We start from the raw sequence: 57671 nt of genomic DNA on the forward strand, positions 1-57671 counted from the left end.
AACTGGTCCATCAATGCCGCTGGGCGACCCAGGCGGAAGCCCGACAGGCGCTGTTCGGATAGATCGAAGGCTATTACAACCGGCACCGCATGCACTCGGCCCTCGGTTATCTTACGTCCGAACAAGCCGAACAGCGCATGACCGGCTAACCCAGCGTGTCCGGACTAGGGGAAGATCACCGGAGCTGATGATCCGCATGCTGATCATCGGCTACTGCATGGGCATCCGGTCCGAGCGCCGGTTGTGCGACGAGGTGCATCTCAACCTGGCCTATCGCTGGTTCTGCGGGCTGGGACTGGAAGGCGACGTGCCCGACCACTCGACCTTCTCAAAGAACCGCCATGGCCGCTTCCGCGACAGCGACCTGCTGCGCAAGCTGTTTGAAACGACAGTTGAGCGCTGTATAGCCGAGGGGCTGGTCGGTGGCGAAGGCTTCGCTGTCGATGCGAGCCTGATCCGCGCCGATGCCAACCGTCAGACCGGCGGCCCAGGTAGCGAAGGCCTGCCGCCTAATGCCGACAGTCGTGCCGTTCGCGAGTATTTTGCCGTTCTCGATGATGCCGCATTCGGCGCAGCCACGCCGGTCGTGCCGAAGTATCTGGCGCCGGCGGATCCGGCGTCGCGCTGGACCTGCGCACATGGCGGACAGGCCTATTACGCCTACTCGACCAACTACCTTATCGATCTCGACCATGCCGTAATCATGGACGTGGAGGCGAGCAGCGCGATCCGGCAGGCCGAGGTCACCGCGTGCAAGCGCATGATCGAACGGACCTAGGACCGCTTTGGCGTCTGGCCCGAGCGCCTGGCGGCGGATACCGGTTACGGCTCGGCCGAGATGCTCGCCTGGCTTGTCCACGAGCGCGACATCCACCCGCACATCCCCGTGTTCGACAAATCGCTACGCCGCGACGGCACCTTCGAGCGTGCCGACTTCAGCTATGACATCGAGCGCGACGCATACACCTGCCCGGCCGGCGAGGAGTTGCGCCGCTTCTGGCATGAGGGACGCGCTGGCAAGGAAGGGCTCCCGGCCGATGGCCTCTATAGATACCGCGCCCGGAAGGCGGCATGCGACGCCTGCGACCTGCGCCCGCGGTGCTGTCCCAACGCCCCGCAACGCAAAATCCTGCGCTCCATCCACGAAGGCGCTCGCGACCTGGCCCGCGATACTGCGACGACCGACGCCTACGTGACCTCGCGACGTGAGCGGAAGAAGGTCGAGATGCTGTTCGCCCACCTCAAACGCATCCTGAAACTGGCCCGATTACGCTTGCGAGGTCCTAACGGCGCCAAAGACGAGTTCCTCCTGGCAGCCACTGCCCAGAACCTCCGCAAGATGGCCAAGCTCATCCCGCTGAGGGCGCACCCAGTACCGGCCTGAGCCGGTCAGCCCTATCCAGCGCAAACCAGCTACCGCTTGCCTCCGGCCCATAACCCGACTTCTTCAACACAATCGCCCACTTGTCGACATTCGTATCGCTTCGGCGATAAGCACCGCGGATGTTACGAGCCGTCCACCTGGCCATCAACCGGAGGGTGCTGGCTTTCCCTGCCCCTGTTTGGCAGCGGACTCGCCCGCTGCCACCTTCTTACAATCCACGTTATCTGGGCGATCGGCTTCTGCAATCTTGTCACAAGCCTCTTTAGCCTTTGCAAGCCCTTGCACCAGTTTTTCATCTGCGACCTTCTTTGCCGCTGCTTCGCTGGCCGCCTCTTGCTTCTTCGCAACATTGTTCACCGCGGCCATCAGCCCGTCGATAGATGCTGCGGCCGCCGGTATCGTTACAGTCGTGTCGTTCGTTGCGGCGAGCGCAACTTTTGCAACTTCGAGGTAATTCTTCGCAGCGTCGTCCATCCCGTTCATCAGCAACAAGCAATAAGTCGATGAGGTCGTGCGCCAGGTCTCGACCGTCGATGTTCTGGCGTGAATCGCTTGAGCGATCACTTGGTACGCTGACCCTGCAGAGAAGTTCGCCTCGCCCTTTGACTGAAGCGCGATCAGCGATTGCGCCAGTGTGTTATTCGCGATGTCTGGCGGTGACTCGGCACATGTAAAACGGGAGGAGCCACCTTCGGGAGGGTCGCCTGATGAGGTTGCCTTCAAGATCCCTGCCGCCCCTTTTCGTGGTGCATGAGCGTACCGCTGACTAATAACCAGCCGCCTTGAGGCATCGAGCGAAACCGTTGCGACCTCCGGGTCGGGCCCAGCCCCGTCAGACTTATCGGGCAGCGCCTTGTACTTGGTCGGTTTATTCCAATAGGCCGAAGCAACGGTACAACCAGAAAGCGCGCAGCTCATGAGCGCCAAAACTAGCACGTTTCGCATCTGATTCCTCCCCCCAAGGAGGATCCTAGGATGCAGTATTAACTACCTCCCCGCAACAGGCTGCGGTATAATTGTAAATTATCACTGCCCTTATGGTCTCGCTGAGGCACGGACCCTTGCACTCAGCCTCCAAACAACTAACGAGGGCGTAATTTTCGTGCGATTTCCGATCGACCTGGGCTCCGTTGCGCAATCCGACGTGAGTAAAAGCGAGTCCCCGTCGCGTTGACGCGCCGCTCGATGGGCTGCTCGGTCGCCTTCAGTGCCCCCATGCCCTTCAACCCGTGCACGATGTCCTGCAAGTCGTTCATTGAGCGGGCGAGCCGGTCGATGCGCGTTACGGCCAGGGTATCGCCTTCGCGAAGAAAGTCGAGCAGCACCAGCGATATGGCCGCTGTCGGTGGTCGATGATGTTCCAAATTATGGGTGACGAGTAGCGGTCGAGCGCTTTCGAGCCAACGGCCGCTTTCCACCACAGCCGGACATTCTCGTTTTACCATCGTTGATCGGGGGAAGTTAGCATAATGCGCCTCGGCGCTGTCATGGTTCAAAGCTACGCTGGCCCGAGGAGGGGCACGATGATGGCAAAAGTCTTGCAGCGGCATTGGGGCGTCGCGGTCATGCTCGCGATGCTGGGGTCGGCCGCGTACGCGCAATTCGTCCCACCCGCTGGCTACAGCGGGGGAAAGACACAGCCCGGCGTTGCGGTGGTGACCGACCCGACTGCGCCTCGCCTGACCCGCCTCCCAGATTCGTCGCTAACTAGCCTCTTTCAGGTCGATCCCAGCTATAAGCGGGGAGCGACGACGGGCAGCATCAAAATTGTGGGGGCGTTCCAGATTGAGGAAACCTCGACCAGGCAGCTTACCGCTGCCTGGTCGCCGGGGTTTCTACCCGTCACACTCTCGTTTAGCGACGGCGTGTGCTACTCCTTCCAGGCCGACTACACAGGGGGCACGCTCTCGAACGGAAAGATGAGCAAGGCGAACTGTGGCAGCCGCCGCGACTTTGATGAACCACCCCAACCAGCGCCGCCTCCTGGCCAATCATTGAAGCTGATCGGAAGTGCATGGCAACATGCGGCCTGGGCGGATCAGCGTGCTGGTGGCACCATCATCACGGCCCCCGATCGTGATGTTTTCAAGCCGCTTTTCACTGCTCGCATGGACGTCAGCGCCATCATGGCAATGAGCGGGCCTGATTATCCTGGTGGGAACGTGACCTTGGTGGGCAGGATCGGTGGACACCTAACGATCGTCACTCTTGAGGTCGGATACTGATCCGCTAGAGGTTGCAACTCGTGTTCGCAAAACCATCCCACACGGGAGACCCGCTGTTCCGCAGTCGCCCATAGTCGGTCATTCGTGTGCCGATGGAGGTTGCCCGACAGCGGCCCTTCATTCAGTCTCTGCGCATGCCCATCGACGCCGACCGAGATGAACTTGAACTCCGCGTCAGCGACGTCGCATATGAAGTTGCCGACTTCGCATGGGCTGATCTGGCAGAACGCGTTCCGATCGGGATTACCTACACGCGCCCGCAGAACGAGGGGCCGTATATGTCGGTCACATGGGATGCGGATTGGAAGGAGCGGGTTGGTGGCCCCATCCTTATCAAGATCCAAGGCTTTTTGGACCCTAAGCATGAGGTGCCGACTTGTTGGACTGGGGAGATCATCCGCAAGCGGAGCTTTCTCGACATGCTCTTGCGGCGACCCCACCGCGCATCAATCAAACCACCTAGTAGCATAGGCACAGGGGATTGCAGCCAGTGCGGGCATGCGATCGGCTACCACCATGCTGGCACGGAAGAGCAGATGCTTTGCACTGTCGATGGCTGTGAATGTTCTGGCTATGACGAAGGAGCGATGCCTCGAAGTTGGGGAGCGGAGGGCCGCTATGGGCTGGAATCGTCCTAAAGCCGCCTGACGGCCTTCCACCAGGTCGTGCCGTTCCGAGGCTCCTTAGCCGACCCGATCACCCGAAAGCCGACCGGCTGCTGTCGGCCGGGAAGCGGACGGTCGGGAAGCGCCCCAATTGCTGACATAGCCGGATGTGCTAGGTTTTGCCCCACAGGAGGCCTCATGACGATCTATCAGCGGTTTCGCATCTGGATCGATGAGGTTCAGTCCGGAAGCCTCTACGCCGGCAAGCTGCTGTACGCTGCTGGCGCGTTTCCGCTCTTCGCTACTCCGCTTTTTGGAAACTGGTGGCGCATACCAGGTTTCGCGATCGCGGTTGGATGGATGGCATTTCTGCTTTGGCGGCTTTGGCTGATGGCAAAAACTGGCTTGATCGCCAGTGACGTGCCGCAGGGCCGTTTGATCGAGAAGACGGCTTCCACCGACGACGCGATTTCGAACGGCAGCTAACTACCATTCTAGACACAGCAGCGGCGGAGATACCCTCCGCCACGATGGCCTATGCTCCTCGGCCGTGGCCCCGGAGAAAGCTCGTTGTACCCTGCGGATACCCGCTGCCCGTCCGCTTGCGCCCACTTGCGGACAGTGACGGTCGGCGGCACCGTCAACCGATGAGTCGCTCCGTCGTCGCCATGACCGTTATGCTCGCCGCACCGGTTCTGCTGCTGCTCGCCGCCGCCCACACCGGTCTTTTTTCGAATGGAACGGTGGTCGCATACTTAGTGCTCATTGCAGCATGGGCGATCGGAGTGGTCGCGATCTGGTCGGCGAGATGGTCGCGTCGGGTGACGATCGGCGTAACGGTCGCCTTCACCGTCGCAGCAATCCCCTTTCTGCCCTTTGCTAGCCTTCTAGCGGTCTGCTCCACTGGCGACTGTATCTAGGTCTGCTTTCCACCACAGACCGCTAACGCCCATTTGCGGGTATTCACTCACTCAACATGCAGGTCCCAGAAGCCGACATTGTGCTCTTGGCGAGAGCACAAAGATGCGGGTTCGCCGGATGGGTCAGGTTCGCGCGCTCGCCGAGGCACGCGTCATAGTTGGAAATTCCGACGTCAAAATCTTTAGGTTTTCTCGCCGGTTCGCGCAGGTGCTTACAGGCGTGGCGCGCCGATTTGATTGCGGCAGGCTCGCTCGCTTCTAAGGCATCGCGGGTTGAGGTGGCCTCTTGGCTTTCGTCTGAAACCAACGAGCAAGAAGCCAGTACGAGCGGCAAAAGGAGAAGGATAGGAAGGCGCATGGCGAGAGGCTCTGCGGGAACGGTTGTTTTTGCAAGGCGCTCGCCGGAAGCTGCCTGACCGCTTCCCACCACAATGCGACATTCCACTGACCGAGGCGGAGGTGGTCTCCGCCTCGGTCGTGATTTTACCTCGGCGCGGAGGGCGGGCGGCACCCATTGTACCCCGCCAATACCCGCACAGCGACGGCTGGAATCGCGTCGATTGCGGACATGCGTCGGATCGCGCAGGTTGAGGCGATGGAACAGTATTCTCAAGAATGGGTGGCATTTCCACAAGCGGTCGCGAACCTCGTCGCACAGACCGGAGACGAAGAAGCGCCAATCGGAGGCCGTTTCATTTGCAGCGAGGGAGCGGATGAAGAGCTAATGTGGAGTTTTCTCGAAGCCCAGGGCTTGACCCTGCGCGGCTTTGGCCAATGCGAAGTGGTCGCGATGAGAACCGTTCGGGTCAGCAACACGGCGATTGGGGAAATGGTTGAAGAGATGCGGCAGATTGCTTCCGGTAGTGGCTATCGCCTTCAATCAATCGAGGCAGGAGATGTTGACTCCGGAGAAGCGAGCGTGCTGGCGTGTGAAGTGGGGTATGTTCCATGGTGGCAATCTCCACCATGATCGACGTTCCGCTGTCGCCTTCGAACGTCGGCTTTCCACCGCAACGCGGCATTCGGCGGACCGAGGCGGAGAACCCCTCCGCCTCGATTTCCATTCTACCTCGACGTGGAGGCTCGGGGATGCCGATTGTACCCGGCGGATACCCGCACAGGGACGGCCGCCTTCGCCCCACTTGTTGCCGTTCAAGCCACCGCACACACGCGCCAACAGCCGCCATGGCGACACCGCAGCCGATACTTCGGGCTCAGGCAGGGGATTGCACAACGCGCCTCTGTTGAGGCACATTGTATTCTGAGAGGTGCAGGCGATGAGGATATTTCGTGCGCTGGGATTGCTCGCCCTGGGAGCGATTTTGGTCTCTGTCGTGCCTTCGTCCTCCTGTGCCGACAGCTGGGCATTACCGACGACCACCACCTACACGTCTTGCGCCGGCCACGCCCGCATCACGGTCAGCCCGCGCGATCTTAAGAGCCAGCTGGGTTATTTCGACGACAGGGTGAAAAATGTTGACCCCGCTGGACAGAAGAAGGGCGGATCGCTGGTCGCGAGCGCAAGATTGGAACGACTGGTGGACAGGCGCTGGCGACCAATCTGGGAACATCAAATTGCGAACGACGTGGCTCCGGTGTTGGCGCTCGTTCAAGACGATGGTGAACATGCAGTCACGTTCGATGATTGGCATGGCACCGGCTACGGGCCTAACGCAGTCGTGATTTACGGTGCGGGGGGTAAGATGCTTCGTGCACTCGCCCTGTCCGACGTCGTGCCAGCTGACTACATCAAGGCGCTGCCTCATTCCGTTAGTTCTATCCATTGGCGGCGCAATCCACGCTTCTCGCCCGATGGACGGAAGGTGATTATCCCTGTCCTGATCCCTACCGAGAACTTTGTTTCCGATCCTGCCACGATTGACATTGCGGTCGATCTCGTCGACGGAAGGGTATCGCCAATCAATCTAGGCGCTTGGGATGCTGCGCAGGCAGCAGGCCGCAAGGTTCTCGCTGCGCAGGTCGCTTACGAGGCATCCGCGAAGGCTGCGTTCCTTGCTCCGCTACTCGGTCCGAAAGCTAATGCCGAGCGCGAATGGCACGGCTATTTGCGCGAGGCGGTCGGACGGCTGATTGGTGACGATGAAACACCTTCCACGACCGTTCTCCGTCTTCCTGATGCAGATGATTATGCTGTATCGGAGACGTGGGTCCACGACGCGCTGACCGAAAGCTATGCGGACAAGGTTGCGCTGGCATCGCTTTCGGAGCCCAACCTTGTGGCCGTTCTTAAGAAGGCTTTTCTGAAGTTGCCGGATGGATCCCTATCGAAGGTAACGGCTTTCATCGCGGTGTCCGACCAGAACTGGCCAGAAGTCGTTTCAGCGATGCGGCGCTCCGGCGCAAAGATCGTCCAACTCGACCCGGCCAAGGCCATACCCCAGCGCTCCCAGCGCATAGCTCGGCGATACGGTCCTCACGGCGTTTAGGTCGACCTGCGAAACGGCAGCTTTGCCGGGTAGAGCGCGGGGAGCTGCTTGTCGGCTTTCCACCATCTCGCGTCGTACTAGACCGGAAAGCGGGCCGGCGCGAAGCGCCCAATAGCCGACATCGTCTTGAGTGCTATAAGCGGGCGCGATGAACTGGCTCGCATTTCTCGGATTACTCATCTTCGGCGGTCTTCTGGCGCTCGGCCTTCGGACTGGGACAATGCCGATGGCTCCTTATTGGAGCCCTTTCCGCGATGACGAGCCGATGTGGTTCTGGTTGGGTGCTACAATCTACGGAACTGGAGCAATCCTGTCGCTTGCCGCGTGGATTGGCTTGCTTCGCTAGCGTCTGCCTTCCACCACCTCGCGAGGTTCCCGGGCCGGAAAGCGGAACGGCGGGAAGCGCCCCAATAGCGGACATACGAAGCATGTGCGAAGGTCCACCATGGAATACATCAACGACGACACGTCTGCGGACCGGCTCTACCTCAAAGGCTTGGCGATCCGAGATGAGCGGCACTTGGGTAAGTGGCTCCCGATCATGTGGCACCTTGCTCTACGCGGGCACGCGGGCGCGATGATCGAGCTTGCCGATTGGTTCTCTAACGATGGCAGCGCCGACCCATTTGGCACGCCAGCGGCAGCTTTCAGCGCGGCCGGACTATACCGACGCGCATACAAATTAGGCGACTTGCGCGCAGCCCGACACATGGCGTTGAGCCGCTTCAATCGGAACGACATGGCCGGTTACCGCCACTGGCTCGGCCAAGGCGCTAAGGCTAGTGACGGCGAAGCAAAACAAGAACGCCGGCAGTTCGAAACCCGGCTGTGGCACGCCGACGCCGGCAGGGTGCGTCGGCTACGACCTAAGCAGAAAAGGGATGGGTTCGCTTAGGACTACGTCCGCTTCCCACCAAGTCGTGCCGTTCCGAGGCTCGCGAACCAAGCGGATCACCCGAAAGCCGACCGTCCGGTTTCGGGCGGGAAAGCGGGCCGGCGGAAAGCGCCCGATAACGGACACTTACCGACAGATGTTTTCAAGCTGATTAACGGGACGTCTTCCCCGGTTTCAGAAAGCGAACGACAAGCGTGATGATATTGATGGAAACGACCAACTCGAAAAATACCATTATGAATATACCTGCCGGGCCGAGGTCGCCGTCGGTAGCGAGGTGTATCAATGAGTACATGCCCAAAGCGCCAGTGGGCGCGGCCACCATTAACCATCGTGGAGGTAGTGCAATGATTAGCCCGGGAGGGATGACCAACAGAGCTAGGGCTATGAGCAATATTATCATTGCGCTCATTATCGAACGCTTCCCCTCGATGATCCGTCGTCGCCAGATCCTGGACTGAAGCGACGCCTCAGCGCCTTCGCAGGAGCGCTTTGTCCCCTGCTGCATCGGGCCGCATTGCGAGAACCGCCGTCAGGACTCCCGCGCGCGGGTGAAATAATAGATGAAGCCGCCATGCCCCTTCACCTGCGAGGGGCCGAACGCCACTGTGCCCTCACCATAACCGCGACTGTCCATCGCCTCGTGAAACGATAGATCCTGCATGGCTGCCATGGCCTCTGCTGCCGTCGACGGTGGGATCTCTCCCACTATTTGACACGTCTCCGATCCACATCGAATATCGAGCACGCGACCTTGCTGCCCAAGACCGGGCATTGCCGCGAACTGCTCACGCAACAACGCTTCCGACGAAGCAGCCCAGGCAGGGTCGCGAACTTCCTTGTTCAAGTCGTCGTGGCGGTTTCGCATATCGGGCCAGACGTCGAGCATCTCCCCGGCAAGCGTGTCGACGTTGAGGACGTCGGCTGGAGACGGCGAGGATATGGGCGAGGGGGACGGGATCGGCGTGCCGGATGCCAGCGGCCCAGGCTTTGAAGTCGCCATTCCGGACGCAGAAGCGATTACGACGATGTTGTTCGCCGGGCCTTTCACCGCGACGGGCGGCACATCCCTCGTGCCGATCAGGAACGTCGCGGCGGCAACGACAGCGACCCCACCGCAGGCCAGCAAAGGTACAGCCAGTTTCACGGTACCACCTATCCTTGAAGACTTATGCCTGAGCCGATGTTTTTGTGCACATACCCGTCTTGCCTGTTCGATGCTGGTCTCTTCCGCTGATCAAGGCGCTGCCAGTCGACCCACATCTATAAAACTGGTCACAGTTATTGGAATTTACTCCAGATCTATCTTACTTTAGCGGCGTCGTTTTGCAGTAAATGTAGAATCCGTTCGGATGTTGGCCGTGGCCTATTCCAACACACTGATAAACGTTACCTAACGCGGCTCTTTGCCTTACGCACTTGGCGCATTGCGCCTGCGCCACACTGCTGAAGTTGACCGCCAAAAGTGACAGGCCCACAAGAATGTTGAGTCGCATGCTACATTTCCTCATCAACGAAACATTCTATATGATTCGTGGCAACTCTTAGCCTTATAGCGAACTTGATATACCATTATATTTAGTATTCAAAATGCAAAATAACATTCCGTATCAAAGGTCTGTATGAAAACACGAACGATTGGCGATAAAGATGAGTGCATATCATCCTGTTGCCATTGTCCGTCGAACACTGTCGACGATTCCGGATGCATTCTTAACGGGTCGCTTTCGGCCGGGCATGAACATGTCACGTGCGCCGGTGGCGCGCCTCACCCGCGAGACTGCATTAATCTAAAAGCCACTGATGTCCGCGTTCCACCACCCCGCGACGTTCACGGGCCGGAAAGCGGATCGGTGCGAAGTGCCTATTTGCGTCCGGCGTAGTGCGTTTACGGAGGCCATGTGAGCAATCCATATTTGCATGGTGTGCTCTCGGAAAAGCGAATGCATCGCTTCGGATTGTTCAAAATGGTATTTTGGTGTCGGCCGCACTCGACTGTTATGACAAACTCATAATGGGGTTTGTGTCGAGCGAATGGCGACCAGCGATGAGGGTCGTGGGGGATGCTTTTTTTACGATCAGTATCGAGACCGGTCATTTCGTCGGCGACCTTTTCACATTCTCATGCCTCCGGGCGCTCTCCAGATCGGGAGAGGTTGAATGGGATGGAGACATCAGCGACAGGCACCGAAGCAAAGTGCGGCTCGGTGCGGGCAATGGCATCTCGTAGCTGGAAACGGCAGCTATTGCCGCCGTAATGATGAAACCGGACTGTCGCTAATCCACCAAGTCGTGCCGTTCCGAGGCTCGCGAACCAAGCGGATCACCCGAAAGCAGACCGGCCGGTTTCGGGCGGGAAAGCGGGCCGGCGGAAAGCGCCCGATAACGGACATACGGAACAGCACCTACGATCGCGAGATCAAGAGGAGCAATCGATGAACGGCAGATTTTGCTGGACAGCCATAATTCTACCTTTCGCCTGTGCCAACGCGGCGCAGCAAGAAGAATGGCGCGAGCTCAAGCGCTCGGATCAAGTGGTCGCCGCATTGAATGTTGGAGATGCGAAGCGCACTGGATCGATCGTGGAAGTGGCGATGCTGCTGGTGCCTAAGGTTCAGCCGTTGGCACCGGTGCTGACTTATACGATTATGGATGTTCGCGCCGATTGTGAGGCGCGCACTGCCCAGATATTGGGGTTCCAGAACTATGCCGGTGTGGTTCCAATGGGTGAACGAACGCCCGCAGATGCGGCTGCGTCGCCATCTCGAGGGGAGGCACTCGATCCGTTTTGCAACTTAGCCAAGCTTGAGGCCCCGGGCGCGCGATCAGCCCTCGACTTCGCACGTTTGGTTTGGAAATCGCGCTAGCGGTTATGTCAGCTTTCCAACAGACCTTACCGTTCCGAGGCGCCCGAACCGACCCGATCATTTGGAAGGCGACCGTCCGGTTCCGTACGGAAGGCGTGAAGCGCCTGAAGCTAATAATTCAAGGTTCGTACTTCCGATTCCCAAAATCTGACATTCACAATGCGACAACAGGATTAGTCAGCCTTGGACCGCCGCTAAGCCGACCTTCGATGATGGTTAGTTATTGCGATAGCATCAAGTAAAGCTATAACTCCAAGCATGCTGCCATTCATATTCGGATCGCTTGCGGCTTATGTCGCCCTGTCCACGCCACTTCCTTCTACCGTCGTAGTAACGGGCTCTAGCGAGGCAACTCCGCCATTCGCTAACCTACCCAACGTTACCATTGTTCCGTACACGGTGGAGGGAAAGAACACGACCGCCGTCCGCAAGTCAATTGACAAGGCTCGACCGACCGATCCCAATGACGGCACGCGGGTAGACGGCCTCAGTCGCTATGATTTCCGCTGGCGCTGGCGCAATGACGGACATGGAAGGTGTACGGCTACGCCGGAAGATATATCCTTTAGCGCAACGGTTACAGTTCCAAGACTAAGCAGCGACGACCCTAGATTGCAGGTGCGATTCGATCGTTACTACAACTCGCTGTTGGCGCACGAAGATGGTCATGTTCGATACGCTTGGGACCATCGTACCGAAATCGCAGCCGCGATAAACTCCGCGACGTGCGCTACCGCAACTGCGGCTGCTCAGGCGGCACTTGACTCGATTTCAGCGCATGACATTGCGTATGATAAGGCGAGCCGACACGGCATGACCACCATTGTGCCATTAAACTAATGTCCGGTATGTTTTCGGAACTTCACCATTGCTTCGGCAGGCCACGGTGCAAACCTTCCGCGATGCGCTAGTCACAGGTCTTGTATAACGCACACAGAGAAATCCTCGCGATTACACATGTTATAACGTGACGCGTTTCACGCGAGTATCCGGTGTGGGCTTTTTTATGGTGAGGTTCCAAAAGCTGCCGTTCCGCAAACCACCAGGTCGTGCCGTTTCGAGGCTCGCGAACCAAGCGGATCACCCGAAAGTCGACCGGCCGGTCTCGGGCAGCAAAGCGGACTGACGGAAAGCGCCCATCACCGAACTTTCGTCGCCCATTCGCGGAAAGCCTCAAGCAGCAAGCGGAGGTGGCGAGGGCCGCCACGCCCGTGGAACGCATTTCCCTCTGTCCAACAGGTCCACCAGTCCGTCTCGTGCTCGTAATTGTGAGCGATGCGATCCAGCACACGTCCATCGCAATCCGTTCCGGCTAGCTCGACCTTCAACGACCAGCCGGGATTGTCGATGGTTCCGATGCTTGGGCCAAACCCATGCTCCCAATCGCCATCGCACTGCGTCTCATACCAAAGCGAAAACCAGTCCAGCACGTCCATACAGCAACGGTAACCGAGCGGCTGCGGCATTGGAAGGAACGTCCGCTAACCACCACTTTCGGTCATTCCGCTCACGCCCAATGTCGGTCGTAGATACGCCATTTCGGCGTGCTGGAAAACGGACATGGACCGTGCCGAAGCAACCTGACAAAATATTGGTGGTGGCGAGCTTTCCTTCCATATCCGCTCTTCCCGTCATGATGGCGTTGCTTATCGCTTCGTGCAGCCCTGCGGGCTTGCAGCGGCAGGATCAATTTGCGTGGGCAATCGAGGGCGCAGGCTCAACGTCTCCGCCGATTGTCCGTGTTCGGGTGACGACGCCGGCAAAGTCCGGTGTATTTTTAGTCGGACCCTAATAGACGCAATCATGCAGGAGAAGCGCCTGCCTATAACCGAAGTCGGGTATCGAGAGGCGGAAGCGTTCGCACTTTCTGCGCACGCAATGAATGCGATAATATGTCTTATGTAAACCGGCTTGGATCGGCACCCGGCTGGTCCCCTGCACGTGCCGTCATTGCGAGCATAGCGAAGCAGGCCAGGGCGTCGCGCGGAATGCTCGCAACGATGGGTGGCCGGAGCATATCTCCCCGATCGTGCCCAGCCCGTCGCGCCCGGTTCGCCCGAACGGGTGGATCATCTTCAACGGCGGGCAGTCCGGCATCCGTGGAATGCTGAATGCCGATCCCGCCCGAACCTCGATCGCCCGCGCGCCTTCCTCTTGCTGCGGGAAGGCGCGCTGGCGGTCAGGTCAGCCGGCGAAGCCGAAGGCGTTGCCCGTGAAGGCGATCTGGTCGGGATCGATGTTGAGCAGCGTGATCGTGTTGCCGTTGCCCAGGTCGATCAGCGTGTCGCGGCCCAGATCGGTGATGACCGGCGCATCCTTGAGCGGGTAGCTGGCCAGATCGATCGTATCGCCCGCGCCGAAGTCGCCGATCGTGTCCTTGCCGAAGCCGGTCTGGAACACGAACGTGTCGTTGCCGGTGCCGCCGAACAGCGTGTCGTTGCCGCCCAGCCCGATCAGCACGTCGTTGCCCGCCGCGCCGCGCAGGACGTTGGCCGCGTCATTGCCGCGCAACGTGTTGGCCAGCGCGTTGCCGGTGCCGTTCAGCGCCGCGCCGCCGGTCAGGAACAGGTTCTCGACATTGGCGCCCAGCGTCCAGTCGACCGCGGCCTGGACGGTATCGACCCCGCCCGTGCCGTTCTGGAAGAATTCGGTCACCTGGTCGCCGGCATGGTCGACGACATAGATGTCGTTGCCGATGCCGCCCTCCATCGTGTCCGCGCCGGCCCCGCCGTCGAGCCAGTCGTTGCCCTCATGCCCGTGCAGCGTATCGTGGCCGAAGTCGCCGGACAGCCGGTCGTCGCCGGCATAGCCCTTGAGCACGTCGTTGCCGTCCAGCCCCGACAGCGTGTCGGCGAAATTGGTGCCGTACATGTTGTTGTCGAGCGCGTTGCCGGTGCCGGCGCGCGCACCGCCGGAGAGATACAGGTTCTCGACATGTGCCGACATCGTGTAGGCGATCGTGGCATAGACGGTGTCGGTGCCGGCACCCGCCGCTTCGATCACGATGTCGCCCGCCGCGTCGACGACATAGGTGTCGTTGCCTGCGCCGCCGTCCAGCAGGTCGGCACCGGTGCCGCCGTCCAGCCGGTCGTTGCCCGCGCCGCCGTACATCCGGTCGTCGCCCGCCGCGCCGAACAGCACGTCGTTGCCGCGCATCCCGCGGATTTCGTTGGCCAGCGCATTGCCGCTGATCGTGTCGTTGCCGTCGCCGGTGACGACGTTCTCGATCTGCGTGCCGCGTGCGATGCGGAACGCGTTGACCCCGCCGAAGCTGGTCCAGCCGCCCTCGGCCATCGACATCGACACGTCCTTGGTCACCGCCGCCGCGTTGATCCAGTCGGTGCCGCCATCATCGTCGACCAGCGTGCGGCGTGCGGATTGCCCGCCGATCGCCGCCATCGTCAGGAACTCGTCGGTGTAGGTGAACACGTCGCCCGCCTTCTGCGCCGCTCCGAACGCGGTCATCTGCAACGACGTGATCGTGGTGGTGGTCGCCGGCAAATGCTCCTGGAACTGCGCGGTCCAGGTTCCCTTTGATGCGGCGCCGCGGAAGTTGGCGAAACCGAAGGTGAAGGTGTCCGCACCGCTCGCCGCGGTACGAGGCGCGCCGATCGTATCGACGAAGGCCGATGTGCCGTCCGGCGCGATCAGCTTGATCTTGAGCGTGCCGAGCGTGGTCGGCGCGTTGGTGAAGCTGGCGAACCCGATCCGCATGTCGACATGTTCGAGGTCGATCGAATCCGTCACGTCGAAGGTGAAGCTGGTCGGCGTGGTCGTGAAGCCGGAGTGCGCCTTCGATGCGTCCGGTGCCGCGCCCTTTGCGACGGTCAGGTTCGTCGCGAAGGTCGGGGTCGAGATGCGGACCTCGTTGGCGCTCGTCGCGGCGGTGCCGAACAGCGACCACACTTCCGCCATGCGGACCGCGTTGTACGCATCGATCGCGCCATAGCCGTAATCGGTGGAATAGTGATGCCCGCCGCCGTTCCAGCCGTTGCCGCTGCCGACGACCGCGAAGGTCGACTCGTTCAGCGCATTGGTGAAGCCCCCTTCGACCTGGGCAGTGGGCGGCGTGTCGAATGCGACCGGCAGCTTGGCGGAGGCGGCCAGGATGTTCTTGACGTCGCGCCAGCCGAGGTTTTCGTTGGCGTCGAGGATGAGCGTCACCACGCCGGCCGTGATCGGGCTGGCGGCGGACGTACCGCCGAACGCGTCGGTATGGTCCAGCTTGCCGCCCGGATCGACGGCGGTGTTGTAGCCGTGACGCCCCAGCACGTCGGTCGTGACGATGCCCCGGCCGCCCAGGTCGGTGGCTTCGTCAGATGGAGCCGACACCAGCAGCGCCGCGCCGCGCGAACTGTAGGAGGAAGCCGAACCGTCGCTTTCGCGATAGGCGGCGACCTCTACCACATGACGATCGTTGCGATCGCCCTGTCCCTGTGTGTCCCTGCCATCGTTGCCTGCGGCCATGACGTTGATCGTGCCCAGCCCGTCGCGCCCGGTTTCCGCGGCGAAGGTCATCGCCCGGGTCATGTTGTAGGCGTAGGTGCCCGCGACGTTGCGGTCCCCGCTGCTGTCGTATTTGGGGCCGCCGCCCCAGCTGTGGTTCACCACGTCGAACTTCGCGGTTTGCCGTATCGCTTCGAATAACAGCGTCTTGTCAGTGGCGTTGACGAAGATGCCCGGATCCCTGCCGCCCCCCGAATAGGGATCGAAGAGGTTGACCCCGGTGATGCTGGATTCATACGCGATGCCGACGGTGCCCTTGCCGTTGCGCGCCGCGGCGATCAGCCCGGCGACCGCGGTGCCGTGCGGCCCGGCTTGGGGCGTGTAGTCGCCGTCATAGGTCTTGCCGCCGATCTTGAGGTGCATGCTGGCGTCGTAATTGGCGGCGAGATCCCAATGCTCGTATTGCACGCCGGAATCGTAGATGCCGACCTTCACGCCCTTGCCGGTGTAATCCTGCCAGACCCGCTCCATGTCGCCGAGCTTGGCGAGGTGCCATTGCTGCGCGGCGAGCGGATCGGTGACCCCGGCGATCGCAGCCGTCGGTGTCGCAGCCGCCGGTGTTGCAGCCGCCTGTGTTGCAGCCGACGCCGCGAACTTGGCCGCGGCCGGCGACGTGCCGCCGGGCGTCGCGCCGGGCGTGAAGGCGTGATAGAATGCGCCGGTGCCGGTGCCGGTCCGTGATGCCATGCCATCCAGGAACGCCGCGGAACCCGCGAACGCCGTCGTGGTCACGCCGGCGGCGTAGGCCATCTTGTCGAAAGGCGATGCATCGGTCCGCATGTCCTCGGTGGCCGTCTCGACCAACGTGCCCAGTTCGGCCTCGACCGAACGTGGCCCTGCGGCAAGGCGTGCCTCCCTGCCATGGGCCAGCGTGGAATACACGGTACGACCTTCCGAAACGCTGCTGCGCATCGAACATCCCCTTTCGAAGTTATGTGGCGTCAAGCGGCATTTAGTTGTTCGTGCCAATTGTAAGTCAAGCAACCATCCTCGCCGCCACAACTGGCACGCAGGGCCGTTTTGGTCGCTGTCGACTTGGCCGTGATGCGGCGGATCACTGCCCGCGACGGCTTATGCATTCTATCGTAACCGGAAATTAACCATCACGCATTGCCGGGCGCAATGTGCCGGACGGTCGGGCCGATCTCCATTCTGGGCCAGTAATATCGGTTGATACGATGGTGGTCGTCATCGCGATCGCGTGCCGCGATGTTCAGCGACCGGCGTTTCCGCGCCACGCATGCGCCCGGCGAGAACCGGCGCCGATTCGCATGACCGGTATCGTCCTCAGGCGGCGAGCACCCACGCCTCGGCATCCTCGATCGCGGTGAAGAACGACGCTTCGCGCTCCGCCGCGGCGCGCTTGATCTGCAACCGCGCCAGCGAGCGCGCGACGACGAACGCCAGCCGCCGCGACGCCATGCGCGGATCGCCCAGCACGCGCTGGAACGCCTCGACCGTGGCCTGCGACTGGATCTGCATCGCACGCATGTCGACCAGCGTGGCATGCGCGTTGGGCGCGCAGCGCAGCTGGGCGTGCGCGGCGTCGCGCGCGGCGACGAAACGGGCGACGTCGTCGGGGGTGAAGAAACCCGTCAGCGTGATCCGCACCAGATCGCGCGCCGGCTCGACATCGAAGGACATGCGAGGCGTCATGTCAGGCCACTATCAGGCAGGTGTCTCGAAACATTTACATAAATCAGCGCAGTCCGCCGCCCGTGAACCCGGCGCGCGCCAGCCCGGCGCGAATGTACGGGTTCTTCTGCATCGTTTTCCAGATCAGCCCGCTGCGCCAGTTCTCGATCATGCACGCGATCGGTCCCTGGTCGATGCCGAGGTAATCGTCGGCGACCCAGCCGATGTCGGGCACCACCTTGCCATGCTGCAGCCTGGCATCGGTCAGCGTCAGCGTCGGGTTGAAGCTGTCGCGAAAGCCGTAGCGGTCGTAGATCGCGGTGCCATAGGTCGAATACATCGCGCGCGCGGCGGGCAGCACGATCTCCGGCGCGAAGGCGATCGATCCCAGCGCGGCGGTCGGCGCGATCGTGCCGTCGTCGCGGTCGCCGGGGCCGCGCGCCGAATAGGAGAAGAACTCGCGGTTGCGCCCGTCGATCTCGCGCACGAAATCGCCCGGCCCGTCGCACGCGGTCAGCCCCCAGACATTCTCGCCGTAACCGCGCCAGCGCGCCGGATTGTTGATCGCATAGCGGCGCTGCGCATAGACGGCGCGGCGGCTGTTCTCGAAATAATCGAAGCCGCGCCGTTTGGAATAGGTGTCCATCAGCCCGCGGAAATCGATCCACACCTGACTGTATTGATGCCCGAACAACGGCGGGAAGGCGGTGAACGGATTGGCGTAATTCTCGTCCCACGACGGGTCGAACCGTGCGGTCCATTCGTCCCAGGTCGTCGGCGGCAGCGCATGGGTCGGCGATCCGAGCGCCAGCACGTACAGGATCAGGCTTTCGTTATAGATGTTCCAGTCGGAACCGATGAAGCCGCTTTCGGGGTGCCAGCCCATCGCCACGAACGGCTTGCGCGGGGTGATCCAGTCCCATTCGACCGCACGGTACAGCCGGTCGGCCAGATCGCGGATCTCGCGCTCCGCCGGGTCGGCGTCGTCGTCGAACCACGTCTGCGCGAACAGCACGCCGCCCAGCAGCAGCGCGGTGTCGATCGTCGACAGTTCGGTCCGGGCGAAGCGATGCCCCTTGGTCACCCCCAGGAAGTGGTAGAAGAACCCCTTGTACCCGCTCGTCCCGTCCTTCGCCGGGCCTTGCGGCGCATCGGCGAAGAAACGCAGCGTGGTCAGCGTGCGCTGCGCGGCATCGGCCCGCGTGATCCAGCCGCGCGTCGCCGCGATCGGATAGGTGGTCAGCGCGAAGCCGACCGCCGCGATCGACGCGAAACTGGGTGTCGGCCAGCGGTCGGGGGCCAGCCCGGTGCGCTGGTCGGTGGTGTTCAGGAAGAAGCGGACGGTGCGTTGCTGGATGTCGTCCATCAACGGATCGCTGGCGCTGGCCGGCGTGGTGCCGATCGCGGGCAGCACGCCGGGGAACGCCAGCCGCGGCGCGCGCGTGGGGGCGAGCGGGCCGGCGGTGCACCCCGCCAGCCACCCCGCCCCGCCCAGCGCGGCGCTGCGCAGGATATCGCGTCGGTCGAACGTCATGCGGTCAGGCACCCTCTCCGATCATCGTCTGCAACGGCACCTGCTGCCGCCGCCCCGACACACGTCCGGGGCGACGGCCGGCTGTCATCAGAAGTTGAACCCCGCCGACAGCTTCACGGTGCGCGGCGGGTTGCCGCCGATGCTGTTGGTCGATTGCTCGCGGTACACGCTCGGCGAAGATCCCGTACGGGCCGCGTCGAGGGGATCGTTGTTGTAGTCGACGTAGTTGCGGTCGTTCATCGCGTTGATGATGTCGACGCGGAAGCGGATCCGCGTCTCGTCGCCGATGAACCCCAGCGGCACGTACTTCGTGAACGCCAGGTCGAGCTGGCGGCGGCCCCAGCGATCGCCCAGCCCGAACACTTCCGATCCGACCAGCGTCCGCTCGAACGGCTGCGCCGAATTCAGGATCGCGCGCTGGAAGGTCGGGCTCTCGATCTGGAACTTCGCCGACAAGGTCACGCCCAGCGGCGTGTCCGTGCTGCCCGCCACCACGAAGCGGTGGCGCGGCACCACGCCCGAGCGCAGGAACGGGTAATCCGACACCTTGGGGAAATCGAGCAGGAAATAGCCCGCCTGATCGTTGCCGGGGCGGTTATCCTCCGCCGCGGTGAAGGTGTAGGTCGCGTCGATGCTCCACGGCGACGCCGCCGAATAGGTCTTGGTCAGCTTGGCATAGGCCGAGTCCGCACGCGTCTCCAGCCCGTTGTCGCCGATGATGATCGCACCGAAACCGGCCGGGGCGAAGCTGGTATCCGGCCCCTGCGGCGCACCGGTGGTCGGCGACGGCGCGAAGAACGATCCATCGCGACGGCGCGTGCCGAGCAGGTAGGCGAAGCCGTCCTTGCTGACGATCCGGGTATAGCCGACCTCCAGCTCTACGGGATTGAACCGCCCGCGCACGCCCAGGCTGAACTGGTCCGAATACGGCACCTTCAGGTCGTTGTTGATGAAGCGGAACTCACGCCCGCCGGGGCTGGCGCTGTTGCCGAGCAGCTGCTGGCGACCCGCTTCGGTCAGATAGGCGGCGTCCCACGGAATGCACGACGGTCCGGGCGTGCACGGATTGACCGTGTCGGCGCCCTGGAACAGGAACTGCCGTCGCTGGAAACGCCCGTTGGTCAACTCCTGCTGCAGGAAGTCGAACTGGGTGCGGTCGTACGACCGGCCATAGCCGCCGAACACCGTGAACCGTCCCGCCTCGTCCAGACGATAGGTGAAGCCCAGCCGCGGCTGCCACGCGCCCTTGAACGCCTTCCGGTTGCTGCCGTTCGAGATATAGTCGTTGATGTTGTAATCGGCGCCGATCAGGTTCGGGTAGTTCGCGGGCGACACCGCGGCGATATCCTCCGCCGACGTCACGTAGTTCAGGAACGCCGGCGTCCGCTCGTAATCCCAGCGCAGCCCGAGGTTCAGCGTCAGCCGGTCGGTCACGTCCCAGTCGTCCTGCGCATACAGGCCGAGCTGGAAGTTCTTCGAGCGGATGCGCGGGTCGCCCAGCGGACCCAGCGCGCCGAATTGCAGGCTGTAGGGGATCTGGTCGTTGAACCCGCTCGCGCCCGGCAGTGTGGTGTCATACGAGTACAGCGGGTTGATGAGGTTCTGCTCCAGCGAGTTGAGCGTCACCCACTTCGCCTTGGCGCCGACCTTGATCGTGTGGTTCTCGAACCCGGTCCAGGTGAAGTCGTCCTGGACGGTCCAGCCCTTCTGGCCCTTGTCCTGGAAGCCGAGACCGGCGCCGGTGCGGAACAGGTCGAAGGTCGAGATACCGGTCCCGGTGCGCGTCGTCGTGCGGAATTGCTGGCCGATGCCGTTCTCGGCGGGCTGCGGCGACCATGCCACGTCCTCATAGGACACGCGCAGGTCGTTGATCCACTTCTCCTCGCTGTGCTGCCAGCGCAGCATCCCGCGCTTTTCCTCGACCTTGGTCAGCGTCGCGGTGGAATAAGCGGCGATGCCGTTGCCGATCTGCCGGCCGCTTTCGTTGCGGTACTTGGCGGTCAGCTCGAACAGGTCCTTGTCGGTCGGCTCGACGTCGATCTTGCCGAAATACAGGTCCTGCGTGAAGTCCGAATTGTACGACCCGAAGATGTCGCGATATTGCGCGGGCAGGCTGTCGACCGCGATGCCGTTGCCCGGCAGGATGTCGATCGGCACCTGACGGCGCTTGCCCTCGTAGCTGGCGAAGAAGTGCGCGACGTCCTTCACGATCGGCCCGCCCAGCGCGACGCCGAACTGCTTGTCCTCCGACGCGACCTTGGCGATCCTGTTCGGGAAGATCTCGGTCGGGCGGCGCTCGCGCAGGCTCTGGTCGGTATAGTCGAAGAAGCCTTCGCCGTGGAATTCGTTGGTGCCCGACTTGGTGCCCGCGATGATCGCGACCGATCCGACCTGATCCAGCTCCGCCTTGTAGTTCGACGACAGCACCTGATACTCGCCGATCGCCAGCTGCGGGAACGGGTTGCCGGGCGAGCTGTCCTGCCCGGTCAGCCCGCCGCGCAGCACGTAATCCTTCTGGCTGACGCCGTCGATGAACACGTTGACCGAGTTCGATCCTTGCGCGCCGCCCTGGATGCGCGAGCTGCCGTCGGCGCTCTCGATGAAGCGCACGCCCGGCGCAAGATCGGCGAAGGCGAGGAAGTTGCGGCTGTTCTGCGGCAGCTGCTCGATCAGTCGCGGCGTGATGTTGATGCCGACCTGCCCGCCCGACAGCGAACGGATGCGGCTGCCGGTGACGATGATGTCGCCTTCCTGTGCATCTGCCGGAGGCGGGGCGGTCTCGCCGGCGGTGTTGTCGGCCGGGGCCGGCTGCGCGGGCGCCGGCGCGGTGGTCAGGTCGAGGTCGAGCCCGGCGTTCTGGCCGACGCGCAACGTGAACTGGTCGGAATTGCGCGTGCCCTTCTGCAGGCGGATCTCCAGCCGGTACGCGCCCGCGCGCAGCGACGGGAAATTGTAGCTGCCGTCCGCGCCCGGCGCGACGGTGCGGCGGAAGCCGCTGCCGACCTCGACCAGCGCGATCTCCTGCACCGGATTGTCGGGCGTGCTGCGGATCACGCCGCGCAACGCCGCCTGCCCGGCCTGCGCCGCGGCGGGCGGTGCCCACGCCGCACCCGCACCGATCCCCGCCAGCATCGTCGCGCCGGCCAATGCCAGCCGCAAAGCCCTGTTCGTCATCACTCGGTTTCCCTGTCCGTTATCGTTGTCGTTGTCGTCTCACGCACCACCAGTTGCGGCACGATCGCTTCGGTGCCGGCTGCGTGGTCGGAAGCTTCTTCCCTGGCCCGGTCGCGCGCGTGCGTGATCCGGGTCGCCAGCCGCGCCACGGCGCGCGCGCCCAGTTCGGCGATGTCGATGCGCATCGTGGTCAGCGCCGGGGTTACCAGCCGCGCCAGCGGGATGTCGTCGAAACCCGCCACCGCCACCTGTTCCGGCACCGCGATGCCGCGACGCCTGAGCGTCATCAGCGCGCCGATCGCCATCATGTCGTTGGCCGCGAAGATCGCGTCGCCCGCCAGCGTGCCGTCGGCGATGCGCGTCGCGGCGGCCGCGCCGCTCGCTTCGCGGAAATCGCCCTCCACCACGCACAGCGCGACGCCCGCATCCGCCGCGGCGGCCTGCGCGCCCGCGCGGCGTTCCTCGGCGTCGACGTTGCCCGCCGGCCCGGCGACGTGGACGATCCGCTTCGCGCCGCCCGCCACCAGATGCGCGACGATCGCCGCCGCCCCGGCGCGATTGTCGATGCACAGCCGCGCCGCCGCGTCGCCCGCCGCGCAATTCAGGAACAACGCGGCCACCCCGCGCGGCATGTGCTGCGCCAGCACCGCCGGATCGAGCTGCGGCGCCATCACCACCAGCCCGTCGACCTGCCCGCGCAACCCCGCCAGCGTGTCCAGCCCGCGCCCGTCGTGCAGCACGGTCAGCAACAGGCCCAGCCCGCGCGTGCCCGCCTCGCGGTCCATGCCGCGCAGCAATTCGGAGAAGAACTCGCCGTGCAGGTCGGGCAGCACCACCCCGATCGCGCCCGTCCGCGCCAGGCTCAGGCTGCGCGCGCCGGCATGGGGCACGTAGCCCAGCCGCGCCGTCGCTTCCTCGACGCGGGTGCGCATCGCCGGGCGCACATGGTCGCGCGCGTTCAGCACCCGCGACACCGACGCCACCGACACCCCCGCTTCGCGCGCGACGTCGTGGATCGTGGCATGGGCAAGGCGGGTCGCGGCGATCCGGGCGGGCGCGACCGTATCGCGGTCGCCCGCCGCAGGTCCACCTTCCACGCCATCGCCGTGCGCGGCCTCACCCCACGCCGGGTCGGCCGGTGTTGGGGGGGGCGGGTCATGAGCGGTTCGTGCAGGCGGCATGGCCGGCGCGGCATCCTCTTCCATGGCGGGCGAAATCCCGCGTTGCGACGCGGCCTGTAACCGCTTACAGAAACCGCTTACATGAGCCGGATTTGATAATCAATCGGTGCGTCGCGCTCGCGATCGACCGGAGGAGCCGAAGCGATATGGACGGATACGATCGCCAGCAGGCCGGGCATGATCGGTGCGCGGCCCGCCACATCTCGCGCCGCGCGTGGCTGGCCGGCGCGGGCGCGGCGCTGGCGTGGTCCGCCGCCCCGGCGCGCGCGCTGCTCGCCACCGTCGCCGCGCGCCCCCTGCCCGCCGCGGTCGAGGCGCTGCTGGCCCGCATGACCGTCACCGAAAAGGCCGGGCAGCTCAACCTGCTCGCCGCCGCCTGGGCGGGCGGCGCGGCGGTGTCGCTCAACCCGGCCGGCGCGGCGTCCAGCTTCGACGCGCAATTGCGCATGGTCCGGCGCGGCGAGCTGACCGGCGTGTTCAACGGCAATGGCGCCGAAATGGCCCGGCGCATGCAGACCGAGGCGATGCGCCGCTCGCGGCTGAAGATCCCGCTGCTGTTCGCCGCCGACGTCATCCACGGCCTGCGCACCGTCTTTCCGGTTCCGCTGGCGGAGGCGGCCAGCTTCGACCCCGATCTGGCGCGGCGCACCGCGCGCGCCGCCGCGATCGAGGCATCGGCCGCGGGCATCGACTGGACCTTCGCGCCGATGGTCGACATCGCGCGCGACGCGCGATGGGGGCGCGGCGTGGAGGGCGCGGGCGAGGATGTGCTGCTCGGCCGCCTGATCGCCGCCGCGCGCGTCGCCGGCTTCCAGGGCAGCGGGCTTGCCGATCCGCAGGCGGTCGCCGCCTGCGCCAAGCATTTCGTCGCTTATGGCGCGGGTGAGGCCGGGCTGGACTATAACAGTGTCGACATGTCGGAACGTACACTTCGCGACATCTATTTCCCACCGTTCCAGGCGGCGTTCGCGGCCGGCGCGCCGACCGTCATGGCGTCGTTCAACGATCTGTCGGGCGTGCCGGCGACCGCCAATCCGTGGCTGCTGGACACCGTCCTGCGTCGCGAATGGGGGTTCGGAGGGCTGGTCGTGTCCGACTATACCGGCGACGAGGAACTGATCGCGCACGGGCTGGCGGAGGATGCGCGCGATGCGACGCGGCTCGCCTTCCTCGCCGGTGTCGACATGTCGATGCAAAGCGGGCTGTACCTGAAATACCTCCCCGATCTGGTCGCGAAGGGTGAGGTGCCGATGGCGCGCCTCGACCAGGCGGTGCGCCGCGTCCTCGCGCTCAAGGTCGCGCTCGGCCTGTTCGACGATCCGTTCCGCCGCATCGATCCGCTCCGCGAAAAGGCACGCATCCGTACCCCCGAAACGCTGGCGCTGGCGCGCGAGGCCGGCGGGCGCAGCATCGTCATGCTGAAGAACGAGCGCGCGGTGCTCCCCCTGCCCCGCGCCGGTCGCAAGATCGCGCTGATCGGCCCGTTCGCGGGCGGCGGCCACGACCTGATCGGCCCGTGGAACGTCTATGGCACCGATCGCGAGGCGGTGGATCTGGCGACGGCGGTGCGCGCCACCGTCGCCGACCCCGGTGCCGTCACGCTGGACGACGGCAGCGACCTCGCCACCGCGGTCGCTGCGGCGCGCGCGGCGGATGTCGTGGTGCTCGCGATCGGCGAGACGCAGGACATGTCGGGCGAGGCGCAGTCGCGCTCGGCGGTGGTCGTGCCGCCCGATCAACAGGCGCTGGCCGCCGCCATCGCCGCGACGGGCACGCCGGTCGTCGTGCTGCTGCGCACCGGGCGCGCGCTGGCGCTGTCCGGGGCGGTGCTCGCCGCGCCGGCGATCCTGGTGACGTGGTTCCTCGGGTCGCAGGACGGCCCGGCGATCGCCGACGTGCTGTTCGGCGCGGTGTCGCCCTCGGCGCGCCTGCCCGTCTCCTTCCCGCGCGCCACCGGGCAGGTGCCTTATCATTACGCGCACCGCGCCACCGGCCGCCCCAATCCGCCCGGCGCGCTGCAACCGTACAAGACGCACTTCCGCGAATTTCCCAACAGCGCGCTGTTTCCGTTCGGCCACGGGCTGACCTATGGCGAGATCGCCTATTCGGGGCTGTCGCTCAGCGGCAGGACGCTGACCGACGCCGCGCCGCTGACGATCCGCGCCACGATCGCCAATACCGGCGCGCACGCGGCGACCGAGGTGGTGCAGCTCTACGTCCACGACGTCGCCGCCAGCGTGACGCAGCCGGTGCGGGTGATGAAGGCGTTCACGCGCGTCACGCTCGCCCCCGGCCAGCGCCGGCAGGTGACCTTCACGCTCACCCGCGCCGACCTGCTGTTCACCGGCCGCGACCTGAAGCCGACCGTCGAGCCCGGCGCCTTCCGCCTGTGGGTCGCGCCGTCCGCGGAGGCGGAGGGACTGGCGGGAACGTTCGTGCTGGCGTGACCCGTTTCGGTGCCGTTCAGGGACTGATGCGTATCAGGACGCTCGCGTAACGTCGAAGTGGCGTGCGCGGTCCAGCGATCAAACACCGGAGGCTCCCCGTGCGTCACATCCTCGCCTGCATGGCGTTCATCTCCCTCGCCGCCGCGCCACAGGTCGCCGCGGCGCAGGATGCCAGTTTCTACCGCTGCGACAACAGGCCGGTCCGCGTCGACATCGCCGCGATGCCGCTGGGCGACGCGCTGAAGAAGTTCACCAACGCGACGCGCTGCCCGGTATCGCTCGACGTGCGGCAGGTCGCGAACGCCGACGCGCACGACGTTCCCACCGCGCGCGTGAAGGGGCGGATGTCGCCCGCCCGCATCCTGCGCCAGATGCTGTCCGCCTCACCGTTGAAGGCCAAGGTCATCAAGGGCGGCTTCTCGGTCTATATGAAGTGAGCGACCCGGGCGTGGCGACGTGCGATCGCCCACGCCCGGCCGTTCGGGCGGCGATCCCGGCCCCGGATAACGGCCGTTCGGCAAGCGCGATCTTTCCCGTCTCTCCGTTCTCGACACGCCATTTCGAGAAGGAGCGATCGGGAACAGGTTCGGGAAGAAGAGGTGGCCCGGACGGCTCCCGGCGCGATCGCGCCGGGCGAGTGTCTCGTGACGGCTTCGTTTGCGGGAAAGCAGGGAATGGCCGAAAGCCCCCACAAGTGGACGTTCCGCTCACGGCCAATTGCGGACATTCGGCTAAGCGACCGCCCAAACGACTACGCCACCAGCCACTACGAGCAGCGCCAAGCAATCCCACCACGGTAAGGCTACGCCATCGAAGTAGTCACCAGTCTTTAGATAGGTCCGAATGGCGTCGCGCTGAGCGTCACCATAGCGGGCATCGCGAGCGCGAATGTCGCTGTCGGACAAAAAATGAGCCATGATCTCGGGCACATCCTCACCGGAGGCATCAAGCTCGCGGTCAAGCTCGTCGCAAAGGCGATCAACGGTGGACCAGTCAACCGAAGATGCTTCTTCGACTACGAGTATCGCCGCTAACCGGCCCTGAATGTCGCTGAGTGCCATAGCTTGCTCATAGCGAGCCCTGCGGTTACGAACGACCGCTTTCCACCACAACGCGACATTCGGCGGACGGAGGCGGAGGTACCCTCAGCCTCCGTCCCGCTAGCCTCGGGAATGCTGACGTTTGCGGCTGTCGATCAAGCTCGATTTCCGGTCCGCACCCGTGCATGAGCAGAGAGGCGCGTCGCTTTTTGCCTGTGCCGCGGTGACCATCAATCCACGCATTCAGAGCAGTCGTTCGTTCAATGATGGGCCTGACCACCAAGGCAGGGTTATCGGCCTCTGTGGTATCATGGCGCATCTAGGTCTCGAGAGGGATTGGCTTCCGTCCTAGAAAGCCTGGGCGATCTGATCGCTGTAAGTCACGTAGCGCTGCCGGAGAGGGCGGATTGATCGCACCTCGACTAAGCGCGCTTCGCGTTGCTTGGATAAGCTGATCTATGAGAGTGTTTGCTTCATCCATATCGAGTCGCACAACAAGGCTCTCTTCGGGTCCTTTGCGGTCAAGGATCACTGCATTTGCGTCAAAGGTAACCAAAAATACCTCAGGATAAGCCATCAAGGGTCGACCTTTATTCGATGTGAAACCCGACGGAGACTCGGAGAAGCTGCAGAAATCCTAGATAACATACTAGATGGCGGACGGGGCATCCAATCAAAACAATTATGCGTGACTTATCCATAAAGTGCTACACAGGCGGCACCGCGCTAGACGTTCCGGGCGATGTGCGGCTGAGAGCCTGCTGCTCCCGCTCTGACGGAGGCGCGTGCAATGGATCTCAACTATTTGCTCAATCGTGAACAACATTCGCTGTACATGGCTAAAAACTCGCCATCGGCGAGCGCGCGCCATGCGCATTTGGCATTCGCGAAAGCTTATGGTGTCCTAATTGAAGCGACGCCCTTTCCGCACCGCGAGTTTGTCGAGCATAGTGGTTGGTTGCCTCGAGACTCAGGCAACGGCGAAGGGGCATGCTCGGTCTATGATTCCAAGACGGGCGGCTGGCGCCTCAAAATGGGTTCCGAGCTGCTGATAGAGGCGGGAGTCCAACCAGATCGCATTCAACCAAAGGCCGGGGATGCATCATGATCTTCAGTAGTCTCCCCCATATCGGCCGAGCGCATCTTGATAAAGCAATCGAAGAAGGCCGAAAGGCCGCTGTTGATGCGACTGCCAACGAAAGTGACTGCCCGTATGCCAGTCACGATAAACCCATGATCCGTCACGCTTGGTTGCGAGGCTTTCGCGCAGTCAGAGGCCGCGTCTCCACTGCCGAAATCAGTAGCTAAATACCTTACCAAACGAGCCACGCGAAGGCGCCCTCAGCCTCTGTCGCCGATATACCTCGGCGTAGGGGCATGGGCGTCCTCATTGTACCTGCCGCATACCCGCGCAATGACGCCCTGTTGACGCGCAAAGTACGACACTCGCCCCCCCCCCCAAGCGAAGGCACGCTCTGCTCGGGCCGCCTTTCTATCGACAAGCGTGGCGACCGTGCAATGGCGCGGAGGCACTTCCATACAAATATAGAGGATATTTCATCACGCATCACAACTTAAGTGAATGGGTAACTTCCTAGTTGGGGAACATCTCCCTTTGTATTATTTACGAAACATATTACCCTTTAATAATGGACAAGGATGAGCGCAGGGCGCAAATCGCTGAAAGAATCCTAGAGGATCGTTATGCGCGGTACGTTCTTTTCCCCAGTGAATTATTCGATGAGTACGCATGGAATATGCTACTTGTGCTATTTGTCGCCAAGCAAAGAGGTCATGTGCTGAGCGAATCCGGGCTGATCGCCGGGGTAAACGTAGGGACTCGTGAGGGGCAGCGGTGGCTGTATCAGCTTGCCAAAGACGGTCAGATCAAGCCGAGATCAATCAGGCAGGATGTAGTTCTAACGAGCGCTGCAATCGAAAAGCTTAGAAAGTATCTTGACGCAACAGACGTGCACTAAGCGGGAGCTATTCCGCCAGTCGGGATCTGTGTCAGCGGAGAGTAGGATCGAGCGCACGCCGGCGGCTTAGCGACCTTTATAACGAGATAGCGGCGCGCGCGGGTGTTTGTGTGCCTGGCGATGCTATTCGTACCCGGGGAATATCCGCGCCGTGACTGCGGCTTTCGAGATCGCGGGGAAGTAGTGCGACGCCATCAGTAAGACGGTGAACCGGCATGACGTACAGATCCTGCCAGCAGCCTCTCTGGTCGGTCGAGATCTTTGCGTTGTGAACAAAGGCCAGTTTTGGCTAATGGTCTCGCGGGAAGCCGTAGGCTGCACCGGTAAGACCGCTATTCTGGCCCATGTCTCTAATCGGGGGCCCCGCTCCGGAGAGGGAGCCGCAAGCGACTGATCATCATCATGACGCTTTCAGGGGAGCGTTCCAGAATGCGCGAGACATCGATCAGCGTGTCGCCCGCGCTGAGATGAGTACGCAACGTAGTAATATCGGATTGCTTCCAGCGCTGATTCGCCAAGGTGACGCCGTTTTCTTCAGCCACCGCTGACCCAACGCTCGCGCGTCACCGCCCCTTCGATCATCCGATTTACGAAAACACCTCGCATTACCTCGGCGTCGGCACCATTCGCGAACACGACACGTGTTCCGCCGGACAGGATCGCTTCGATCGCGCTGATAGCGGCGCCCTTGGCTGCCGCGCACGATCTGACTTCCGCCTCGGTAGCGTTGACGTTTAGAGCTCGTGACATCATCGTCCTTCCGGAAGTTTCGAGCTCGTGCAGATGCGAACGCCGACTCTATTTCCGTTCGATGAGCGCGATGACCGGGCCACCCTTCGTGGATGCATTGGCAGCGACATTCTTTATTTTTTCCGCCTTGGGTTTGCGAATTTCCTTATTCGACTTTCGCTGGCTTTTTGCCATCGTCGTATCCTTTTGAGCGAAGCGCCCACAACCGCTCTACACCTTTCTGCGCAAGCGCTTGCATGCCAAATTCGCCCTGCGGTAATTGATGATCGCGAAGTGTCCGCCCGGTATATCACCATCGAGCAGAGGCGGAGGCACCCTCCGCCGCGGTCGTCATTTTACCTAGGCGTGGGGGCCGGGCGATGCCCATTGTACCGGCGGATACCCGCGGAACGACGGCAGCTATCGCCCAGTAGCGGACGCTCGGCTTAAATGTCATGAAGCTACTGATGGGCGCTGCCGTCAAGCCGCCTTGAAGAAGAGAGCTAATGTTGTCCATGATAGAACGGCTGGCGCGATGGTCGATGTGGCCGACCATAATCCTCACCGCCGTGGGCCTTTACCTCATCTACGTAGGCGCTTCCAAAGCAACCTACGGTTGGTTCGTGCTCATCTACATGATCGTGGGCCTTCCGTTGATCGTCGATGCGTTCGTGGGTCAGGCTCAAGCGGCCGAAGCAGCATGGATAAATGTGAAAATCGCGTGGCGGTCGCGTCGGAAAAGATGAAAGCTCGGCGCCTCAGGATACGGGATTATCCTCGATTTAGGCCGAGCGCGGCGGAGGTGTCCTCCGCCGCGGTCACCCGGCGCAGCGTCCGCTAACGCCCAGATCCGGACGCTCAGGTCGGCAATCCGTGTTCCCGGACGCAGCCGATCCTTCAGTGCGATCCTTCCCATTTCTCCATCTCCAAAGGGCGATTTCGGGAAAGCGGATGCCCCGAACGCCTGTAGGCTCCATCGGCAAGGGGCTTTCCCACGGTTCTACCCCGCAGATACCCGCTGACCGTCGCGGCGGTCGGCCACTTGCCGATGTTCGGCAACTTTCGCATGGAAGAGCGATGAGCCAGGCGAGAAAGGGAGAAGGCACCCAGTTGCCCTCGCGGCGTGACCGTGTCGCTCTCGCCACCGCGGCTTATCTCCCGATCTTTCTCTTTCTAGCCGCAGTGATTGCCGCTGTACTGTTGATCCCAGGCGAGATGGTGCAGGTTGGGCGCCGCCGCGGCCCATACATCCTTGTGCCAGCCTTACCCGTGCAGATCGGAGTTCTGGCCGGTGCGGTGCCGCTGGCCAGCGTGGTGTTGGCGAGGATGGTCCGCGGCGCCTACTCGCTATGGACGACGAGGCATGCAGAGCCAGGCGGCTTTGTTTTGGCGCCTGGCGAACTCATCGCTTGGCGCGGCAAGCAGGGATTGCGCGGCATCGACCGAACCCGCCTGGTCATGGCACTCCTGACTTGCATCGGGCCGGCCCTGTATGTCTGGTGGCTGGTACACGTTTGGACAGGAGCCGAACCGCTTGTTCTGAAGCTCTTCTGGAGCTTCTTCGCCACAGTGGCACTCAGCGCCACTGTGGCGCCGCTCATGTCGAAGCCCGGTCGCACCTTCGTCAACGATGTACTCGGCGAAATGGTCGTAACGGATCGACGCATCGCGTGGTGCAGCGGGCGTGGCAATCAGTACAGGGAGATCCTCGGGGCCGAGATTAGAGACGCCGCTCTCGTTGAAGGCGATGGACAACGCGGCTGGATTGTCCTCACCCACGTTCGCCGCGCCCAGGTCTCGGAGGTCGACCTGTTCGGTGTACCCGACCCGGCAGAGGCTTTGGTGGCAATCAGGCGCTTCGTGTCGTCGACGTAAGCCATCGGCTAGAAAGGCGAATTGTGGTCGAGATACGCTCCGCCTCGCTCGCCTTTGCTCCTCGGCTGTAGCTCCCGGCAAGGTACGATGTACCCGGCGGATACCCGCGGATTGTCCGCTTACGCCCAGCGTGGGCCGTTGTCGCGGGCGTTCCGGTTGCCCGAAAGCGGTCGGTCGTTCAGGTAGGCGCGGTGTTGGAGGATCGTATGTCCCTGTTCGAAGAGAACGCCGAAATCCTGAAGAGCATGAAAGAAGATGGAAGCGACCTTGCGCCTTTGCGCAGGGTGGATTTCAGTCAGGTGTTTCCGAGCCGCGCGTCGGCGGAATCCTTCGCTTCGGCCGCGATGAAAGCCGGTTTCGATACCGCCGTCGAGGAGGTGGATCGAAGTGAGGACCCTTGGGACGTGACGGCTTCAAAGGAGATGGTGTCGTCCGCCGAAAACGTGACAGCGGCGGAAGAGAAACTGGGCGCTCTGGCGCAAGCGAGTGACGGTCGTTCGGACGGATGGGGTTTCATGCGCGTCTGACGATCGAACGTCCGCTTATCTGCCTCGCTTACCTCAAAGCTGCCGTTCCGCTAACCACCAGATCCGGTCACCCCCCGCTTCCTCCCGACCCGAACACGCCGTCCCGTTGCGGGACGCGCGCCGCGCCGTTGGGCTGGCCTGTAGGTCGCCGACCTACAGCGCCGCGCGTCACCACCCCTAGGCCGAAACGGCTTTGGGTGCGCTGCACCACAACGGGGGTATCCGATGAAGACGTTCATTCTCGCCGCGCTGGTCGCGGCGCTTGGCGTGCCGGCGGGGCACGCGGCGACGTTCGACTTTACGGAGACGTTCGCGATCGATGCACGCGGCGAGGCGACGGCCCCGGTCGTCGCGACCGGATCGTTCGACGGCGACCTGTCGGGCACGCTCATCACCAACCTGCGCAACATCTCGGTGTTCGTGAACGGCGTCGCCTTCAACCGCAACGGCGCGCTGTATGCGGGCAGCTACGATGCCGCCGAGGGGCTGTTCGCCCCCGGCAACGCCACCGCCTCGCTCGACGGCAGCGCGAACAACTTCTTCTTCGCCGATGCCGCGATGCAGGATCCCGCCGGGACGCTGCCGACCAACCAATATTACCACGTCTCCGCCAACCAGCTGTCGGCGCTGGCGACCGGCATCACCGACACCGGGATCACCGGAGCGACCGGTCTGTCGACGTCGCGGTCGGTCGGCATTCCGTTGACCATCGTGCAGGTGGGCGCGGCGGTGCCGGAACCGGCGAGCTGGGCGTTGATGCTCGTCGGCTTCGCGGTGGTCGGTCACGCGATGCGCCGCCGCCCGACGATGCGGTTCGCGCAGGCGGTCTGAACCCGCGCTCCGCGCGTCACGGCGGCGCGCGCGGCGCGGCGAATGCGGGAATGACCCACCCTTCCCGCTCACGGCGTCGTGGCCCCTTCCCTCGCGGCGGCCGCGTCGCGTCATCGCCGGTCGCACGCGCATCGCCTGTGGCTGTCTGAGTAAAGCGCCGCCACGCGGGCAGCGATTGCGCTGGCGATGCGCGTGCCTATGTGGCGATGATGACCGAACGCTTCGAACGCCATCGCCAGCCGTGGCGCCCCGACGAAATCCAGAAGCTGCACCAGCTGGCCAAGAAGGGCATGGCGTTGAAGGCGATCGCCAAGGCCCTGACGCGCAGCGAGGAATCGATCAAGACCCGCGCCAAGGAAGACGGTCTGGCGATCGCCAAGCTGCGCTGATCCACGATACGTGACGTTTTCGTAACGGCCGGTCGATTGTTTCACCAAAACGTAACGAAGTTGCGTTAGGCTATCGTAATGTTTTTAATGCGGCTTTGCGCAACATTAATACGCGGTGGCCGGTATTTCGCTGTTTCACCACGATCCGCGGCGCGATCGGTTATAATTTCGTGACAAGATCGACGACCTGGTCCGGTTTGATACTAATTCAGGTCGTGCCTTTCATGTGACTGCTATGTAAGAAACATTTCTTACACTTGGGTTGATGGCCTCCAACGGCTTGTCACTGCCCACCGCAGCGGTCTTCATGAACCCCAGATTAAAAGGGGTTTAGGATCATGAAGTTGTCGCGTTACCTGTGCGCTACGGCGCTGATCGGGGCTTTCGCGGTGCTGCCGGGTATGGCCAGCGCACAGACCGAGACCGGCGCGTTGTCGGCACCGCCCGTCGCCGACGATGCCGGGGAGGCCGTCGACGTCGTCGTCACCGGTTCGCGCATCCGTCGTCCGAACGAGGATTCGCCGATCCCGATCACCACGATCACCCCGCAGGAGATCCTCCAGACCGGGCGCATCTCGATCGGTGACGCGCTGAACCAGCTGCCGCAGCTGCGCCCGTCGCTGGGATCGCAGAACTCGACGTCGGGCCTCGGCACGCGCGGGCTCAACTTCCTCGAATTGCGCAACCTCGATCGCGCCCGCACGCTGACGCTGGTCAACGGCCGCCGTCACGTCACCGCCGACATCATCAACAACGGCAATGCCGTCGATATCAACACGATGCCGACCGACCTGATCGAGCGCATCGACATCGTCACCGGTGGCGTCTCGTCGGTCTACGGGTCGGATGCGATCGCGGGCGTCGTCAATTTCGTGCTCAAGAACGACTATGAAGGCCTTCAGCTGCGCGCGCAGGGCGGGATCAGCGACAAGGCTGATGCCGGCAACCAGATCGTCTCGATCCTGGCCGGCAAGAACTTCGCCGACGGTCGCGGCAACATCTCGATCAACGCCGAATATGCGCACCAGCAGGATTATTACGCCTCCGGCCGCCGCAACCTGCGCCGCAACGACGCCTTCATCGTCACCGACACCGATCCGGCCAGCGCACCGGCCGACAGCGTGTTCGACCGCACCTTCTACCGCGACATCCGCAGCGCGACGATCGGCCTCGGCGGGCAGCTGGGCTTCCGCTACGGCAACGGCGCACCGGGTTGCGGCGCGGATTCGATCGGCTCGGCGTTCACCTGCGGCTATCTGTTCCAGCCGGACGGCAGCCTGGTGGCGCAGACCGGTCAGCGCGTCGGTCTCGGCCCCAACGGCAATTTCGTCGGCGGCAACGGCACCACCAGCCGCGAGGGCAATCTGCTGGTCCTGTCGCCCGATACGACCCGCTACGTCGTGAACGTGCTCGGCCATTTCGAGGTTTCGCCGGCCTTCGTGCCGTTCATCGAGGCCAAGTACGTCCGCACCGAGGCGTTCGGTTCGCAGAGCGGCCCGTTCTTCTCGCAGGGGCAGACGGTGGGTGACGGCACGCCGATCGCCGGCTTCACCGACCGTTCCTATTCGAACGCGGGGTCGAGCAACGTCAATCGTGAGGGCGTCCGCCTCGACAACCCGTTCCTGTCGGCCGCCGCGCGCGGCACGATCTCGCAACAGCTGATCGCCGCGATCAATTCGGGCGTGAACCCCAACAGCGGCGCGGCCTTCCGCACCGCGAACAACACCGCCGAACAGGCCGCCGCCAACCAGGCCGCGGCGCTGGCGCAGGTCGCGGCGGGCACCTACCGCTTCTCCTCGCGGCGCAACTGGGTCGATCTCGGCACCCGTGACGAGCGGTTGCAGCGCGACACGTTCCGCGCCGTCGTCGGCGTCCGCGGCGATTTCAACGACGACTGGAACTACGAAGTGTCGGCCAACTACGGCCAGCACAAGGAAAACAGCGTCATCACGGGCAACGTGAATACCCAGCGCTTCCTGCTGGCGCTGGATTCGACCCGCAACGCCGCCGGCCAGATCGTCTGCCGTTCGCAGGTCGATGCCGCCTACGCCGGCAGCGACGTCGGCGGTAACCCGACGCAGCTGGCCTCGGACGTGGCGGCCTGCGTTCCGCTCAACCCGTTCGGCCAGGGATCGGTCAGCGAGGCGGCGCGCAATTACCTGGTGTCGCCGACCACCGCCGACGGCAAGGCGACGCAGTTCGTCGTCAACGGCTTCGTGGCGGGCGATCTCAGCCAGCTGTTCGAGCTGCCCGCCGGGCCGGTCGGCTTCTCGGTCGGCGGCGAATACCGCCGCGAGACGCTGACCTACGATCTCGATCCGCTGACCCAGGCCGGGTACAACTTCTACAACGCGATCCCCAGCTTCCGCGCGCCGGCCTTCGAGGTGAAGGAAGCATATGGCGAGCTGTCGATCCCGCTGCTGAAGGACGTGTTCCTGTTCAAGGAATTGCGTGTGACCGGTGCCGCCCGCGTCGCCGATTACAAGGGCGGGGCCGGTACGGTCTATGCGTGGAACGGCCAGGCCGAATGGCGGCCGGTGCAGGACCTGCTGCTGCGCGGCGGTTATTCGCGCGCGGTGCGTGCGCCGTACCTCGGCGAGAATTACTCGCCGCTCGGGCAGAACTTCACCCCTGCCCCGAGTGATCCGTGCTCGGCCCGCAACATCGGCACCGGTTCGGCGACGCGCGCCGCCAATTGCGCGGCGGCAGGCGCCCCGGCGGGATATGACTATGTCTACACCGCCTCGCTGGAAATCCGCAGCGGCGGCAACCCGAACCTGAAGGCGGAGACGTCGGACTCGCTGACGCTGGGCGGCGTGTTCCAGCCCAGCTTCCTGCCGGGCCTGTCGGTGTCGGTCGATTATTACGACATCAAGGTGAAGGACGTCATCACCTCGCCGACCGTCCAGCAGGCGCTCGACACCTGCTACGACTCGCCGACGCTCGACAACCAGTTCTGCGCGCTGTTCCAGCGTGCAGGCGCCGGGGGTGGTCCGGCCGGCGAAGTGCCGTTCCAGATCCTCGAGGCGTCGTATCAGGACGTGCCGCAGAACTATGCGCAGCTGCGCACGCGCGGCGTCGATACCGAGATCGTCTACAACCGCGATTTCGGGTTCGTGCGCGCCAACCTGCGCGGTGTGTGGAACCACATGTTCCAGCTCGACCGCTTCAACGATCCGTCGCGGCCGAACTTCAAGAACGTGCAGACCGACGAACTCGGGCTGCCGTCGGATCGCTTCAACATCCTCACCAACCTGACGTTCGGCGCCTTCCGCATCGGGCACACGCTGCGCTGGATCGACAGCATGTACCTGAATACGTGGGAGGATTATAACGGGGTCAACGGCCAGCCGCCGCAGAACCTCGATTACGCGCCGATCCAGAAGTACCCGACCGTCACCTACAACGACATCAACTTCAACATCGAGGTGAGCGAGAAGTTCGACTTCTACGGCGGCGTCAACAACGTCGGCGACGTCAACCCGCCGTATGGCCTGACCGGCATCGGCCTGGGCTCGGGCATCTACGACAACCGCGGCCGCTTCTTCTACGCGGGCCTTACCGCCCGCTTCTGATGCGATCGACCACGGCATAGCAAAGGGGTCGGGCCATGCCCGGCCCCTTTTCTCATTCGGGAAAGGCATTGGCGATGGCGCAAACGTCGGTCATCGAGGCGGAGCGGCTGGCGACGTCGGGACAGGTCGCGGCGGCCACCGCGCTGCTGGCGGCGAACGCCCGCGACGGCGACGCCGATGCCGCCATGTTGCTGGCGGTCTGGCACCTGCGCGGAACGCCGGTCGCGCGCGATCTCGGGCGCGCACGCGCGGCGCTGCGCCGTGCGGTGGAGATCGGCCATGTCGACGCGGCGCTGATGGAGGTCGCGCTGACCGCGAACGGCAGCGGCGGGGCCGCCGACTGGGCCGCGGCGCTCGCCCTGCTGCGCGTCGCCGCGGGGGGCGATCATGTCGCGGCGGCGCAGTGCGCGCTGGTCGAGGGGATGGCGCTCGACGCTGACGGGGGGCCGTCGTCCCCGCCGCGTGGCGAGCGGCTGGCGACCGAACCGCGCATCGTGCATTTCCGCGCGTTCCTGACCGCGGCGGAATGCGCGCATGTCGCTACCGTGGCGGCGGCGATGCTGGAGCCGGCGCGGATCATCGATCCGGCCAGCGGGCGCCGGGTCGCGCATCCGATCCGTACGTCGGACGGCGCGGCGATCGGGCCGGTTCACGAGGATCTCGTCGTGCGGGCCATCAATATGCGGATCGCGGCCGCCAGCGGAACGGCGGTGACCCAGGGCGAACCGTTGACGGTGCTGCGCTATCGCCCCGGGCAGGAATATCGCCCGCATCTCGACACCATCCAGGATGCCGACAATCAGCGTGTCGCGACGATGCTGTTGTACCTCAACGGCGGGTTCACCGGCGGCGAGACGCATTTTCCGGTGCCCGGCGTGACGGTTACGCCACGCGGCGGCGATGCGCTGCTGTTCTTCAACACGCTGGCCGACGACCGCCCGGACCCGGCGAGCCGCCATGCCGGCCTGCCGGTCCTGACCGGGTCGAAATGGCTGGCGACGCGCTGGATACGCCGTGATCCCCTTGATCCATGGACGCTTTCGGCGGAGATGGCCTGATCCGTTTCACACCCGACCATGGTGACACCCGTGATCTTCCGTGCAAAAGGGCTGGCATGATCGAGCTTTCCCGGGAACTGGTCGCCTATGCGATCATCGGCGTGCTGGTTGCCGTGGCGGTGCCCACCGCCATCGTCGTGATGCGTCGGCGCAAGCGCGAGAAGCTGCGGCGACGGGGCATCAAGACCTACGGGCACTGATGCCCGCTGCCGCCGTACGATGGCGAAGCGCCGTTATTACCTGACCGCCCGGCTGCCCGATGGTTACGTGAAGACGATCGGCCCGACGCCTGCGGCCTTCACGCATTACTGGCGGATCGTCGCCACGCTGGCGAACGGCGGAACCGAGGTATTCTGGGGCCATACCGCGTCGCTTGCGGAGGCGAAGCGCAAGCGCATCGCCCTCGACGATGCCGCCCGCCAGCGCGGCTGGCGCGACCATCGGTTCGAGATCGTCGAACTCGAACGATCCGACACCCCGCCGGATTAGCCCCGCGGCGCCCGTACCTGGGCGCGCGAACGCGGCGCACGAACGCGCGGGCACTCCCCGCCCCTTCGTTCGTTCACCGCACGCCATGACGCCCGCGTCACGGCACCGACACCGCATCTTCTACGATCCACAAGGGTTTTCCATGACCACCACCGCTTATGGCTATGCCGCGTCGTCCGCAGACGCGCCGCTCGCCCCCTTCTCCTTCGAACGCCGCGATCCGCAAGCGGACGATGTCGCGATCGACATCCTGTTCTGCGGCGTCTGCCATTCCGACCTGCACACCGCGCGCGGCGAATGGGACGGCACGCTCTACCCTTGCGTGCCCGGGCATGAGATCGTCGGCCGCGTGCGCGCGGTCGGCGGCGACGTGACGAAGTTCGCGGTCGGCGATCTGGTCGGCGTCGGCTGCATGGTCGACAGCTGCGGGCGGTGCGCGTCGTGCAGCGACGGCGAGGAGCAATATTGCGAGACCACCGGCTTCGTCGGCACCTACAACGGGCCGGACCCTGTGCTGGGCGGGCATACCTTCGGCGGCTATTCCGACCATATCGTCGTCAAGGAAAGCTTCGTCCTGAAGATCGGCCATGACGAGAAGGACCTCGCCGCGGTCGCGCCGCTGCTCTGCGCGGGCATCACCACCTATTCCCCGCTCAAGCACTGGAAGGTCGGGCCGGGCCAGAAGGTCGGCATCGTCGGGCTGGGTGGGCTCGGCCACATGGGCGTGAAGATCGCCGCGGCGATGGGCGCGGACGTGTACGTCTTCTCCACCTCGCCGAACAAGCGCGAGGACGCCAGGCGGCTGGGTGCGACCGACCTGATCGTGTCGAAGGACGCCGACGCGATGGCCGCGCATGCCGGCACGTTCGACTTCATCCTGAACACCGTCGCGGCCAGCCACGACCTCGACACGTTCCTGATGCTGCTCAAGCGCGACGGCACGATGACGCTGGTCGGCGTGCCGGAGGAGCCGCACCCCTCGCCCTCGGTCGGCGCGCTGGTGTTCAGGCGACGCGCGCTGGCGGGCTCGCTGATCGGCGGCATCGCCGAGACGCAGGAAATGCTCGACTTCTGCCGCGAACACGGGCTGGTCGCCGATATCGAGATGATCGACATGGCCGATATCGAAAACGGTTATGAGCGGATGCAGAAGAGCGACGTGAAATACCGCTTCGTCATCGACATGGCGACGCTCGACAAGGCGGCATAGGATGTGGGTCGACGTGTCGTTTTGTCGACACGTCGACCGTTCTACATTCTGACGAACAGCGTCGCGCTCAGGATGTGGTTGACGCGGTCGGCACCGGGCCGGTTGACGCGCTGGTTGAGATAGCCGGGCTCCAGCCGCGCGCCGGGCATCACCGGAAAGCCGATGCCGACGAACGTCCGCCACTGGTCCACCCCGTCGCGCACGCCCCACCGCGTGTTGTTGAGGTTGAAGAAACCTTCGGTCGTGGCGACCGCCTGCAACCCGCCGGGCTGGCCGATCGGCACCTGGAGCCGCACCATCTGCCGCAGCCGCCATCCGGTGCCGTCCCGCCCCTCGACCATGCGTTGTTCCAGCCGGGTGCGGCTGATGACCAGCGGCGCGCCGCTGCCCAGCCGGACGGGGGCGAACTGCACCTGCTGCCACGGCCGATGTTCGTTGGTGAGCGTGCCGCCGCGCGGATCGGTGCGGACATAGGCGTAACCGGCGACGACATGCGCATCGCGCGCGATCCGCGCGCCGATCGCGGGGCGCAGCAGGAATTGCGTGCCGCCGCCCAGATCGTCGGTGAAGCGCGCCTGCCCCTCCAGCCACACGAACAGGTCGCCGCGCACCGCGCCCGACGCGGTCACCGCCGCCCAGCCCTGTATGTCGTCCTCGGCCAGCGCGGGCTGTGCCGCAAATAGCGTGGCGATGCTCGCCATGCAGGCGAGCGATTGACGGGAACGGCGGGATGACATCGATGCGGGCTCCGGATGGAACGGGTGGCGGCTTGCGCCGGCGGAGCGACCGCATAGCCGGCGCGCGACGGAATCGCGAGGCGTGAGACGGCGGTCGTCAGTCCTCGTCGTGATCAGCCATCAGTCGATCATGATGGACCTGCGCGGCCTTTTCGGCGGTTGCGCGCGCCTCGGCTTCGATTTCAGCGAGTTGCTTGGGTGGAAACCCGCGATCGGGCGTCACCGGCAGGCCCGCGCCTTCCGACTGGAAATCCCCGTACAGGAAGGTCTCATCGTGGGCATCGACGACATTCCGGGTGAAAGCCACCGCGCTCAGGAGTGCGCCGAGCGGATCGTCGCCCCGCATGGCGGAGATCGCCGGCAAGCCGATATCGGTGATGTGGATTGCGGATACCCAGCCGCCATTATCATCTGTACCGGCAGCCAGACATGTAATTCGCATTCATGATCGCCGTCGCGGCAACGTCTCGACAGCTTACGGGTAAAGTAGGGCTTCTCGTGGTCGATCTTCGCAAGAACGGGGTGCGGCAATGGGACTGCTCCGGATCTCGATGGCACTTCATGGTGTCGACAGACGATCAGACTGGGCGTGAACCGCTGCGTGTCCACGGCGCCGACCGGATTTGCAACGAACGCGGCCGAGGGCGGCGTGCGCCCGCGATCAAGGTCCGTGGGGGGTGGCGTGGCCCGGGTCGCGGTGCGATGGTCGCCGAAAGAAACGGGCGGGGAGCGGCACGATGGCGACGGCGATCAGGGGGGAGCGGGCGCAGTTGATGCCGCGAACGCCACGCGAATGGTTGCTGTGGGGCACGATCACGCTGCTGGGGGCCGGCGCTCTCGGCGTCGTGGCGCTGCGGCGCGGCGAGCCGGTCAACGCATTGTGGATCGTCACCGCGGCGCTGTGCACCTATCTCGTCGCCTATCGCTTCTACGGGCTGTTCATCGCCACGCGCGTGGCGCAGGTCGACCCTGGCCGCGCCACCCCGGCGGTACGGCGCGCCGACGGGCTGGATTTCGTGCCCACCGACCGCAACGTGCTGTTCGGGCACCATTTCGCCGCGATCGCCGGTGCCGGGCCGCTGGTCGGCCCGGTGCTGGCGGCGCAGATGGGCTATCTGCCCGGCACCTTGTGGCTGCTGGTCGGGGTGGTGTTCGCCGGCGCGGTGCAGGATTTCCTGATCCTGTTCTTCTCGACGCGGCGCGATGCGCGCTCGCTGGGGGACATGATCCGCACCGAGATGGGGCGCGTGCCCGGCACGATCGCGCTGGTCGGCGTGCTCGCGATCATGGTCATCCTGCTCGCGGTGCTGGCGCTGGTGGTGGTGAAGGCGCTGGCCGATAGCCCGTGGGGCACGTTCACCGTCGCCGCGACGATCCCGATCGCGCTGCTGATGGGCGTCTACGGCCGCTTCGTCCGGCCCGGGCGGATCGCCGAAATGTCCGGCATCGGCTTCGTGCTGTTGATGGCGGCGATCATGGGCGGGCAGCATGTCGCCGCCTCCCCTGCCCTCGCCCCGGTCTTCACGCTGACCGGGCCGACGCTGGCGCTGGCGTTGATGGCCTATGGCTTCATCGCCTCGGTGGTGCCGGTGTGGCTGTTGCTCGCGCCGCGCGATTACCTGTCGACCTTCCTGAAGGTGGGCGTGATCGCGGGGCTGGCGCTGGGCATCCTGATCGTCCGGCCGGAGCTGAACATGCCGGCGGTCACGCGCTTCGTCGACGGCAGCGGACCGGCGTTCGCGGGCGCGCTGTTCCCGTTCCTGTTCATCACGATCGCGTGCGGCGCGGTGTCGGGGTTCCACGCGCTGATCTCCAGCGGCACCACGCCCAAGATGATCGCGACCGAGGGCGACCTGCGCTTCATCGGCTATGGCGCGATGCTCACCGAGAGCTTCGTCGCGATCATGGCGCTGATCGCGGCGTGCGTGCTCGACCCCGCGGTCTATTTCGCGATGAACGCGCCGGCTGCGCTGATCGGCACCGACGTGGCGAGCGCGGCGAAGGCGATCGGCGACTGGGGCTTCGCGATCCAGCCCGAGGCGCTGTCGCAGATCGCGCGCGATGTCGGCGAGCGTACGATCCTGAGCCGTGCCGGCGGCGCGCCGACGCTGGCGGTGGGCATGGCGCACATCCTGAGCCGCGTGATCGGCGGGCAGGCGTTGATGGCGTTCTGGTACCATTTCGCGATCCTGTTCGAGGCGCTGTTCATCCTGACCACCGTCGATGCCGGCACGCGCGTGGCGCGCTTCATGATCCAGGACCTGCTCGGCAGCGTGATCCCGGCGATGCGCGCGACCGAGAAACTGATCCCCAACCTGCTCGCCACCGCTATGGCGGTCGGCGCATGGGGCTGGTTCCTCTATCAGGGCGTCACCGACCCGCTGGGCGGGATCAACACGCTGTGGCCGCTGTTCGGCATCTCCAACCAGATGCTGGCCGCGATCGCGCTGGTGCTGGCGACCGTCATCCTGTTCCGCATGAAGCGCCAGCGCTATGCATGGGTGACGATCGCACCGACGGTGTGGCTGCTGATCTGCACGCTGGTGGCGGGGTGGCAGAAGCTGTTCCACGCCGATCCGCGCATCGGCTTCTTGGCGCATGCCGACACCTTCGCGACCGCCATGGCGGAGGGGCGGCTGCTTGCCCCCGCGAAGACGCCGGCCGACATGGCGCGGATCGTGTTCAACGACCGCGTCGACGCCGCGGTATGCGCGTTCTTCGTCGTGCTGGTGCTGGCGATCGTCGGCTATGGCATCGCGGTCGCCCGACGTGCGCTCGCCAGCGAGCGGCCGACCGCACAGGAAATCGGGCAGGAGGGTGGCGATGCACTGGTGGCGTAAGGCATGGCGTCGCGCCGGCCAGACCGCGCGGCTGATGGTCGGCGTTCCCGATTACGACGCCTATCTCGCCCATTGCCGCGAACGTCACCCCGACGCCGCGGTGCTGAGCCGCGCCGACTTCCACCGCAACCGTATCGAGCGCCGCTACGGCGTGGGCAAGGGTTCGCCTCCGCGCTGCTGTTGACGTGTCGACATCCCGACACGTCGATGTGTCATCTTGTCGGGATGGGCATGGCGCGCGACAGGGGGAGGACGACGCATCGCTGACGGTGACGCGCTCTTCGCCTGTGCGGCAGCGATCGGCAAGGCCGCCGTGGCGCTGCGACCGTATCGAGCGCTGCTATGGCGTGGCAAAGGCTCGCCTCCGCGCTGCTGTTGACGTGTCGACACCCCGACACGTCCACGTGTCATGTCGCCGGGATGTGCACGCCGCGTGACAGGGGCGGGTCTATGTATCGCCGGCGATGACGCGCTCTCCGCCTGTGCGGCAGCGGACGGAGAGGCCGGCGGAACGAAGCAACCGTATCGAGCGTCGCTACGGCGTCCGCAACGGCCAGCCTCTGGGTTGCTGTCGACGCGTAGACACCGCGACACGTCCACCTGTCATGTCGCCGGGATGTGCACGCCGCGTGACAGGGGCAGGACGGCGCATCGCCGACGGTGATGCGCGCACCGCCCGCACGGCAGCGGGCCGCAAGGCCGGCGAGGCGGAGCATGGCGTGACGCCCCCCTGCTCCGCGTCCCCGCCCCCCGGGCGCGGTCGTGATGCGACGATCGGGGTTCCGCGTGTCGGTGCGCGTCGGCACCGGCATCCGCGACGTCGGGCCGATACCCGCAGAGACGGAAATGCAACGGCCCGGTCGTTCTTGCCGCTGCACCGCTCCTCGCGTCTGATACCGGAACGTGCCGCGCGCCGGCCCGTCTCACCGACGCTCGGTCTCGGCAGCGTCCCTTCCCCGTCAGCATATGCGCGCGCGCCGGACCGGAGACGCGCCCGCCTCCACCCGCCCCCGGCCGTGCGGCCGCGAACCCATGGGTGCCACGCGCCCGACTGCTCTTCGCCACGGCGCATCGCGCTGCCACCACACCTGAACCCCCCACTCCCCGCAGTCATGGCCTGCTCACCGACATGTCGATATGTCGGAATGTCGACAGTGGGGCATGCGCAAGCTGTCCTACATCGCCGGCTTCGCGCTAGCTTCTCGACGATGACGATTGATTGGCCCCTGCCCTGCCCTGCCCTGCCCTGCCCCGCTCCGTGCGGCGAGCGGCCGGGCATTCGCCACTGCGCCACTGCCTCAACATTCGCAACATTCGCGGACTCCACGCCGCGTCGGCGTGGCTCACCACACCCCCTGCCCGACCCCCAAACCGGGACATCGTACGCGCGGAGGTCTCAACATTCGCAACATTCGCGGTGCGCGTGTCCCCTCCCCTTGCGTAGCGCTTCAACCACGGACATGCCGTTGCGGCGATCGTCCACCTTGAACGCATCGCCCGGTGGACCCGGCCGCGCCGCTGGCAGGGACGCTCGACGTGTCGGCATGTCGACACGTCGGGCCAATCATGCGGCACCACGCAGGCGCCACCTCGCGCTCCGATCACCCGATCCGGCGCGCTGTCGCGGCTCGCCGGCGCGCGACAGTCGGCGTTCTGTCGGTATTTCGATATGTCGACACGTCGACCGATCGACGGCGTGCCGGAAGGCGCGCGTCAGCACGGATACCCGGCAACGCACCAGCGGGCCGGGCAGGGTGGCGGCGAGCGTGAGACCTCCCTCACTGCACGATCGACATGTCGGCATGTCGACGCGCTTTATCACCCACCCGGACAGGCCAAGCGCCGCTCCCCACCCGCCGCAAACTTGCTTGCCAACGTGCAAACCGACGCTGCCGGCCCATGCGACCGCGATGTGCGGGGCAGGGCGACGCACCCCGTCACGCGCCCGCTTGCGAAAAGCACCGATGTAGACGCGCATTCATGTTGCCATGTCGACACCGCGACATGTAGAAAGGCACACATGCCGACGATCGCGATCATCAGTCAGAAGGGCGGGGCGGGGAAGACCACGCTCGCCCTGCATCTCGCCGCCGCGGCGCAGGACGCGGGCGCGGTCTCGCTCATCATCGACACCGATCCACAAGCCACCGCCAGCCAATGGGCGGCGTGGCGACAGGATGCGCCGCCCGAAGTGATCGACAGCCCGCCCCCGCGGCTTGCCGCCAAGGTGGCGCAGGCCGGGGAACAGGGCGCGAAGGTGATCGTCATCGACACGCCGCCGCACGCCGACAGCGCCGCACGCGCCGCCGTGGAGGTGGCGGATCTCGTGCTGATTCCGTGCCGTCCCAGCGCGTTCGATCTCGCCGCGATCCAGACCAGCGCGAAGCTGGTGCAGCTGTTGCGCAAGCCCGCGTTCGTCGTCTTCACCGCCGGCAGCCCCAACGCCCCGCGCGTCTATGCCGAGGCGGGCGAACTGGTCGAAGGCTATGGCACGCCGGCGTGTCCGGTGATGCTGCCCGATCGCGCCGCCTTCCGCCACGCCAGCGCGGAAGGGCGAACGGTCATGGAAACCGAACCGGCCGGCCGCGCCGCGCAGGACGTTCGCGAGCTTTACAAATGGGTATGTCGACAACTCGACATGCCAACACCGCGTTTTCGCAAGAAGGTGCCCGCATGAGCCGCAAGCCCAGTTTCGCCAATCTGCGCGGCGCCACCCCGCCGCCGGCAGCTGCGCCGGCCCCGCGCGCCAAGGCGGCATCTGTTCCCGAACCGGTCGCTGCGCCGCCCGCCCGCCCGGTCAGCCGCGAGGGCCGCAAGCAGATCGCCGGCTTCTTCTCGCCCGATATGTCGCTGGCGATGCACATGCTGGCGCGGCGACAGGGGCGCAGCCTCCAGGCGTTGATGGCGGAGGCATTCAACGACGTGCTGCGCAAGCACGGCGAAAGCCCGATCGGCGACTGAGCCGCGCGGGCAGGGGCCCCGATCGCCGTGCGCCGCGTTGACAGTGGCACGAGCAACCGGAGCCCCGCCATGATCGATCCCGACGACCTGCCGCACGACGACGAGCACGAGACGCCCGTCGATCTTCCCGAGGAACCGGCCGAGGACCTCGGCGACTTCGCCTGATACCGGCCGCGCGTTTTGCCGGGACGGACGGGGCAGGGGGGGGAGCCATGACGCTCCCCCGCTTCCCTACACCAACCGGCGCGACAGCCGGGTGCCCCGCGTGCGCCGCAACGTATAGCCGACCGCGCCGAAGCCGAGCGTCAGCAGCGCCCAGGTTGCCGGCTCCGGCACCGCGCCGCCGATCGGCGTGGTGCTGGTGAAGCGAAAGTTGGCGTCGCACAGCCCGGCGGTGCAGCTGCGGTTGCTGGTCGGCAGCGCGATGCCGGTCAGCAATCGTCCACCCGCATAGGCATCGACGGTGCCGGTGGTGCCCGGCCCGTACATCACCGCCAGCCGCGTCGTGCCGGTGGTGAGCGCCGCAGTGTAGATCCGTCCGTCGGTCAGCGACAGCCCGCCAAGGTCGATGTCCTGCCAGAAGGCGGTGCGCAGCGCGCTGCCCGGCGCGGTGATGCTGATCTGCTTCAACGCGATGCCGCCCAGACCCTCGCCATCGTACAGTGTGAAGTTCAGCGGGGCGTTGTCGGTGGAATTGATGGTCTGAAGCTGGAAGCCGAACGACGACAGCGTCGTGCCGACCATCGCGAAGGACTGGCCGATCGGCCCGGTGCCGGCGATCCCCACCGAACGCGCGCCACCGTCGTAGCTATAGGTTGCCGCCTGCGCCGGAACCGACGCCGTGCCCGCGACGACCAGCGCCGCCGCCATCATCATCCGCTTCATGATCCGCAAACCCCCGTTAATCTTCGTGAACGCCCGGCGCCTATCAGCGCGATGTTGCAGTCACGCGACAGGCGCGTCGCGAGACAGGCCCTTGATCTGCAACCGCTCTGTCATGATCGCTGGCTAGGCGCTTCGCTAACGGAACGGGTTAACGGGGGATGCGACGTGAGCACGCAATATTGGAACCTTGGTGCGGGCGACCTGGTCCAGGACTGGAGCGACGCATCGCTCATCTCGCAGGACGATGACTGGAGCCGCGTTCCCGGCATCATGGGCTTCCGCGGCGACGACCTGACGACGCGCACCGGCACCGATCCGCGTGACCTCGCCGGCAGCAGCGACGTGGTCGACGTGATCGCGAACCAGACCAGCACCGCGATCACCAACGGCGGCATCGCCGAATTCCAGATCGCCAACCCGGTCGTGGCGTTGCAGGGCTCGGGCACCGCCGACGCGCCGTATCTCGCTTTCTACCTCGACGCCCGCGCGCGCAGCGACGTGCGCTTCACCGCCACGGTGCGCGATATCGACGGCGGCGCCGACAATGCGGTCCAGCAGGTCGCGGTCCAGTATCGCCTGTCCGACACCGCGGCGTGGATCGACCTGCCGTCCGCCTATATCGCCGATGCGACCACCGCCGGCACCGCGACGCAGGAAAGCCGCATCGACGTCACGCTGCCCGACGCGGCGAACGGCGTGGCGACGTTGCAGGTACGCGTCATCACCACCAATGCGGTGGGCAGCGACGAATGGGTGGGGATCGACGATATCCGCGTCACCAGCAGCGGCGCGGGCGCGCCGCAGCCGGGCGTGCTGTCGATCGCCGACGCCACCACCACCGAGGGCGACGCCGGCACGCACGACATCGCCTTCACCGTGTCGCGGGTCGGCGGCAGCAGCGGCGCGGTCGAGGCCGGATGGAGCGTGACGCTGCCGGGCGGCGTGGACGGTGCGGATGCGGGCGACTTCGCCGCCGGCACCGCCTTTGCGGGCACGGTGGCGTTCGCCGACGGGCAGACCAGCGCGACGATCCGCCTGGCCGTGGCCGGCGACATGCTGGCCGAGCGCAACGAGACGTTCGCCGTCACGCTGTCGAACGCCAGCGGCGGCGCGACCGTCGACCGTGCGGTCGCGACCGGCACGATCCGCAACGACGATATCGCGCAGCTGTCGATCGGCGAAATCCAGGGCAGCGCCGCGCGCTCGGCGTACGAGGGGCAGACGGTGCACACCGGCGGCATCGTGACCGCGATCGACAGCAACGGCTTCTACATCCAGGATGACGGCGACGGCGACGCCGCCACCTCGGACGGCATCTTCGTCTTCACGTCCGCGGCGCCGCAGAACGTGTTCTTGGGCGACACGCTGTCGATCGAGGGCCGGGTAAGCGAATTCCGCGCCGGCACCGGCGGGCTGACCGTGACGCAGCTCAACCCGACGTCGATCACCGTCGAGACCACCGGTGACGACCTGCCGGAGGCGACGCTGGTCGGGCCGGGCGGTCTGACCCCGCCGACGCAGGCGATCACCGACGGCATCGCGTTCTGGGAAGCGCTGGAGGGAATGCGCGTCACGCTCGATACCCCGCACGTCGTGTCGAACACCACCGCCGACCAGTGGCGCGAAACCGACGTGGTCGTCGCGGGCGGGGAGGGCGCGTCCGGCGTCAACGCGCGCGGCGGGATCACGATCTCGCCGGGCGACTACAATCCCGAGAAGATCCAGATCCAGCGCGACGCGGCGGTCTTCGACGGTTTCGAACCCGCCTACAGCATCGGCGACCGGCTCTCGGGCGTGACGGGCGTCGTCAATTACGCCAACGCCACCTACGAGGTGATCGTGACCGAGGCGGTGTCGGTGACGAAGGACGTCACGCTGGCGAAGGAAGTGACCGCGCTGAAGGGCGACGCGACGCACCTGTCGATCGCGACCTACAATGTCGAGAACCTCGACAGCAGCGACGGCAAGTTCGACGTGCTGGCCGGCAACATCGTCTACAATCTGCAGGCGCCCGACATCGTCGCGTTGCAGGAGATCCAGGACGCCGATGGCGCCGGCAACGGCAGCGACCTGTCGGGACAGGCGACCGCACAGGGGCTGATCGATGCGATCGCCGCCATCGACGGCGGGCGCTACGGCTATGTCGAGGTCGCGCCGACGAGCGCGGGCACCACCGGCGGCGAGCCGGGCGGCAACATCCGCAACGGTTACCTCTACAATCTCGACCGCGTCGATTACGTCGCGGGCAGCGCGACGCTGATCGCCGGCGACGCCTATGCCAACAGCCGCAAGCCGCTCGCGGCCACGTTCGATTTCAACGGCGAGCAGGTGACGACGATCAACGTCCACTTCACCTCGCGCGGCGGCAGCGATCCGTTGTGGGGCGTCACCCCGCCGCCGTTCGATGCCGGCGACACGTCGCGCACCGCGCAGGCCGCGGGGGTGAAGGCATGGGTCAACGACCGGCTGGCCGCCGACCCGTTGCTCAACGTCGCGATCATGGGCGACTGGAACGGCTTCTATTTCGAGCAGGCGCAGACCCAGCTGACCGATCCGGCGCAGGGCGGCAAGTTCACCAACCTGAATTCGCTGCTGCCCGAGGAGGAGCGCTACAGCTACATGTTCCAGGGCAATGCGCAGGCGCTGGACAACATGCTGGTCACCGGGGGCCTGCTGGACGGCGCATCGTTCGACGCGGTGCACCTGAACGCAGAATTCGGCGGCGATCGCCCGACCGACCACGATCCGCAACTGGCGCTGCTGAAGCTCGGCTTCGGCGCGGAGGCGGCGCATGCGGCGAGCTTCGACCCGTGGGACGGTGCCGGTGACGTGCATGCGATGGGCAGCGGATCATATCGTTACGAGGCGATCGGCATGATGCATATCGTCTGACCGGCACGGGGGGCGCTTCGACCCGTCGGCCTGGGGGAAGCCGGTTTTGTAAACATGCTGTAAACTATCATGGGATAGGACGGCGGGCATGATCGGAATCCATGCTTGTCGTCGCCGCGCCGCTTTAGGGACGCTGGCGCTGTTGCTCTCGGGTTGTGGCGGGGGCGGCAGTGACGGCGATGTCGCGGCGGTACCCGTCCCCACCGCGACGCCGGGACCTGCCCCGACGCCTGCGCCGACCCCGACGCCGCCCGCCGCGGCACCGTGCGTCACCGCGTCGACCTGGCAGCCTTGGGGTACGCCCGGTGCGCTGCGCCGCTGGACCCCGCTCGACACCGATGCCGATGCGGGGCGCGCCGACGATCCGGGCCGCGCCGCGGGTGCGCCCTTCGATGCGCGGCTGGTCGTCGCGTTCGGGCGCGATGCCGATTTCTCGCGGCGAACGGTGGTGCTGGAAATGGCCGACGGTTGCCGGCGCTCGTTCCAGGCGGGATCGTTCGCTGCCGGCGATATCGCGGAGATCGACGCGCGAACCGCCGAACACCCGCTGGCCGCCGACACGCGCAGCCATGCCATCGATTATCAATTCGGTCGGGCAAGCGCGGCGGACGTCACGGCCGGGCGGCTCGGCGTCTACCACACGCAGCATTTCAGCATCTGGTATGGCACCGATCGCACCGGGTTCAGCTACACCCATCAGGCCGGGCGGGGCGCGTCGTGGGACGACATGCTGCGCGATACCGGTGCGTGGGCGGAACAGGTCTGGCTGTTGAACCGCCACTTGCTCGACGCGCCGCTGCCCTATCTCGCGGATGCCGCGCCGAAACGGGTGAACCTGTACATCTGTGGCACCGGGCTGCCATGGGTCTCGGGCGGGGACCGCGGCGATTGCGGGGCCAGCGCGTCGGATGCGATGTGGATGAGCAGCACATATCTCCAGCCCGGCTCGACGACGCTGATCCACGAATTCTCGCACGTCATCTCCACCTATACCGGCGGGTTCCGCGATCGGCCGTCGGTCGGCCCGGCGTGGGAAAGCTATGCCGAATGGAACAGCGTATCGCTGTCGCTGAACGGTGGCGATCAGGTGTCGGGCTATCTCGCGCAGCTGGAGAAGGGGCCGACCTTGTCCGACCTGCGCTATGCCAACTGGCCGTGGCTGGTCGCGCTGCACGAGGCGGATGCCACCCGCCCGCTGTGGTGGCGGATCTGGACCGACAATCTGCGCGAACCCGGCGGGCGCAGCCGCGAGGACCAGATGGAGGCGATCGTCCGTTTGGGACAGGCGAGCGGCGCGTTTCCGAACGGCTGGCGCAGCTTCGCGGACTTCATGGGCGGGTTCGGCGCGCGGTTGGCGGCTGGGGACTTCCAGATGGGCAAGGCGCTGCTCGATTATGCGCGCAGGGTGCCGGCGACCGAGCGTTATGCCGCGCTGTCGCCGGGGAGTGCGGCCGGCGACTATCGCTCGCCCGCCGATCGGCCGTTGCTGCAATATGGCACGCATTTGATCCGCCTTGCCCCGGCAAGCGGCGCGACGAGCGTCGCGGTGCGCCTGACCGGCGATCCGCAGGCGGCGCAGTCGGCGTGGCGGTTCCGCATCGTCGCGATCGACGCCGCGGGTCGTGCGACGTACAGCACGATGGGCGTCGTCGACGAAGCGGGGACGGCCAGTGCCGAACTGCCCGTGGTCGCCGGCCGCCGCTACGTCCTTGCGGTCACCGCCACGCCCTATGTCTACCAGCCGCTGGGGTGGAACGGCGATACGGCATTCCCGACCCCGACGCGCTTCCCTTACCGGGTGACGATCGCGGGGGCCGTGCTGGGATGACGTGCGACCGGCGGCTTAGCGCAGCCGCAGTGCCTTGAGCACCTTGGCCCAGCTCGCATATTTGAAGTTCTGCGTGTCGGGTGCGTTGTCGCCGTCCTGTGCCACGAACAGCCCCTTGGGATATTCCGGTCCGAAATCGCCCAGCGCCAGTTCGATGCCGTCGGTTTCGCTGGTCGCGTCGACCGTGCCACCGGCGATCCGGAAACGCCCGGCATAGGTGACGCCGGGCAGGCGATAGAGCGAATAGGCGTTGTCGCCCTGGCTCGACGCGACCAGCCACCCGCCGTCGCGCCCGTGTGGTGCCAGCGCCAGCCCTTCGGCATCCGCGACCAGCGTTCGCCCGTCGACGCGCGCGACCGGCGTGCCCGTCACCGGTGCGCGCGGGTCGGCGGCGAAACGCCACAGCCCGACGTCTTCCTCGGCGACGTACAGCATACCGGTACGGTCGTCGGCGACACAGCCTTCGGCCTGGCTGGCGAGCTTCATCGAACGTACCGTGGTAAGGCGCGGGGCGGGTGCCGCAAGATCGATCGCGACCTGGTCGATCCGCCCGTCCTTCATCACCACGAACCCGAACAATGCACCGTCGCGCGCGCGTCGCCACAGGCACATGCCGTAAGCCTCTCCGGCACCGGCGCGATGTCGCCCCAAGGGTGCCAGCCGGGCATTGTCCGTGTCGAGCGCGAACAACGCGACATGCGCGACGCCGGTGTCGGCACGGTCGCTGGCGGCGACGATCACGCGACCCCGCACGTCGCGCAGATCGACGTTGTTCAGCCGCGCGGCGGGCGTGAAAGACAGCCTTTTGCCTTTCAGGTCGTAGACGTGGACCCCGGCCTGCTTGTCGGTGCCGATCACGAGGCTCCGCGCCGGATCGCGCGGGTTGCGCCAGATCGCGGGATCGTCCGCGGCATCGTCGGCGGTCGCGACCGGATCGGTTTCCGCGCTGGCCGCGACGTTCGGCACGACGTCGGGCGTCGGCGTCGCCGTCGCGCAGCCGGCCAGCAACGCCAGCGGGACCAGCACCTTCACAGCTTCACCCGCACGCCGCCGAAGATCGTATAACCGAACTTCTCATATTCGTAGACGCGCTGCCGTTCGCCGTAATAGCGGACGCCGGCCGAGTTGGTCAGGTTCTTGCCCTCGACGAACAGGTTGATCGCCGGCGCCAGCTGCACGCTGCCGGTCGCGTCGAGTTGCCCGCGGCCTTCCCAATACAGGTCGAGCGCCGGCACGTCGGCATTGATCTCGTCGAGGTAATCGCTGCGCTTGGTATAGGCGAGGCGCAGGTTCACCGGCCCGCGTTCGTAGAACACGCTCGCGTTCCACATATGCCTGGACTGGCCGGGCAGGCGGAACCGCGTGCGCCCGCCGAACGGCGCATCGAAGCGCGCGTCGCCCGCGGTGTAGGTGTAGTTGGCGAACACCCCGAACCCGCCCAGCACGCCGGGCAGGAACGCCAGCTGTTGCTGCCAATTCACTTCCACGCCGTATAGCTTGCCCTCGCGCGCGTTGGCCGGACGGCTCAGGATCGCGCCCGCCACGCCATTGTAGGTGCCGAACCCGCTGACGTTGTAGCGATAGTCGCTCAGGTCCTTGTAGAAGCCGTTTACCGCGATCACTCCCAGCGGGCGGATGTAATATTCGACGCCGGCATCGACGTTGTTCGACAGCGTCGGGCGCAGATCGGGGTTGCCGAACTCGACCCGGATCGTGTTGCCCTCGGTCGCTTCCAGCACGCGCGGGGCGATCTGCGGGAAGTTGGGCCGGTTGATCGCGCGGGTCAGGGCGACGCGCGCGATCAGATTGGGCGTGAAGGCCTGGCGCAGCGTCAGATTGGGGAAGAAGTCGGTGTAATTGCTCTGCCCGCGTGCGGTGCCGATCGTGCCGTCCCGGGCGACGCTGGGCGCGGTGCTGCCGAAATCGGTCGCCTCGACGCGCAGCCCGGCGATCAGCGTCGTGTCGCCGAACGCGAACTTGCCCATCCCGAACAGGCCCAGGATCTGCTCGGTCGCGCGATAGTCGGCGCTGACCGATTGCGGCAGCCGGCGTTGCGCCGCCGCCCGGGTCGCGTCGAAATAGGCGTCGGCCAGCCCGGTGTCGAACCGGTCGCCCAGCGCATAATCGAAGTTGCGCGATTCCTCGTCGGACAGCAGCCCCGCCAGCGATTGCGACGGCGCGGCGGACGCGCGCTGATCGCGCAACCGTTCCTCGTCGGCGCGGATGTTGCGCGCGCGGTACTTGCCGCCGGCCGACAGCGTCGCGCTGCCGCTGCCCAGCGGCTGGGGAATGTCCATGCGGACCTGTGCGGTGAACTCGTCGTTCTTCGTCGTATTGGCCCGATACGCATTCTCGCGGAACGCGTAGCGATCGGCCTGCAGATGCTCGTTGCTGGTGAACAGCGAATAGCGCGGCAGGTCCGCGTCGCCGCCGACATCGTACGACAGGGTCGGGCGCAACGACGACCGGAACAGCAATTCGTCGCGGCGCGGATAGGTCTGCGACGTTTCGCTATACGCAACGTCGGCGCGCACCTGCCCGTCGCCCAGCCGTTGCTCGATACCGGTGGTCGCGGTCCAGATCTCGTTCACCTGCACGCGGTGGCGCACCTGCTTCTCGATGCGCGTGTTGCCCCATGTCGCGGCGGTGTCGGTCGACCCGGCGACCGGCGCGGCATTGCCCGCATTCCAGGTGATGCCGATCCGGTCGCGGAACTCGTCGTCCTCGAACCGGGCGTAGGTGCCGCGCACCCACATCCGCGTCGTGTCCGCCGGGCGCCATTCGAACGCGCCGGTGCCGGCGATCCGCTCACGCTTGGTGTCGTAATCCTTGAACAGCGTCTCGGTCACGCGCAGTCCCGCCGCGGTCGGCGTCCACGCATTCTCGACATTGTCGGGACGGCGGTGGGTGAACGAATAGCTGCCCGACAGCAGCAGCCCGAACTGGCGGTCCGCGCCGAACCGGTCGCTGACCGCACCCGACGCGCGATAGTCGCTGCCCTTGCCGAACTGGTTGTAGCTGGCGCCCGCCATGCCGGTCAGCGAGAAGCCCTTGCGATCGAAGGCAGATCGCGTGGTGATGTTCACCGCGCCGCCGATCGAATCCGCATCCTGATACGGCAGCAGCGACTTCGTCACCTCCAGATTGGCGACGATGTCCGATGGCAGGGTGTCGAGGTCGACCGCACGCGTCGTCGGGTCGACCGACGGGATCTGGATGCCGTCGACCGAGATCGCCGACCATTCGGACGGTGCGCCGCGCACGTTGATGTAGCGGCCTTCGCCCTGGTCGCGCTCGATGCCGACGCCGGGCGCGCGTTGCAGCGCTTCGGCGATGTTGGGATCGGGAAAGCGCCCGATCGCATCGGCGGAGATGACGGTGATCGTGTTGTCGGCGGTGCGCTGCTGGTTCAGCGCGCGCGCGGTATTGTCGAGCAGCGACGCGCCGCGCACCACGATGTCGCCGTTGCTCTCGCCGGCGGAGGGCAGCGTGATCTCGACGTCGCGCCCGCGTTGCGCCGCGGTCACCGCCTCGGTCTGTGGCGGGCGGCCGAGATAGTCGATCAGCAGCGTGACCGATCCGTCCGCATCGGGGGTGGCGATCGTGAAGCCGCCCTGCAAATCGGTGGTCGCCTGCGCGGCCGTACCCTCTACCGCGATCCGCGCGCCGGGCAGCGCCGCGCCGGTCGCGTCGTAGACGTGCCCCGACACGCTCGGCCCCGCTACCGCGGCGACGGCGCCGGCGGGTGCATCGTCGGGCGCGGCGGCTGCGGGCAGGGCGGCTGCCGCCAGGGCGACAAGCGAGACACCCGCGATCATGCGGGTGCCGGAACGGATGATCGGCATGATGCTCCCCCGAGCGTTATCGGCCGGCATCGATGCCGGTCCGTGACGAGGCGGGGCATGGCCGGGTTCGATGACGGTATCGCGCGATTTGCGTTACCTGGCCGTGACAACGACGGGTGTGTGGCGTTTCGGCGACAGCCGGATGACGCCGGGCAGCGGCGCGTGCGCTCCTTCAATCCAGGTCAGTATCACTGTCGTTAAAACGTGCCGAAAGCGCGATGGGCCGACGTGCGGGTATTATTTACAATCATAAGAAAAGATCGTCTTCTCGCAACAATCTAGCCACGCTTCGGCGTCGGCCCGACGACACAATACGTCCGCCGGTTGTCCGATGCCGCGCGGGTGGATCAGGGAGATCATCGTGACCCATATCGCTTCGACGCGCGCAGCCTTGCGCCACGGGGTCGGCTGTTCCGCGCTCGCGCTTGCCGTCCTGTTCGCCACCCCCGCGTTCGCGCAGGACCAGACCCCGGCGCAGTCGACGACGCAGCCGCCCGCCCCCGTCGAGCAAAGCCCGGTCGAGCCGGTCGCTGACGGCGCCGACGATACCGGGGGCAACACCGGCGGCGACATCGTCGTCACCGGCTCGATCCTGCGCACCACCGATCGCGCGACGCCGTCGCCGGTGACGACCGTCAGCGCCGAGGCGCTCGACCAACGCGGCGTGCAGACCGCGCAGGAGGGCATCCAGCAGCTGACCTTCAACAACGGCCCGGCGCTGACCAACTCGTTCAGCGCCAACGGCGCGTTCGCGGGCGGTGCGTCGGCGGTGTCGCTGCGCGGCCTGTCGACCAATTCGACGCTGGTGCTGTTCGACGGGCTGCGCGCCGCTTATTACCCGCTGTCCGACGACGGCACGCGCAACTTCGTCGACCTGAACACGATCCCCGACGAACTGGTCGACCGGATCGAGGTGCTGCGCGACGGCGCATCGTCCAGCTATGGCGCGGATGCGATCGCGGGCGTCGTCAACATCATCACCAAGCGCCAGTACAAGGGGATCGGCGGGCGCGTCGAGGCGGGCATCACCGAGCGCGGCGACGGCGCGAACCAGCGGCTCAGCCTGATCGCGGGCACCGGCGATCTCGATGATAACGGCTATAACGCCTATGTCAGCGGCTTCTACCTGAACCAGAACCCGCTCTATAACCGCGACCGCGGCTATCCCTACAACACCAGCGACCAGCGCCGGATCTGCAACGACGGCAATTGCGGGCCGAACAACGTCGTCAACGGGCTGGACGGCAATGGCGGCTACACCTTCTCCGAAGGCGTGTTCAACACCGGCGGCACGCTGTACGTCCGCCCGTTCGACGGCACCAACACCGACGCGCAGGGCCGCTACCAGCAGCTGAACCCCGCGCTCGGCTGCACGCGCGGTCCCGGCTACACGCTGTCCGCCGCGGACCTTGCGCGCACCGACGAGGACGGCAACCTCGTCAACGCCGCCGCGCCGAACAGCGTGTGCCAGGACGACCTGGTCAACAACGACGGCGTGATCGCGCCGAAGATCGAGCGCTTCGGCGGCTCGGCGCGTTTCACCGCGCGCGTCGGCGATAATGCCGAGGCCTATGCGATGTTCAATTTCCAGCAGAGCCGCGTCGGCTACACCGGCGGGCTGGGGATCATCCGCGCCAATGCCAATGCCGGGATCGACTTCCCGCGCTTCAGCACCGGCGGCACCGGCCCGTCGTTCGCGCCGGGCTCGTTCCAGCTCACGCTGCCGGTCTATACCTGCGCGGGCGGCGTCGGCTCGGCCAACGGGCTCGGCACCGGCTGCACCGCGGCGAACGGCACGCTCAACCCCAACAATCCGTTCGCGGCGCAGGGTCAGGTCGCGCGGATCGTCGGGCGTCTGCCCAGCATCCGCCAGTATGACGAGACGCGCAGCCGCGTGTACCGCGCCGCGGTCGGCATCAAGGGCAGTGTCGCGGATACCTGGGACTATGCGGTCGACGCCACCGCGATGCACACCGACCTGCGCCGGCTCCAGCAGGGCTATGTCCGCATCGACAACCTGCTGACCGCGATCGCGCAGGGCAGCTACAATTTCGTCGATCCGTTCGCGAACACCGATCGCCAGAACGGCTTCCTGTCGCCGGACAACGTCAACAACGCCGAGTCCGACCTGATGCAGGTGCAGGCGACGGTCGGGCGCTCG

The 57671-nt window shown here is 65.3% G+C and carries 51 protein-coding genes and 2 pseudogenes (1 of these 53 running past the window's edge); 33 read left to right on the top strand and 20 right to left on the bottom strand.

The genetic code is table 11. From position 1 onward, the window contains the following. Both ASE95_RS17835 and ASE95_RS16410 read left to right on the top strand, forming a co-directional pair. Positions 1-149: pseudogene (locus ASE95_RS17835) on the top strand (IS3 family transposase); the annotation flags it as partial. A 29-nt stretch (positions 150-178) separates the two neighbouring features. Then, positions 179-1384, top strand: a pseudogene (locus ASE95_RS16410) (transposase); the annotation flags it as partial. Between the two features lie 144 nt (positions 1385-1528). Here ASE95_RS16410 and ASE95_RS17840 read toward each other — a convergent pair. Continuing rightward, on the bottom strand, positions 1529-2329 hold the full coding sequence (locus ASE95_RS17840) for a hypothetical protein (protein WP_156348094.1): 801 nt from the start codon (positions 2327-2329) through the stop codon (positions 1529-1531). Between the two features lie 137 nt (positions 2330-2466). Next, entirely contained in the window at positions 2467-2880 is a 414-nt protein-coding gene (locus ASE95_RS18615) for a recombinase family protein (protein ID WP_443025471.1), read from the bottom strand. Positions 2881-2907: 27 nt separating this feature from the next. Between ASE95_RS18615 and ASE95_RS16425 the strand changes: the two genes are divergently transcribed. The 3 genes from ASE95_RS16425 to ASE95_RS16435 all read left to right on the top strand — a co-directional run bounded on the left by ASE95_RS16425 (position 2908) and on the right by ASE95_RS16435 (position 4700). Continuing rightward, positions 2908-3609 (top strand): hypothetical protein, encoded by a 702-nt coding sequence (locus tag ASE95_RS16425; protein ID WP_156348095.1) that lies wholly within the window; start codon positions 2908-2910, stop codon positions 3607-3609. Between the two features lie 134 nt (positions 3610-3743). Further along, positions 3744-4247 (top strand): hypothetical protein, encoded by a 504-nt coding sequence (locus tag ASE95_RS17965; protein WP_162234721.1) that lies wholly within the window; start codon positions 3744-3746, stop codon positions 4245-4247. Positions 4248-4412: 165 nt separating this feature from the next. Beyond that, positions 4413-4700: a hypothetical protein gene (locus tag ASE95_RS16435; RefSeq protein WP_056638842.1), complete on the top strand. Its 288-nt coding sequence runs from the start codon at positions 4413-4415 to the stop codon at positions 4698-4700. A 154-nt stretch (positions 4701-4854) separates the two neighbouring features. Here ASE95_RS16435 and ASE95_RS17845 read toward each other — a convergent pair whose 3' ends face one another. Next, complete coding sequence (locus tag ASE95_RS17845) at positions 4855-5064, bottom strand: hypothetical protein (protein WP_156348096.1); 210 nt, start codon at positions 5062-5064, stop codon at positions 4855-4857. A 113-nt stretch (positions 5065-5177) separates the two neighbouring features. Then, positions 5178-5492, bottom strand: a complete 315-nt coding sequence (locus ASE95_RS17850) for a hypothetical protein (RefSeq protein ID WP_156348097.1) — start codon at positions 5490-5492, stop codon at positions 5178-5180. Between the two features lie 210 nt (positions 5493-5702). On the opposite strand from ASE95_RS17850, the gene ASE95_RS17855 reads away from it, so the two are divergent. The 3 genes from ASE95_RS17855 (at position 5703) to ASE95_RS16455 (ending at position 8476) form a co-directional block, all read left to right on the top strand. Beyond that, the gene (locus ASE95_RS17855) at positions 5703-6104 is read left to right on the top strand and encodes a hypothetical protein (RefSeq protein ID WP_156348098.1); all 402 of its coding nucleotides are present in this window, start codon (positions 5703-5705) and stop codon (positions 6102-6104) included. Positions 6105-6411: 307 nt separating this feature from the next. Beyond that, entirely contained in the window at positions 6412-7581 is a 1170-nt protein-coding gene (locus tag ASE95_RS16445; protein ID WP_056638845.1) for a hypothetical protein, read from the top strand. 445 nt (positions 7582-8026) lie between these two features. Continuing rightward, the gene (locus ASE95_RS16455; protein WP_056638853.1) at positions 8027-8476 is read left to right on the top strand and encodes a hypothetical protein; all 450 of its coding nucleotides are present in this window, start codon (positions 8027-8029) and stop codon (positions 8474-8476) included. A gap of 532 nt (positions 8477-9008) precedes the next feature. On the opposite strand, the gene ASE95_RS16460 is transcribed toward ASE95_RS16455, so the two are convergent. After that, positions 9009-9623: a hypothetical protein gene (locus ASE95_RS16460; protein ID WP_156348099.1), complete on the bottom strand. Its 615-nt coding sequence runs from the start codon at positions 9621-9623 to the stop codon at positions 9009-9011. A gap of 735 nt (positions 9624-10358) precedes the next feature. On the opposite strand from ASE95_RS16460, the gene ASE95_RS18620 reads away from it, so the two are divergent. The 3 genes from ASE95_RS18620 (at position 10359) to ASE95_RS18625 (ending at position 12183) form a co-directional block, all read left to right on the top strand. Then, complete coding sequence (locus tag ASE95_RS18620) at positions 10359-10706, top strand: DUF3658 domain-containing protein (RefSeq protein WP_162234722.1); 348 nt, start codon at positions 10359-10361, stop codon at positions 10704-10706. A gap of 205 nt (positions 10707-10911) precedes the next feature. Continuing rightward, positions 10912-11343, top strand: a complete 432-nt coding sequence (locus tag ASE95_RS17860; protein ID WP_156348100.1) for a hypothetical protein — start codon at positions 10912-10914, stop codon at positions 11341-11343. Between the two features lie 258 nt (positions 11344-11601). Then, positions 11602-12183 (top strand): DUF922 domain-containing protein, encoded by a 582-nt coding sequence (locus ASE95_RS18625; RefSeq protein ID WP_082450228.1) that lies wholly within the window; start codon positions 11602-11604, stop codon positions 12181-12183. Positions 12184-12482: 299 nt separating this feature from the next. On the opposite strand, the gene ASE95_RS16465 is transcribed toward ASE95_RS18625, so the two are convergent. The 6 genes from ASE95_RS16465 to ASE95_RS16490 all read right to left on the bottom strand — a co-directional run bounded on the left by ASE95_RS16465 (position 12483) and on the right by ASE95_RS16490 (position 23289). After that, positions 12483-12779: an immunity 53 family protein gene (locus ASE95_RS16465; RefSeq protein WP_056638861.1), complete on the bottom strand. Its 297-nt coding sequence runs from the start codon at positions 12777-12779 to the stop codon at positions 12483-12485. Positions 12780-13527: 748 nt separating this feature from the next. Next, entirely contained in the window at positions 13528-16761 is a 3234-nt protein-coding gene (locus ASE95_RS16470; protein WP_056638864.1) for a S8 family serine peptidase, read from the bottom strand. Positions 16762-17136: 375 nt separating this feature from the next. Continuing rightward, entirely contained in the window at positions 17137-17493 is a 357-nt protein-coding gene (locus ASE95_RS16475; RefSeq protein ID WP_156348101.1) for a hypothetical protein, read from the bottom strand. 55 nt (positions 17494-17548) lie between these two features. After that, the gene (locus tag ASE95_RS16480) at positions 17549-19018 is read right to left on the bottom strand and encodes a glucoamylase family protein (RefSeq protein WP_056638871.1); all 1470 of its coding nucleotides are present in this window, start codon (positions 19016-19018) and stop codon (positions 17549-17551) included. An 87-nt stretch (positions 19019-19105) separates the two neighbouring features. Beyond that, a complete protein-coding gene (locus ASE95_RS16485; protein ID WP_056638873.1) occupies positions 19106-22192 on the bottom strand; it encodes a TonB-dependent receptor in 3087 nt (1028 codons plus the stop codon). Then, the gene (locus tag ASE95_RS16490; protein ID WP_235528385.1) at positions 22192-23289 is read right to left on the bottom strand and encodes a LacI family DNA-binding transcriptional regulator; all 1098 of its coding nucleotides are present in this window, start codon (positions 23287-23289) and stop codon (positions 22192-22194) included. Before ASE95_RS16490 ends, ASE95_RS16485 begins: the two co-directional genes overlap by 1 nt. A gap of 230 nt (positions 23290-23519) precedes the next feature. Between ASE95_RS16490 and ASE95_RS16495 the strand changes: the two genes are divergently transcribed. Both ASE95_RS16495 and ASE95_RS16500 read left to right on the top strand, forming a co-directional pair. Continuing rightward, positions 23520-25820, top strand: coding sequence for a glycoside hydrolase family 3 N-terminal domain-containing protein (locus tag ASE95_RS16495; RefSeq protein WP_056638876.1), 2301 nt, complete (start codon positions 23520-23522; stop codon positions 25818-25820). Positions 25821-25918: 98 nt separating this feature from the next. After that, positions 25919-26257: a hypothetical protein gene (locus ASE95_RS16500; protein ID WP_056638879.1), complete on the top strand. Its 339-nt coding sequence runs from the start codon at positions 25919-25921 to the stop codon at positions 26255-26257. Between the two features lie 294 nt (positions 26258-26551). Here the strand turns inward: ASE95_RS16500 and ASE95_RS16505 are convergent, their stop codons facing one another. Continuing rightward, on the bottom strand, positions 26552-26881 hold the full coding sequence (locus ASE95_RS16505; RefSeq protein WP_056638882.1) for a hypothetical protein: 330 nt from the start codon (positions 26879-26881) through the stop codon (positions 26552-26554). A gap of 769 nt (positions 26882-27650) precedes the next feature. Here ASE95_RS16505 and ASE95_RS17865 point away from each other — a divergent pair. From ASE95_RS17865 to ASE95_RS16510, 3 genes are all read left to right on the top strand, one after another. Beyond that, positions 27651-27968 carry a hypothetical protein gene (locus ASE95_RS17865; RefSeq protein ID WP_156348103.1) on the top strand — a complete coding sequence of 106 codons (318 nt, stop codon included), beginning with the start codon at positions 27651-27653 and terminating at the stop codon, positions 27966-27968. Continuing rightward, positions 27965-28168: a ribosome modulation factor gene (locus tag ASE95_RS18630; protein ID WP_443025472.1), complete on the top strand. Its 204-nt coding sequence runs from the start codon at positions 27965-27967 to the stop codon at positions 28166-28168. Before ASE95_RS17865 ends, ASE95_RS18630 begins: the two co-directional genes overlap by 4 nt. A 341-nt stretch (positions 28169-28509) precedes the next feature. Then, the gene (locus ASE95_RS16510) at positions 28510-28839 is read left to right on the top strand and encodes a hypothetical protein (RefSeq protein ID WP_056638885.1); all 330 of its coding nucleotides are present in this window, start codon (positions 28510-28512) and stop codon (positions 28837-28839) included. Between the two features lie 350 nt (positions 28840-29189). Here the strand turns inward: ASE95_RS16510 and ASE95_RS16515 are convergent, their stop codons facing one another. The 3 genes from ASE95_RS16515 to ASE95_RS18470 are packed head-to-tail and all read right to left on the bottom strand — an operon-like array spanning position 29190 to position 29763. Next, the gene (locus ASE95_RS16515) at positions 29190-29381 is read right to left on the bottom strand and encodes a hypothetical protein (protein WP_056638888.1); all 192 of its coding nucleotides are present in this window, start codon (positions 29379-29381) and stop codon (positions 29190-29192) included. Further along, the gene (locus tag ASE95_RS16520; RefSeq protein ID WP_235528386.1) at positions 29374-29592 is read right to left on the bottom strand and encodes a hypothetical protein; all 219 of its coding nucleotides are present in this window, start codon (positions 29590-29592) and stop codon (positions 29374-29376) included. The genes ASE95_RS16515 and ASE95_RS16520 overlap by 8 nt, the downstream gene beginning before the upstream one ends. A 45-nt stretch (positions 29593-29637) precedes the next feature. Continuing rightward, positions 29638-29763 carry a hypothetical protein gene (locus ASE95_RS18470; RefSeq protein ID WP_268795851.1) on the bottom strand — a complete coding sequence of 42 codons (126 nt, stop codon included), beginning with the start codon at positions 29761-29763 and terminating at the stop codon, positions 29638-29640. A 311-nt stretch (positions 29764-30074) separates the two neighbouring features. Here ASE95_RS18470 and ASE95_RS16525 point away from each other — a divergent pair, with 311 nt between their 5' ends. The 10 genes from ASE95_RS16525 to ASE95_RS16565 all read left to right on the top strand — a co-directional run bounded on the left by ASE95_RS16525 (position 30075) and on the right by ASE95_RS16565 (position 39522). Then, positions 30075-30314, top strand: a complete 240-nt coding sequence (locus ASE95_RS16525; RefSeq protein WP_056638892.1) for a hypothetical protein — start codon at positions 30075-30077, stop codon at positions 30312-30314. Between the two features lie 331 nt (positions 30315-30645). Then, positions 30646-31443, top strand: a complete 798-nt coding sequence (locus ASE95_RS16530) for a hypothetical protein (protein ID WP_055844157.1) — start codon at positions 30646-30648, stop codon at positions 31441-31443. A gap of 206 nt (positions 31444-31649) precedes the next feature. Continuing rightward, on the top strand, positions 31650-31970 hold the full coding sequence (locus ASE95_RS16535; RefSeq protein WP_056638895.1) for a ribonuclease E inhibitor RraB: 321 nt from the start codon (positions 31650-31652) through the stop codon (positions 31968-31970). 225 nt (positions 31971-32195) lie between these two features. Next, positions 32196-32801 carry a PEPxxWA-CTERM sorting domain-containing protein gene (locus tag ASE95_RS18385; RefSeq protein ID WP_056638898.1) on the top strand — a complete coding sequence of 202 codons (606 nt, stop codon included), beginning with the start codon at positions 32196-32198 and terminating at the stop codon, positions 32799-32801. A 206-nt stretch (positions 32802-33007) separates the two neighbouring features. Then, positions 33008-33190, top strand: coding sequence for a hypothetical protein (locus ASE95_RS16545; RefSeq protein WP_200918880.1), 183 nt, complete (start codon positions 33008-33010; stop codon positions 33188-33190). A 338-nt stretch (positions 33191-33528) separates the two neighbouring features. Beyond that, entirely contained in the window at positions 33529-36765 is a 3237-nt protein-coding gene (locus ASE95_RS16550) for a TonB-dependent receptor domain-containing protein (RefSeq protein ID WP_056638902.1), read from the top strand. A gap of 74 nt (positions 36766-36839) precedes the next feature. After that, positions 36840-37823 (top strand): 2OG-Fe(II) oxygenase, encoded by a 984-nt coding sequence (locus tag ASE95_RS16555; protein ID WP_056638904.1) that lies wholly within the window; start codon positions 36840-36842, stop codon positions 37821-37823. 56 nt (positions 37824-37879) lie between these two features. Next, positions 37880-38023: a hypothetical protein gene (locus ASE95_RS18105; protein ID WP_022688179.1), complete on the top strand. Its 144-nt coding sequence runs from the start codon at positions 37880-37882 to the stop codon at positions 38021-38023. A gap of 19 nt (positions 38024-38042) precedes the next feature. Continuing rightward, complete coding sequence (locus ASE95_RS16560) at positions 38043-38312, top strand: hypothetical protein (RefSeq protein WP_056638907.1); 270 nt, start codon at positions 38043-38045, stop codon at positions 38310-38312. Positions 38313-38454: 142 nt separating this feature from the next. Further along, positions 38455-39522 carry an NAD(P)-dependent alcohol dehydrogenase gene (locus ASE95_RS16565; RefSeq protein ID WP_056638910.1) on the top strand — a complete coding sequence of 356 codons (1068 nt, stop codon included), beginning with the start codon at positions 38455-38457 and terminating at the stop codon, positions 39520-39522. A 41-nt stretch (positions 39523-39563) separates the two neighbouring features. On the opposite strand, the gene ASE95_RS16570 is transcribed toward ASE95_RS16565, so the two are convergent. Together ASE95_RS16570 and ASE95_RS16575 are read right to left on the bottom strand one after the other, a co-directional pair. After that, on the bottom strand, positions 39564-40223 hold the full coding sequence (locus tag ASE95_RS16570) for a DUF2490 domain-containing protein (protein WP_056638913.1): 660 nt from the start codon (positions 40221-40223) through the stop codon (positions 39564-39566). 133 nt (positions 40224-40356) lie between these two features. Next, positions 40357-40623 (bottom strand): hypothetical protein, encoded by a 267-nt coding sequence (locus ASE95_RS16575; protein WP_156348104.1) that lies wholly within the window; start codon positions 40621-40623, stop codon positions 40357-40359. Positions 40624-41032: 409 nt separating this feature from the next. Here ASE95_RS16575 and ASE95_RS16580 point away from each other — a divergent pair, with 409 nt between their 5' ends. From ASE95_RS16580 to ASE95_RS16595, 4 genes are all read left to right on the top strand, one after another. Next, positions 41033-43099 (top strand): carbon starvation CstA family protein, encoded by a 2067-nt coding sequence (locus tag ASE95_RS16580; RefSeq protein WP_056639128.1) that lies wholly within the window; start codon positions 41033-41035, stop codon positions 43097-43099. Then, complete coding sequence (locus tag ASE95_RS16585; RefSeq protein WP_056638919.1) at positions 43083-43283, top strand: YbdD/YjiX family protein; 201 nt, start codon at positions 43083-43085, stop codon at positions 43281-43283. The genes ASE95_RS16580 and ASE95_RS16585 overlap by 17 nt, the downstream gene beginning before the upstream one ends. Positions 43284-45119: 1836 nt before the next feature. Continuing rightward, complete coding sequence (gene parA / locus ASE95_RS16590) at positions 45120-45776, top strand: ParA family partition ATPase (protein WP_056638922.1); 657 nt, start codon at positions 45120-45122, stop codon at positions 45774-45776. Further along, positions 45773-46060 carry a ribbon-helix-helix domain-containing protein gene (locus ASE95_RS16595; RefSeq protein WP_056638925.1) on the top strand — a complete coding sequence of 96 codons (288 nt, stop codon included), beginning with the start codon at positions 45773-45775 and terminating at the stop codon, positions 46058-46060. Before parA ends, ASE95_RS16595 begins: the two co-directional genes overlap by 4 nt. Positions 46061-46291: 231 nt before the next feature. Here ASE95_RS16595 and ASE95_RS16600 read toward each other — a convergent pair whose 3' ends face one another. Then, entirely contained in the window at positions 46292-46945 is a 654-nt protein-coding gene (locus ASE95_RS16600) for a PEPxxWA-CTERM sorting domain-containing protein (protein WP_056638929.1), read from the bottom strand. 165 nt (positions 46946-47110) lie between these two features. Here ASE95_RS16600 and ASE95_RS16605 point away from each other — a divergent pair, with 165 nt between their 5' ends. Both ASE95_RS16605 and ASE95_RS16610 read left to right on the top strand, forming a co-directional pair. Beyond that, positions 47111-49837, top strand: a complete 2727-nt coding sequence (locus tag ASE95_RS16605; protein WP_056638932.1) for an endonuclease/exonuclease/phosphatase — start codon at positions 47111-47113, stop codon at positions 49835-49837. Positions 49838-49925: 88 nt separating this feature from the next. Further along, entirely contained in the window at positions 49926-51665 is a 1740-nt protein-coding gene (locus ASE95_RS16610) for a DUF6055 domain-containing protein (RefSeq protein WP_056638935.1), read from the top strand. Positions 51666-51680: 15 nt separating this feature from the next. On the opposite strand, the gene ASE95_RS16615 is transcribed toward ASE95_RS16610, so the two are convergent. Continuing rightward, positions 51681-52697 carry a phytase gene (locus ASE95_RS16615; RefSeq protein WP_082450230.1) on the bottom strand — a complete coding sequence of 339 codons (1017 nt, stop codon included), beginning with the start codon at positions 52695-52697 and terminating at the stop codon, positions 51681-51683. Continuing rightward, entirely contained in the window at positions 52694-55510 is a 2817-nt protein-coding gene (locus ASE95_RS16620) for a TonB-dependent receptor (protein ID WP_200918874.1), read from the bottom strand. Before ASE95_RS16620 ends, ASE95_RS16615 begins: the two co-directional genes overlap by 4 nt. A gap of 370 nt (positions 55511-55880) precedes the next feature. On the opposite strand from ASE95_RS16620, the gene ASE95_RS16625 reads away from it, so the two are divergent. Next, positions 55881-57671, top strand: the 5' portion of a protein-coding gene (locus ASE95_RS16625) for a TonB-dependent receptor domain-containing protein (RefSeq protein WP_443025473.1). Its footprint extends 1314 nt past the window's final position; the window shows 1791 of its 3105 coding nt (coding positions 1-1791); the start codon lies at positions 55881-55883; its stop codon lies beyond the right edge, outside the window.

The organism is Sphingomonas sp. Leaf231, from assembly GCF_001421995.1.
Lineage (GTDB): Bacteria > Pseudomonadota > Alphaproteobacteria > Sphingomonadales > Sphingomonadaceae > Sphingomonas.

Bases quoted from the DNA above. Each gene is read 5' to 3' on its own strand.
- ASE95_RS17840 (WP_156348094.1), bottom strand. From the start codon at position 2,329: ATGCGAAACGTGCTAGTTTTGGCGCTCATGAGCTGCGCGCTTTCTGGT.
- ASE95_RS16425 (WP_156348095.1), top strand. From the start codon at position 2,908: ATGATGGCAAAAGTCTTGCAGCGGCATTGGGGCGTCGCGGTCATGCTC.
- ASE95_RS17965 (WP_162234721.1), top strand. From the start codon at position 3,744: ATGCCCATCGACGCCGACCGAGATGAACTTGAACTCCGCGTCAGCGAC.
- ASE95_RS16435 (WP_056638842.1), top strand. From the start codon at position 4,413: ATGACGATCTATCAGCGGTTTCGCATCTGGATCGATGAGGTTCAGTCC.
- ASE95_RS17850 (WP_156348097.1), bottom strand. From the start codon at position 5,492: ATGCGCCTTCCTATCCTTCTCCTTTTGCCGCTCGTACTGGCTTCTTGC.
- ASE95_RS17855 (WP_156348098.1), top strand. From the start codon at position 5,703: ATGCGTCGGATCGCGCAGGTTGAGGCGATGGAACAGTATTCTCAAGAA.
- ASE95_RS16445 (WP_056638845.1), top strand. From the start codon at position 6,412: ATGAGGATATTTCGTGCGCTGGGATTGCTCGCCCTGGGAGCGATTTTG.
- ASE95_RS16455 (WP_056638853.1), top strand. From the start codon at position 8,027: ATGGAATACATCAACGACGACACGTCTGCGGACCGGCTCTACCTCAAA.
- ASE95_RS17860 (WP_156348100.1), top strand. From the start codon at position 10,912: ATGAACGGCAGATTTTGCTGGACAGCCATAATTCTACCTTTCGCCTGT.
- ASE95_RS18625 (WP_082450228.1), top strand. From the start codon at position 11,602: ATGCTGCCATTCATATTCGGATCGCTTGCGGCTTATGTCGCCCTGTCC.
- ASE95_RS16465 (WP_056638861.1), bottom strand. From the start codon at position 12,779: ATGGACGTGCTGGACTGGTTTTCGCTTTGGTATGAGACGCAGTGCGAT.
- ASE95_RS16470 (WP_056638864.1), bottom strand. From the start codon at position 16,761: ATGCGCAGCAGCGTTTCGGAAGGTCGTACCGTGTATTCCACGCTGGCC.
- ASE95_RS16475 (WP_156348101.1), bottom strand. From the start codon at position 17,493: ATGTCCTTCGATGTCGAGCCGGCGCGCGATCTGGTGCGGATCACGCTG.
- ASE95_RS16480 (WP_056638871.1), bottom strand. From the start codon at position 19,018: ATGACGTTCGACCGACGCGATATCCTGCGCAGCGCCGCGCTGGGCGGG.
- ASE95_RS16485 (WP_056638873.1), bottom strand. From the start codon at position 22,192: ATGACGAACAGGGCTTTGCGGCTGGCATTGGCCGGCGCGACGATGCTG.
- ASE95_RS16495 (WP_056638876.1), top strand. From the start codon at position 23,520: ATGGACGGATACGATCGCCAGCAGGCCGGGCATGATCGGTGCGCGGCC.
- ASE95_RS16505 (WP_056638882.1), bottom strand. From the start codon at position 26,881: ATGGCACTCAGCGACATTCAGGGCCGGTTAGCGGCGATACTCGTAGTC.
- ASE95_RS17865 (WP_156348103.1), top strand. From the start codon at position 27,651: ATGGATCTCAACTATTTGCTCAATCGTGAACAACATTCGCTGTACATG.
- ASE95_RS18630 (WP_443025472.1), top strand. From the start codon at position 27,965: ATGATCTTCAGTAGTCTCCCCCATATCGGCCGAGCGCATCTTGATAAA.
- ASE95_RS16510 (WP_056638885.1), top strand. From the start codon at position 28,510: ATGGACAAGGATGAGCGCAGGGCGCAAATCGCTGAAAGAATCCTAGAG.
- ASE95_RS16520 (WP_235528386.1), bottom strand. From the start codon at position 29,592: ATGATGTCACGAGCTCTAAACGTCAACGCTACCGAGGCGGAAGTCAGA.
- ASE95_RS18470 (WP_268795851.1), bottom strand. From the start codon at position 29,763: ATGGCAAAAAGCCAGCGAAAGTCGAATAAGGAAATTCGCAAACCCAAG.
- ASE95_RS16525 (WP_056638892.1), top strand. From the start codon at position 30,075: ATGTTGTCCATGATAGAACGGCTGGCGCGATGGTCGATGTGGCCGACC.
- ASE95_RS16530 (WP_055844157.1), top strand. From the start codon at position 30,646: ATGAGCCAGGCGAGAAAGGGAGAAGGCACCCAGTTGCCCTCGCGGCGT.
- ASE95_RS16535 (WP_056638895.1), top strand. From the start codon at position 31,650: ATGTCCCTGTTCGAAGAGAACGCCGAAATCCTGAAGAGCATGAAAGAA.
- ASE95_RS18385 (WP_056638898.1), top strand. From the start codon at position 32,196: ATGAAGACGTTCATTCTCGCCGCGCTGGTCGCGGCGCTTGGCGTGCCG.
- ASE95_RS16545 (WP_200918880.1), top strand. From the start codon at position 33,008: ATGATGACCGAACGCTTCGAACGCCATCGCCAGCCGTGGCGCCCCGAC.
- ASE95_RS16550 (WP_056638902.1), top strand. From the start codon at position 33,529: ATGAAGTTGTCGCGTTACCTGTGCGCTACGGCGCTGATCGGGGCTTTC.
- ASE95_RS16555 (WP_056638904.1), top strand. From the start codon at position 36,840: ATGGCGCAAACGTCGGTCATCGAGGCGGAGCGGCTGGCGACGTCGGGA.
- ASE95_RS18105 (WP_022688179.1), top strand. From the start codon at position 37,880: ATGATCGAGCTTTCCCGGGAACTGGTCGCCTATGCGATCATCGGCGTG.
- ASE95_RS16560 (WP_056638907.1), top strand. From the start codon at position 38,043: ATGGCGAAGCGCCGTTATTACCTGACCGCCCGGCTGCCCGATGGTTAC.
- ASE95_RS16565 (WP_056638910.1), top strand. From the start codon at position 38,455: ATGACCACCACCGCTTATGGCTATGCCGCGTCGTCCGCAGACGCGCCG.
- ASE95_RS16570 (WP_056638913.1), bottom strand. From the start codon at position 40,223: ATGGCGAGCATCGCCACGCTATTTGCGGCACAGCCCGCGCTGGCCGAG.
- ASE95_RS16580 (WP_056639128.1), top strand. From the start codon at position 41,033: ATGCCGCGAACGCCACGCGAATGGTTGCTGTGGGGCACGATCACGCTG.
- ASE95_RS16585 (WP_056638919.1), top strand. From the start codon at position 43,083: ATGCACTGGTGGCGTAAGGCATGGCGTCGCGCCGGCCAGACCGCGCGG.
- parA (WP_056638922.1), top strand. From the start codon at position 45,120: ATGCCGACGATCGCGATCATCAGTCAGAAGGGCGGGGCGGGGAAGACC.
- ASE95_RS16595 (WP_056638925.1), top strand. From the start codon at position 45,773: ATGAGCCGCAAGCCCAGTTTCGCCAATCTGCGCGGCGCCACCCCGCCG.
- ASE95_RS16600 (WP_056638929.1), bottom strand. From the start codon at position 46,945: ATGAAGCGGATGATGATGGCGGCGGCGCTGGTCGTCGCGGGCACGGCG.
- ASE95_RS16610 (WP_056638935.1), top strand. From the start codon at position 49,926: ATGATCGGAATCCATGCTTGTCGTCGCCGCGCCGCTTTAGGGACGCTG.
- ASE95_RS16620 (WP_200918874.1), bottom strand. From the start codon at position 55,510: ATGCCGATCATCCGTTCCGGCACCCGCATGATCGCGGGTGTCTCGCTT.